The 57671-nt window shown below is 59.9% G+C and carries 47 protein-coding genes and 1 pseudogene (2 of these 48 only partly in view); 29 read left to right on the forward strand and 19 right to left on the reverse strand.

The window, feature by feature from the left end:
* Positions 1 to 1347: the 5' portion of a GspE/PulE family protein gene (locus K9B32_RS08445; protein ID WP_224561495.1), read on the reverse strand. 300 nt of this gene lie to the left of the window's left edge; the window shows 1347 of its 1647 coding nt (coding positions 1-1347); its start codon is at positions 1345 to 1347; the stop codon falls past the left edge of the window.
* 359 nt (positions 1348 to 1706) lie between these two features.
* Here K9B32_RS08445 and gspD point away from each other — a divergent pair, with 359 nt between their 5' ends.
* Both gspD and K9B32_RS08455 read left to right on the forward strand, forming a co-directional pair.
* Complete coding sequence (gspD, locus tag K9B32_RS08450; RefSeq protein ID WP_224561496.1) at positions 1707 to 3737, forward strand: type II secretion system secretin GspD; 2031 nt, start codon at positions 1707 to 1709, stop codon at positions 3735 to 3737.
* A gap of 20 nt (positions 3738 to 3757) precedes the next feature.
* Positions 3758 to 4321, forward strand: coding sequence for a prepilin peptidase (locus tag K9B32_RS08455; RefSeq protein ID WP_224561497.1), 564 nt, complete (start codon positions 3758 to 3760; stop codon positions 4319 to 4321).
* A 33-nt stretch (positions 4322 to 4354) separates the two neighbouring features.
* On the opposite strand, the gene K9B32_RS08460 is transcribed toward K9B32_RS08455, so the two are convergent.
* Both K9B32_RS08460 and K9B32_RS29030 read right to left on the reverse strand, forming a co-directional pair.
* Entirely contained in the window at positions 4355 to 5359 is a 1005-nt protein-coding gene (locus K9B32_RS08460) for a LacI family DNA-binding transcriptional regulator (protein ID WP_224561498.1), read from the reverse strand.
* Positions 5360 to 5896: 537 nt separating this feature from the next.
* Positions 5897 to 6277 carry a hypothetical protein gene (locus tag K9B32_RS29030; protein WP_224561499.1) on the reverse strand — a complete coding sequence of 127 codons (381 nt, stop codon included), beginning with the start codon at positions 6275 to 6277 and terminating at the stop codon, positions 5897 to 5899.
* A gap of 190 nt (positions 6278 to 6467) precedes the next feature.
* Between K9B32_RS29030 and K9B32_RS08470 the strand changes: the two genes are divergently transcribed.
* The 15 genes from K9B32_RS08470 (at position 6468) to K9B32_RS08540 (ending at position 26087) form a co-directional block, all read left to right on the forward strand.
* Complete coding sequence (locus K9B32_RS08470) at positions 6468 to 11180, forward strand: DUF4082 domain-containing protein (RefSeq protein WP_318013320.1); 4713 nt, start codon at positions 6468 to 6470, stop codon at positions 11178 to 11180.
* A gap of 20 nt (positions 11181 to 11200) precedes the next feature.
* The gene (locus K9B32_RS08475) at positions 11201 to 12424 is read left to right on the forward strand and encodes a GTP-binding protein (protein WP_224561500.1); all 1224 of its coding nucleotides are present in this window, start codon (positions 11201 to 11203) and stop codon (positions 12422 to 12424) included.
* 26 nt (positions 12425 to 12450) lie between these two features.
* Positions 12451 to 12759: a hypothetical protein gene (locus K9B32_RS08480; RefSeq protein WP_224561501.1), complete on the forward strand. Its 309-nt coding sequence runs from the start codon at positions 12451 to 12453 to the stop codon at positions 12757 to 12759.
* Between the two features lie 38 nt (positions 12760 to 12797).
* Complete coding sequence (locus K9B32_RS08485; protein ID WP_224561502.1) at positions 12798 to 14942, forward strand: peptidase domain-containing ABC transporter; 2145 nt, start codon at positions 12798 to 12800, stop codon at positions 14940 to 14942.
* Positions 14939 to 16345, forward strand: a complete 1407-nt coding sequence (locus tag K9B32_RS08490) for an HlyD family type I secretion periplasmic adaptor subunit (RefSeq protein ID WP_224561503.1) — start codon at positions 14939 to 14941, stop codon at positions 16343 to 16345. The genes K9B32_RS08485 and K9B32_RS08490 overlap by 4 nt, the downstream gene beginning before the upstream one ends.
* A gap of 136 nt (positions 16346 to 16481) precedes the next feature.
* Complete coding sequence (gene paaX, locus K9B32_RS08495) at positions 16482 to 17375, forward strand: phenylacetic acid degradation operon negative regulatory protein PaaX (protein WP_224561504.1); 894 nt, start codon at positions 16482 to 16484, stop codon at positions 17373 to 17375.
* A gap of 191 nt (positions 17376 to 17566) precedes the next feature.
* Complete coding sequence (pcaF, locus tag K9B32_RS08500) at positions 17567 to 18772, forward strand: 3-oxoadipyl-CoA thiolase (protein WP_224561505.1); 1206 nt, start codon at positions 17567 to 17569, stop codon at positions 18770 to 18772.
* A 25-nt stretch (positions 18773 to 18797) separates the two neighbouring features.
* On the forward strand, positions 18798 to 19802 hold the full coding sequence (paaA, locus tag K9B32_RS08505; RefSeq protein WP_224561506.1) for a 1,2-phenylacetyl-CoA epoxidase subunit PaaA: 1005 nt from the start codon (positions 18798 to 18800) through the stop codon (positions 19800 to 19802).
* Positions 19803 to 19903: 101 nt separating this feature from the next.
* Entirely contained in the window at positions 19904 to 20188 is a 285-nt protein-coding gene (gene paaB / locus K9B32_RS08510; protein ID WP_016557520.1) for a 1,2-phenylacetyl-CoA epoxidase subunit PaaB, read from the forward strand.
* Positions 20188 to 20967, forward strand: coding sequence for a 1,2-phenylacetyl-CoA epoxidase subunit PaaC (paaC, locus tag K9B32_RS08515; RefSeq protein WP_224561507.1), 780 nt, complete (start codon positions 20188 to 20190; stop codon positions 20965 to 20967). Before paaB ends, paaC begins: the two co-directional genes overlap by 1 nt.
* A gap of 16 nt (positions 20968 to 20983) precedes the next feature.
* Positions 20984 to 21508, forward strand: coding sequence for a 1,2-phenylacetyl-CoA epoxidase subunit PaaD (paaD, locus tag K9B32_RS08520; protein WP_224561508.1), 525 nt, complete (start codon positions 20984 to 20986; stop codon positions 21506 to 21508).
* Positions 21509 to 21534: 26 nt separating this feature from the next.
* Positions 21535 to 22611 carry a 1,2-phenylacetyl-CoA epoxidase subunit PaaE gene (gene paaE, locus K9B32_RS08525; RefSeq protein WP_224561509.1) on the forward strand — a complete coding sequence of 359 codons (1077 nt, stop codon included), beginning with the start codon at positions 21535 to 21537 and terminating at the stop codon, positions 22609 to 22611.
* A 26-nt stretch (positions 22612 to 22637) separates the two neighbouring features.
* Positions 22638 to 23393, forward strand: coding sequence for a Phenylacetic acid catabolic protein (locus K9B32_RS08530; RefSeq protein ID WP_224561510.1), 756 nt, complete (start codon positions 22638 to 22640; stop codon positions 23391 to 23393).
* Between the two features lie 16 nt (positions 23394 to 23409).
* On the forward strand, positions 23410 to 25467 hold the full coding sequence (gene paaZ, locus K9B32_RS08535) for a phenylacetic acid degradation bifunctional protein PaaZ (protein ID WP_224561511.1): 2058 nt from the start codon (positions 23410 to 23412) through the stop codon (positions 25465 to 25467).
* A gap of 5 nt (positions 25468 to 25472) precedes the next feature.
* Positions 25473 to 26087: a phenylacetic acid degradation protein PaaY gene (locus K9B32_RS08540; RefSeq protein WP_224561512.1), complete on the forward strand. Its 615-nt coding sequence runs from the start codon at positions 25473 to 25475 to the stop codon at positions 26085 to 26087.
* 15 nt (positions 26088 to 26102) lie between these two features.
* Here the strand turns inward: K9B32_RS08540 and K9B32_RS08545 are convergent, their stop codons facing one another.
* The 4 genes and pseudogenes from K9B32_RS08545 to K9B32_RS08560 form a co-directional block, all read right to left on the reverse strand.
* A complete protein-coding gene (locus tag K9B32_RS08545; protein WP_411969687.1) occupies positions 26103 to 27194 on the reverse strand; it encodes a lipocalin-like domain-containing protein in 1092 nt (363 codons plus the stop codon).
* Positions 27184 to 29592 carry an ABC transporter permease gene (locus tag K9B32_RS08550; RefSeq protein WP_411969693.1) on the reverse strand — a complete coding sequence of 803 codons (2409 nt, stop codon included), beginning with the start codon at positions 29590 to 29592 and terminating at the stop codon, positions 27184 to 27186. The genes K9B32_RS08545 and K9B32_RS08550 overlap by 11 nt, the downstream gene beginning before the upstream one ends.
* A complete protein-coding gene (locus tag K9B32_RS08555; RefSeq protein WP_224561514.1) occupies positions 29592 to 30248 on the reverse strand; it encodes an ABC transporter ATP-binding protein in 657 nt (218 codons plus the stop codon). Before K9B32_RS08555 ends, K9B32_RS08550 begins: the two co-directional genes overlap by 1 nt.
* 416 nt (positions 30249 to 30664) lie before the next feature.
* A pseudogene (locus K9B32_RS08560) lies at positions 30665 to 30949 on the reverse strand (IS30 family transposase); the annotation flags it as partial.
* 326 nt (positions 30950 to 31275) lie between these two features.
* On the opposite strand from K9B32_RS08560, the gene K9B32_RS08565 reads away from it, so the two are divergent.
* A complete protein-coding gene (locus K9B32_RS08565) occupies positions 31276 to 32478 on the forward strand; it encodes an NAD-dependent formate dehydrogenase (protein WP_224561515.1) in 1203 nt (400 codons plus the stop codon).
* Between the two features lie 629 nt (positions 32479 to 33107).
* Here K9B32_RS08565 and K9B32_RS08570 read toward each other — a convergent pair.
* The 6 genes from K9B32_RS08570 to K9B32_RS08595 form a co-directional block, all read right to left on the reverse strand.
* Positions 33108 to 34115 (reverse strand): ScyD/ScyE family protein, encoded by a 1008-nt coding sequence (locus K9B32_RS08570; RefSeq protein ID WP_224561516.1) that lies wholly within the window; start codon positions 34113 to 34115, stop codon positions 33108 to 33110.
* Positions 34094 to 34834, reverse strand: a complete 741-nt coding sequence (locus tag K9B32_RS08575; RefSeq protein WP_224561622.1) for a formylglycine-generating enzyme family protein — start codon at positions 34832 to 34834, stop codon at positions 34094 to 34096. The genes K9B32_RS08570 and K9B32_RS08575 overlap by 22 nt, the downstream gene beginning before the upstream one ends.
* A 16-nt stretch (positions 34835 to 34850) precedes the next feature.
* Complete coding sequence (locus K9B32_RS08580) at positions 34851 to 35912, reverse strand: ABC transporter ATP-binding protein (protein ID WP_224561517.1); 1062 nt, start codon at positions 35910 to 35912, stop codon at positions 34851 to 34853.
* A gap of 5 nt (positions 35913 to 35917) precedes the next feature.
* Positions 35918 to 36793 (reverse strand): carbohydrate ABC transporter permease, encoded by an 876-nt coding sequence (locus tag K9B32_RS08585; protein ID WP_318013321.1) that lies wholly within the window; start codon positions 36791 to 36793, stop codon positions 35918 to 35920.
* Positions 36790 to 37713 (reverse strand): carbohydrate ABC transporter permease, encoded by a 924-nt coding sequence (locus tag K9B32_RS08590; RefSeq protein ID WP_224561519.1) that lies wholly within the window; start codon positions 37711 to 37713, stop codon positions 36790 to 36792. The genes K9B32_RS08585 and K9B32_RS08590 overlap by 4 nt, the downstream gene beginning before the upstream one ends.
* Positions 37714 to 37835: 122 nt before the next feature.
* A complete protein-coding gene (locus K9B32_RS08595) occupies positions 37836 to 39095 on the reverse strand; it encodes an ABC transporter substrate-binding protein (protein WP_224561520.1) in 1260 nt (419 codons plus the stop codon).
* Positions 39096 to 39536: 441 nt separating this feature from the next.
* Between K9B32_RS08595 and K9B32_RS08600 the strand changes: the two genes are divergently transcribed.
* Both K9B32_RS08600 and K9B32_RS08605 read left to right on the forward strand, forming a co-directional pair.
* Positions 39537 to 40949, forward strand: a complete 1413-nt coding sequence (locus K9B32_RS08600; RefSeq protein WP_224561521.1) for an NfeD family protein — start codon at positions 39537 to 39539, stop codon at positions 40947 to 40949.
* Positions 40950 to 40977: 28 nt separating this feature from the next.
* On the forward strand, positions 40978 to 41739 hold the full coding sequence (locus K9B32_RS08605; RefSeq protein WP_224561522.1) for a slipin family protein: 762 nt from the start codon (positions 40978 to 40980) through the stop codon (positions 41737 to 41739).
* Positions 41740 to 41812: 73 nt separating this feature from the next.
* On the opposite strand, the gene K9B32_RS08610 is transcribed toward K9B32_RS08605, so the two are convergent.
* The 4 genes from K9B32_RS08610 to paaG all read right to left on the reverse strand — a co-directional run bounded on the left by K9B32_RS08610 (position 41813) and on the right by paaG (position 45102).
* Complete coding sequence (locus tag K9B32_RS08610; protein ID WP_224561523.1) at positions 41813 to 42409, reverse strand: TetR/AcrR family transcriptional regulator; 597 nt, start codon at positions 42407 to 42409, stop codon at positions 41813 to 41815.
* 108 nt (positions 42410 to 42517) lie between these two features.
* Entirely contained in the window at positions 42518 to 43828 is a 1311-nt protein-coding gene (gene paaK / locus K9B32_RS08615) for a phenylacetate--CoA ligase PaaK (RefSeq protein ID WP_224561524.1), read from the reverse strand.
* Between the two features lie 33 nt (positions 43829 to 43861).
* The gene (paaI, locus tag K9B32_RS08620; RefSeq protein WP_224561525.1) at positions 43862 to 44311 is read right to left on the reverse strand and encodes a hydroxyphenylacetyl-CoA thioesterase PaaI; all 450 of its coding nucleotides are present in this window, start codon (positions 44309 to 44311) and stop codon (positions 43862 to 43864) included.
* Positions 44308 to 45102 (reverse strand): 2-(1,2-epoxy-1,2-dihydrophenyl)acetyl-CoA isomerase PaaG, encoded by a 795-nt coding sequence (gene paaG / locus K9B32_RS08625; RefSeq protein WP_224561526.1) that lies wholly within the window; start codon positions 45100 to 45102, stop codon positions 44308 to 44310. The genes paaI and paaG overlap by 4 nt, the downstream gene beginning before the upstream one ends.
* A 101-nt stretch (positions 45103 to 45203) precedes the next feature.
* Between paaG and paaN the strand changes: the two genes are divergently transcribed.
* The 7 genes from paaN to K9B32_RS08660 all read left to right on the forward strand — a co-directional run bounded on the left by paaN (position 45204) and on the right by K9B32_RS08660 (position 53456).
* A complete protein-coding gene (paaN, locus tag K9B32_RS08630) occupies positions 45204 to 46862 on the forward strand; it encodes a phenylacetic acid degradation protein PaaN (RefSeq protein ID WP_224561527.1) in 1659 nt (552 codons plus the stop codon).
* Between the two features lie 42 nt (positions 46863 to 46904).
* The gene (locus K9B32_RS08635) at positions 46905 to 48053 is read left to right on the forward strand and encodes an ABC transporter substrate-binding protein (protein ID WP_224561528.1); all 1149 of its coding nucleotides are present in this window, start codon (positions 46905 to 46907) and stop codon (positions 48051 to 48053) included.
* Between the two features lie 69 nt (positions 48054 to 48122).
* Entirely contained in the window at positions 48123 to 48995 is an 873-nt protein-coding gene (locus tag K9B32_RS08640; protein WP_224561529.1) for a branched-chain amino acid ABC transporter permease, read from the forward strand.
* Between the two features lie 2 nt (positions 48996 to 48997).
* On the forward strand, positions 48998 to 49954 hold the full coding sequence (locus tag K9B32_RS08645) for a branched-chain amino acid ABC transporter permease (RefSeq protein ID WP_411969694.1): 957 nt from the start codon (positions 48998 to 49000) through the stop codon (positions 49952 to 49954).
* On the forward strand, positions 49951 to 50736 hold the full coding sequence (locus K9B32_RS08650; RefSeq protein ID WP_224561531.1) for an ABC transporter ATP-binding protein: 786 nt from the start codon (positions 49951 to 49953) through the stop codon (positions 50734 to 50736). The genes K9B32_RS08645 and K9B32_RS08650 overlap by 4 nt, the downstream gene beginning before the upstream one ends.
* Positions 50723 to 51424, forward strand: coding sequence for an ABC transporter ATP-binding protein (locus K9B32_RS08655; RefSeq protein ID WP_224561532.1), 702 nt, complete (start codon positions 50723 to 50725; stop codon positions 51422 to 51424). Before K9B32_RS08650 ends, K9B32_RS08655 begins: the two co-directional genes overlap by 14 nt.
* A gap of 4 nt (positions 51425 to 51428) precedes the next feature.
* Positions 51429 to 53456, forward strand: coding sequence for a 3-hydroxyacyl-CoA dehydrogenase NAD-binding domain-containing protein (locus tag K9B32_RS08660; RefSeq protein WP_224561533.1), 2028 nt, complete (start codon positions 51429 to 51431; stop codon positions 53454 to 53456).
* A 73-nt stretch (positions 53457 to 53529) separates the two neighbouring features.
* On the opposite strand, the gene K9B32_RS08665 is transcribed toward K9B32_RS08660, so the two are convergent.
* Both K9B32_RS08665 and K9B32_RS08670 read right to left on the reverse strand, forming a co-directional pair.
* The gene (locus tag K9B32_RS08665) at positions 53530 to 54276 is read right to left on the reverse strand and encodes a CpsD/CapB family tyrosine-protein kinase (protein WP_224561534.1); all 747 of its coding nucleotides are present in this window, start codon (positions 54274 to 54276) and stop codon (positions 53530 to 53532) included.
* 143 nt (positions 54277 to 54419) lie between these two features.
* Positions 54420 to 55874: a GumC family protein gene (locus K9B32_RS08670; protein WP_224561535.1), complete on the reverse strand. Its 1455-nt coding sequence runs from the start codon at positions 55872 to 55874 to the stop codon at positions 54420 to 54422.
* Between the two features lie 360 nt (positions 55875 to 56234).
* Between K9B32_RS08670 and K9B32_RS08675 the strand changes: the two genes are divergently transcribed.
* On the forward strand, positions 56235 to 57548 hold the full coding sequence (locus tag K9B32_RS08675) for a polysaccharide biosynthesis/export family protein (RefSeq protein ID WP_224561623.1): 1314 nt from the start codon (positions 56235 to 56237) through the stop codon (positions 57546 to 57548).
* Positions 57549 to 57604: 56 nt separating this feature from the next.
* A protein-coding gene (locus tag K9B32_RS08680; protein ID WP_224561624.1) for an O-antigen translocase crosses the window boundary here: on the forward strand, positions 57605 to 57671 show its 5' end (the start). The gene runs 1442 nt beyond the window's last position; only the first 67 of its 1509 coding nucleotides appear in the window; the start codon lies at positions 57605 to 57607; the stop codon falls past the right edge of the window.

Raw genomic sequence — 57671 nt, forward strand, 5'->3', positions numbered from 1 at the left:
GCCATCGGCCACGGGCGACCTGCAGCGTTCGCAGAGCCTCCGGACAAGCCGCTGGGCAATGACGCACCTCAGAGCCGACGCAAGGAGGAAGGTTTCGACGCCAAGATCCATCAGTCGTATGATGGCGTCTGCCGCACTGTTCGTGTGTAGGGTCGTCAGCACCAGGTGGCCCGTGAGGGCCGCCTGGATGCCGATCGACGCCGTCTCGCTGTCGCGCATCTCGCCGACCATCATGATATCGGGGTCCTGGCGCAGGAAAGAGCGCATCGCATTTGCAAACGTCAGGTTGATCGACGGCTTCACCTGAGTCTGGCTGACACCGGCGATCTGATACTCGATCGGGTCTTCGATCGTCATGATCTTGCGCTCGGGACTGTTGAGGCTCGACAGCGCCGCCGTCAGCGTCGTTGTCTTGCCGCAACCGGTCGGGCCGGCAACGACGATCAGGCCATGCGGTTCGGCAACCTGCGTGCTCAAAATCGAAAAATCGCGCGGCGCCATGCCGAGGCGCGAAAGATCGAGAGCCTCGGCACCCTTGACGAGAATTCTCGCCACAAGCGCCTCCCCATGCAGCGTCGGCATCGTCGCCACACGAAAATCGGCGCGCGTGGTGTTAATCGTGATCCGTGCACGCCCATCCTGCGGCAACCGGTGCTCGGCAATGTTAAGACCGGCAAGGATCTTGATGCGCGAGATGACACCTCGTGCAATGTCGTTCGAAAGCGGCTGCATCGTCCTTAGCATACCATCGACGCGCATTCGCAACCGCACGCCATCCGGTTGCGGCTCGATATGGATGTCCGTTGCAGACAGGTTGAGCGCGGTCTCCAGCAACTGGTCGACGGCCCGAACGATCGGCGCGCCGCTGGCGAGATCATGAAGGCGATCAAGATCCTCGTCCGTGCTCTCCGCACGCGCGGCCGTTCGTTCGGTTGCCGCTAAGGCAGGTGTCCGATCCCTGGAAAGCAAGCGTTCGAAGAGCATCGCCATTTCTTCGAATGTCGCGACCCTCATCTCCACGCGTTGCCCGAGGGCTGCCAACGCGGCGTCGATGGCCTCCTGGCGCGTCGGGTCGGCTATGACAAGGATCGGCTCGCCTCTTTCTAGCGCTGGAAGGGCCCAAGCTGCACGAAGAAATCGCGGCGACAGGTCCTCGGTAAATTCGGGACGGAACTCGATCTGGTCAACGGCAGCACGAGCGAGCCCGTGAAATTCAGCAATCGCCTTGGCGAGTTGATCCCCTGAAAGAATACCCGTCTCCCAAAGCCCGCTGTAGCTAGACGGCGGGTCCTTGAGCATTCGCTCAAGCGACAACCGCTCGGATGGCCCGATGAGGTCATCGTTCATTGTGAGGTATCGGATAAAGTCGATCGAAGTCATTGCGGCAGCCATTTTTAAGCTCTCGCCCTGTGTCTCCTGCCCACGTTCCCTGCTGCGAGCGATAAGGACAGATTCCGCGAAGTTCAACGGCAAGTCCATGCCAACCTTTGCGGTAACCAAGAAAGCCCTTGCACGCCGCCTACCGTAAGATGTGAATAGCCGTCATTAGACGATAGTGCCCCCCCTTAAAAGTGCTAGGCTCAACCTCTGAAAGCTGGAGAATCAGTCGAGGGGAGATGAGACCTAGCAATACAATTGGTCGGGCAGGATTGCTTATCGGATGGTGTCTGCTGGCCACTGGGTGCGTGCTACCCGATCACGGCTCGATGGATAGTTCCAAGTCCATCCTCGGATCTGTAACCAATGCTGACCTTTCGGCTCGCTCGCCGCGTCCCGACGGGATGGCAGCCGCGAGCAATGGAGGCAGGCCCAGCCTCGTTCAGGGTGTTACCTATGTAACCCCGGGTGATGGCGTCGTTGATCCCATGCACACGGGCCAGACGCCTGCCACCGGAAACGAAGTCAACCTGAACTTCCAGGGCGCCGACCTCAAGGACGTGGTGCAGGTGATCCTGGGAGACACCCTTGGCCAGACCTATACGATCGATCCGAAGGTGTCGGGCAGCGTGACGCTCTCGACTGCCCGCCCGGTGGAGAAGGGCGAGCTGCTGTCGATCCTGGAAACCCTTCTGAACATGAACGGCGCCGATCTCGTCCGGCGCAACAACACCTACCAGATCGTCGAGGCCGGTTCGGCGGTGGCAGGTCAGGCAAGCATGAAGGGAAGCGGGCCGGGCTTCGGGCTCACGATCATTCCCGTGCGGTATATTGGCGCACAAACCTTGGCGCGCCTGATCGACGGTTTCGGCGCAAGGCCGGGCGCAATTCGCGTGGAAGCAACGCGGAACCTCCTCGTTATCGCCGGAAGCGGCGCTGATCGTCAAGCAGCGCTGGAAACGGCAAGCGCGTTCGACGTTGACTGGATGAAGGACCAGGCCGTCGCCATTCTGCCCCTGCAGAATGCCCGCCCGGAGGCCGTCATTCCCGAGCTCGAACGCATTTTTGCAGCAAAGGGTACGGAAAACGGCGCAATTCAGTTCATGCCGATGCCTCGGCTTCGCGCGATCCTGGCCGTATCGCAAAGCCGCACGCTTGCTGAGCGTGCGCAGACGTGGGTTCGTCGGCTGGACCGGGAGAACCCTGACTTCGGCCAAAGCGTTCACGTCTACCGCGTGAAATACCGGGACGCGACGAAGATTGCCGAACTCCTGCAAAAGCTGTTCTCGAGTGGCGACGACACGGAAAACGGGGAAAAGCCGGCGGGGACAGAAGCTTCGGCTGAGACGGCCGATGCGGCGGCTGCCCCAACAGAGGCGAGCGCAACCACCGGCGCTGGAACTGAGACGGCCGAGATAGATCCTGCGCGCTTCGGTGCGCCGACATCAAATGAACTGGGTGCTGACGCCGTGCGCATTCGCGCCGACCCTTCGAACAATTCGATCGTGATCTACGGCGATCTCGAAATGCGCCAGCGGGTGCTCGGAGCGCTGACCAGGATAGATGTGCCGCAGCTGCAGGTCGCGATCAGCGTGACGATGGCCGAGGTGCGCTTGACCGACGATATGCGTTTCGGCGTCCAGTACTTCGTCAAGAGTCATCACCTCGGAGCCGGAAGCGACAACGGCTCGGTTGGGCTCTTCAACGTCCTGGCCGACAACATCGCGCGCGAAGTGCCCGGTTTCAACTTCGTTTTAGGCAGCGAAAGCAGCCCGGATATCATCATCAGCGCCTTGGATAAGGTCACCGACGTCCAGATTCTCTCGTCGCCATCCCTGGTCGTGCTGGAAAACGAGGTTGCGCGCTTTCAGGTCGGCGACCAGATCCCGATCATCACACGCACCGTCACACCGGTCGATTCGGCTGACGCGCCTGTCAGCAACGAGGTGCAATATCGCGATACCGGCATCATAATGAATGTGCGTCCACGAATTGCCGAGAACGGTGTCGTGGCGATGCGCATTGAACAGGAGATCTCCTCGTCTTCGTCGCCCGACAGCCTGACGCCGACAATTTCCAACCGCAGCATTTCCAGCTCTGTTTCCGTCGTCGACGGCCAGACCGTCCTACTCGGCGGCTTGATCAGCGAACAGGCACAGCGCGCAAAGGACGGTATCCCGGGCCTCAACCGGATGAAGGTCGTCGGCAACCTGTTCGGCAGCAAGAACCGCGCCAATACGCGGACCGAGCTCCTGATCTTGATCAGGCCCATGGTCATTCGCGACGGGCGAGACGCGCAGAGTGTCGCCCAGGAGCTGCAATCAAAGATGTGGGGCATGGGCGGGCGTAAGATCAAATAGTGCTGTGGCGAAGGACCATCATGACCGATCTGGCGGCAGTCGCTTTGGCAACACTGGCGGCACTTGCGATCGGATGGACGACACTGCCACTGCCCCGTGCGCTTCTCGCCGCAACGCTTGCCGCCATGATGGCATCAGTCACGATCGAGGACTGGCGGAATTTCAGGGTCCGTGACTCTATGAACATCGCGTTGGCGGCGGTGGGAATCGCTGTTTTCCTATTCGGTATCGATCCTTTGGGCTCGGATGCCGTACGATCCCTGCTCACCGTCATCATGGATGCGGCGCTGACCGGTGGCGCGCTGCTCTTCGTACGGGAGGCCTATTTCAGGCTTCGTGGCATGGAGGGGCTGGGGCTCGGCGATGTAAAATTGGCAGCCGCGGCGGGGATATGGGTAGGCTGGCAGCAATTTGCCTTGGTCGTCTTCTTCGCAACCCTGGCGGCGCTTCTCTTTGTCCTCGTCAGAACCAGCCGTCAGGGCCACTGGCCGGCAACGGCCCGTATTCCCTACGCGTCATTTCTGGCACCGGCAATCTGGCTTAGCTGGTACTTGGCGCAATGGGACAAGATCACCCTTCCTTGAAGTACACACCCGGCATTCCCTTGTTGGCCCGCTCTAGCCGCCTCTGATCGAGCCGCGCCAAACCAATTCGGCATGAAGCCGGATCGACTGCTCACCATTTTCCGGCTGGGGATGCGAAAGCCACTCGACCGCCCTGGCAGCAATCGCCGAAATCGGCTGGGCGAAGGTTGTCAGGTCATAAGAAGACCATGCAGCCTGTTCGATATCGTCGAAGCCGGCAATGCAAAGCTGGCCCGGCACCGAGATCGAGAATTGATGGCGGGCGGCATCCATGAAGCCACAAGCCAGGAGATCGGTGGCGCAGAAGACGGCATCCGGCCGCTCGGTGCGCGTCAGCATTCGCTGCGCCAGGACTTTTCCCGCCTCGTAGCCCGTCCAGCCGTGGCGTTCGACGGAAACCTCCATCCCGAGCGCGGCGGCCGCTGCAACAAATCCGCGCTCTCTCGCCATCAGACTAGGTGTTCCCACTTCCGAATTGGCAAAGGCCAGCGTCCGGCATCCGGCTCTGACAAAGGCCGTCGCCACGCGTCCGGCCGCCTCGTAATCGTCAAGGTTGATCCGCAAAGGACCGGGCTGCTCGTCGTCGCGATTGATGAGGACAAGCCGCTGTCCGTTGCGCAAGCACAGTTGCACGATGGACTTGTCAGGCATGCCCGAGAGGACGATCGAGGCATCAGCGCGATAGCGGATCGCCTGACGAAGAGCGTGGTCGACACTGCCGTCGGAGCGGTCCGTATTGATCAGCATCGCGACCTTGCCGCTATTTTGGAGCAGCAACGTCACTTCGCGCAGCAGCGCAGAACGGTACGGCGTCGCGAGATCGGAGACGATCAGGCAGACGATGCCGCTCTCATTGCGCATGAGACCGCGCGCAAGCTCATTGACATGGTAGCCAAGCGCTTCGGCAGCTTCGAGAACGCGCCGTCGCGTTTCTGCTGAAACGCTGGCACCCGGCGTGAACGTCCGCGATACGGCGGATCGTGAAACCCCTGCCCTGTCTGCGACTTCCTGCGCGCTTACAAACACCTTTTCAGACACGCGGTTCAATCTCCGTTCGCAACAACTCTGCACATTGCTGCAAAAGTGTGCAAGCGCCTGGCTCAGCAGCGACGTATGAAACTTTTATGAACAAGTGTATTGAGCCTATCTGCGGGGCCAAACCTGCGCCTGCACGCGATTGCAACGCGAGCCACGTGATACCGTCATGGCGGGACCGAAGGAAGCGCTCCGAAAAGCCGAAGGCCAATCGATGATCCGCGTAAAATCGTGAAGCTATTGGGCCAGTTCGCAGATAGTCAAAGGAACGATGAAAGATCGCAACCATAAGCGGTCTATTTCCGACAATTGGCTGCAGACAGTAACTGGTCGGTTTTCCTTACACACGCATGAATAAGCCTATCGGGGTATGTCCCGCCATGCAGCATACCGCAGATTACTGTCGTTCTCTCTCGCCATAAACATGACAGGATAGTGCCTCTGAACACATGTTGCATTGCGATTGGGGGCGTTTTCAATGCTGCGGATTAACATCAAGAACCGCGATTATTTGAGCGCGTACGGTGGCACCTCGAGTGTTTATAGCGCAGCCGCAACGGGCAGCGCTCTTCTCGTGAACGCAACAGTAGGTTCGTCAGTCGGCAGCGACCGGCCAAATGCCGACCTGGGCGCTGTTGGCTCGGTGAACGTCTCGCTCACGGGATCCCAGACGACGACATCTCCTTTGACGAATGATGCAACAGCGCCGCAAGTGTCGCCGGCAGCAGGTGCCGTCTCTCCTCTCGACTCGCCCAGCAGTGCCGAATTCGCTTTGGGCGACGCCGCAACGTCGACAACAAGTTCTTCGACGACGGATCCAGAACCGGCAGCAAAGCCACGCACCGTCCTGCCTCCCGGCCCCTCCACGCTCATTGCCACGACGTCTGTGGAGCCCGATTTGACGGATGCTCCCACTGCCACGCTCACTGTCTCAGACGTGAGTGACACATCGACTATTCCGGACTTGAGCTTTGCGATTACAAATATCGGAACGGCAGAGCAAGATAGTTCTTCCGCATCGGCACCGACGACCATGGCGACAACAGCCCCGGTGGACACCGTGGCTGCAGTTGTTGCTCCAGAGCAGGATAGTTCATCCGCGGGGGCCACAGTGACGGCAGTGGCTGCAGTTGCTGCTCCCGTCACGCTGAACAAGACCGCTCTCGAAAACATGAAGCAGGGCAATCCGATCAGCGAATGGGGGATTGACGGCGACGGTGGCGGCACCATCCAAGGCTTTGCAACCGAAATCAGCACCAATGTCGGCCAGACCGTCGATTTCAAGATTGCCACAGATTCGACTCACTACCGCATCGACATCTATCGCCTCGGCTATTATGGCGGCGACGGCGCGCGCAAGGTTGCCTCGATCGGCAAATCGCTGACGACAGCGCAAATCCAGCCTCACCCGATCGTAGATATGTCCCTCGGTTTGATCGACTGCGGCAACTGGTCGGTTTCGGCAAGCTGGCAGATCCCGGCAGACGCTGTATCAGGTGTCTATATCGCCAAGCTGGTGCGTGAGGACGGCACGGAAGACGCAAGCATCATTCCGTTCGTCGTGCGTGACGACGCCTCAACGAGCGACATCGTCTTCCAGACCTCAGACACCACCTGGCAAGCCTACAATGCCTGGGGTGGAGCAAGCCTCTACTACGGAGAAGTTCCGACTGATCCTGCAAATATGATCGGATACCTGCCTCCGAACTGCAGCTGCGGTTTGACGGCGATCGGGCGTGCATCTGCGATCAGCTACAATCGACCGATTATTACCAACACGAGCCCGACTGGCGGCACACACGACTTCATTTTCGGCGTCGAGCATTCCGCTATCCAGTGGTTGGAGCAGAATGGCTACGACGTATCCTATGTCACGGGCGTCGATGCCGCCCGAAATGGCAATCTGCTGCTCAACCACCAGGCCTATCTGTCGGTCGGGCACGACGAATACTGGTCAGCCGAGCAGCGCGCCAATGTCGAGGCCGCACGCGACAGCGGCGTTAACCTCGCATTCTGGAGCGGCAACGAGTGCTATTGGAAGGTCCGCTGGGAAAGCAGCATTGACGGCAACGGCCAAGCTTATCGCACGATGGTCTGTTACAAGGAAACCTGGGGAACCAGCACCGATCCGAGCAGCACTGGCACTGGCACCTGGCGCGATCCGCGTTACGCCGACCCAGGACAGGAGCCGGAAAACTCCCTCACCGGCACCATGTTTACCGTCGATGGCTACCGTTTGGATACAATCTCCATCCCTTATGACTACTCGAACCTGCGCTTCTGGCGAAACACCGATGTCGCCAACCTCCAGCCCGGAGAAACTTACAATCTCGTGCAGAATTTGCTGGGCTACGAGTGGGATTCCGACGTCCAAAACGGGTTCCGACCGGACGGCCTGATAAACCTTTCGCTCTCCAGCGTGTCGGTCAACAGCTATTTGCGTGACTACGGGACAACAGTTGGCAACGCCGTGGTTGAACACAGCCTGACGATGTACCGGGCCGAAAGCGGCGCATTGGTCTTTGGCGCAGGCACCGTTTTCTGGTCCTGGGGTCTGAACGACCAGCATGAAGGGGCATCAACGCCGACAGATCCGAACGTCCAGCAGGCCATGGTCAACATGTTCGCGGACATGGGTATCCAGCCGACCACCCTGGATGCCAGCCTGATTTTGGCAACGCAGTCGACAGATATTCTAAAGCCAACATCGACGATCACCTCGCCGGTCATTGGCGCAAGCTTTGTCGAAGGACAGCATGTTACGATCACCGGCACGGCCCTGGATTTCGGTGGCGGCATCATTGCCGGCATCGAAGTTTCCACGGACGGCGGGCAAAACTGGTTCAAGGCCACCGGCCGCGAGAACTGGAGCTACAGCTGGAATGTACAGGCAAGCGGCACGTATACCATCATGTCGCGCGCAGTCGATGACAGCGTCAACATGGAAACCCCTTCCGTCGGCAAGCAGGTCACCGTCGTCCTGCCGGCGACATCAAGTCTGTGGACGCTTGCATCAAAGCCGACCGTGGAAACCGCGATCGATCGCGATCCCGTGGAGCTTGGCGTGCGCTTCCAGGCTACAACGGGCGGCTTTGTACAGGGCGTCCGTTTCTACAAGGGCTTTTATAACACTGGCGAACATGTCGTCAGTCTCTGGACGAGCACCGGAACGCTGATTGCGACCGGCGTCTCCGTCAACGAGTCGCTGTCCGGTTGGCAGACCGTCATGTTCTCCAGCCCGATCGCTATTTCGGCGGGAACGACCTATGTCGCATCCTATCATAGCAACGGGTTCTTCTCCGTTACAGAGAATTACTTCGGCGCGACATACAGCAACGGAGCACTGAAGGCAGTCGATGGTGGTGGTGTCTATGCCTATAGCACCAGTACCGGCACGTTCCCGGGCAATAGCCCGGGAGGCTCCAACTATTGGGTTGACGTCATTTTCGACGCCGGTCCGAACAGCGTCCCGGTTGCCACCGATGACAGCGGCCTCTCGATTTCGCGCAACGGCACGCTGACGATTTCTATCGCTTCGCTTGTTGCCAACGACGTCGATCCAAACGGTGACACGCTCACCATCTCGGCGGTCGGGAATGCCACGAACGGCACGGTCTCGCTCGATACACAGACAGGCAATGTCATCTTCACACCGAATGCGAACTACACCGGTCCGGCAAGCTTCAGCTACACACTTTCTGATGGGCGCGGTGGCACCGACGAAGGCAACGTCAGTCTGACCGTCGAAGAAGGACCGGTCGGCCAGACATTGTTCCAGGCCGGCGACGGCCCGAGTGGCGCTGGTATCCATGAAAATGCTCCGCTGGAATTGGGCATGAAGTTTACCGCCTCGACAAGCGGGACCCTCACCGGCATTCGCTTCTACAAGGCTGCAGGCGACACAGGCGCCCACACCGGCTCGATATGGGCTGCGGACGGCACGCTGATCGGCACAGTCACATTCACAAGTGAGTCCCTGAGCGGTTGGCAGACGGCCAAGTTCTCCTCGCCGATCCAGATTACGGCCGGAACCACCTACATTGCTTCCTATCATACGACGGGCAGCTACGTCGCAACCGCCGATTACTTTTCGACTGCCCACACCAGCGGCGCGCTGACGGCCTTGTCAAGCTCTGCCAGTGGCGGCAACGGCGTTTTCTCCTATGGGACGAACACCACGTTCCCCACATCCAGCTACCAGGCAGCGAATTACTGGGTCGACGTCGTATTCAACCAATCAACGGTCAATAATGCGCCGGTTGCGGCCAACGACAATGGGTTTACCACCTATTCGAACACGGCCCTGTCAATCGCGGCGGCAAGTCTGCTTGCCAATGACACGGACCCTGACGGCGATGGGCTGACGATCACGGGGGCGAATGGCGCAACAAATGGCACTGTGGCATTTGATAGCCAAACCAACTCCGTCATCTTCACACCGACGACGAATTACGTCGGCGCTGCAAGCTTCAGCTACTCGATTTCCGACGGTCGCGGCGGAACATCGACAGCCACTGTCTCACTCAACGTCGGAGCCCAAGCCATCGGTGCGGGCCTATTTGCCACCACGGACACACCAAGTACTGCCGCCGGGAACGATTCGTCCTCTGTGGAATTGGGCGTCAAGTTCGTGGCATCTGCGCGCGGCGAAATCACCGGCTTGCGCTACTACAAGAGCGCTCAGGACGTCGGCACCCATATCGGCTCACTCTGGAGCAGCAGCGGCCAACTTCTCGCGACGGCAACCTTCACCAACGAAACGGCAAGCGGCTGGCAGACCGTCACCTTCTCGCAGCCAGTTAGCATTTCTTCTGGCGTGACCTATGTCGCAAGCTATCATTCGAATGGCTTTTATGCAGCGACGCCCAACTACTTCACGACGAGCCATAGCAACGGTGTGTTGACAGCGCCGTCCAGTTCGGAAAGCGGCGGAAATGGCGTTTACGCATATGGGAGCGGCAGCCTGTTTCCAACCGCGACCTACAATTCGGCCAACTACTGGGTCGACGTCCTCTATCAACAGTCGTCACAAAACACTGCGCCGGTTGCCGTCAATGACAATGGAATTTCCACGGGCATCGGAACGCCGGTCGTCATCCAGGCATCAAGCCTGCTTGCCAATGACAGCGATCCTGACGGGGATCAGATCTCGGTTGCCAGCGTTGCCAACGCGATCAATGGTACGGTGGCTTTCGACAGCCAATCCGGCGCCATCACCTTCACCCCCCTGGCCGGGTACTCCGGTGCAGCCAGCTTTGACTACACGATCAGGGATTCTCAAGGCCAGACCTCAACGGCCAATGTCGCGGTTAGCGTGACCAACCAGGGTCCCGAGCAGAATGTCTTTGCCGCCGGCACGACCCCCGCAATCAGCTCCGTCAGTGACAACAGCCCGGTCAATCTCGGCATGAAGTTCCAATCGGATGCGGCCGGCTGGATCACCGGTATTCGCTTTTACAAGAGCGAGGAAAATACCGGACCCCATACGGGCTATCTGTGGACGGCGAGCGGCACATTGCTTGCGAGCGCGACCTTCACCAACGAGAGCGCAAGCGGTTGGCAGTCCGTCAATCTCTCGCAGCAGGTCGCAATCGATGCCGGTACGACATACGTCGTCTCCTACAGCACCAACGGCAACTATTCGGCAACAGGCAACTACTTCGCTGACAGCACGACAAACGGCAACCTGCAGGCCATGTCGTCAGCCCTCAGTGGTGGCAACGGCGTCTATGGTTACGGCTCCAGCGGGCTGTTCCCGACAAGCACATACAACAGCACCAACTACTATGTGGACGTGGCATTCAGGCAGCAGCTCGCAGCGTAACAGCGGGTGGGGGAGTATCAATGACAGGTGGCGACAAGCGCCTCCCAGTAACGGTTTTGGCGGGTTTCCTCGGCGCGGGAAAAACAACCATCCTCAACCATGTATTGCGTAACCGGGAGGGACGCCGGGTCGCTCTCATCGTCAATGACATGAGCGAGATCAACATCGATGCCGAGCTCGTCCGTGATGGCGGCGCCAACCTCTCGCACACCAATGAAACGCTGGTTGAACTCACCAATGGGTGCATCTGTTGCACGCTTCGCGACGATCTCTTGAGCGAGGTGCGTCGGCTTGCTGCCGATGATCGCTTCGACTACCTGCTGATCGAGGGCACCGGGATCGCCGAACCTCTGCCGATCGCCGCCACATTTTCCTTCCGCGACGAAAATGGCAGTGCGCTCTGCGACGTTGCGCGGCTGGATACGATGGTTTCCGTCGTCGACGCGGCAAACCTCCTGGCGGATTACTCGAGCGCAGATTTCCTCAGTGATCGCGGTGAAACTCGTGACACCGATGACGAACGAACACTCGTCGATCTCCTCGTGGAACAGATCGAGTTTGCCGATGTCGTTGTGATCAACAAGGTCTCGCAGGTCAGTTTAGAAACACGCGCGATGGTGCGCCAGATCGTTGCCGCGCTCAATCCCGATGCCCGCGTCATCGAGACGGACTTCGGCGATCTGCCGCTTTCCACCATTCTGGATACCGGTCTTTTCAGCGAAGCGAAGTCTGCTCGTCACCCGTACTGGCACAAGGAGCTCTACGGTTGGGGCGACCATGTTCCAGAAACCGAAGAGTACGGTATTTCGAGCTTCGTCTATCGCGCACGCCGCCCCTTTGACCCGGCAGCGCTCGATCGCTTTCTCGCGCAGCAGTGGCCGGGCCTCATCCGCGCCAAGGGGCACTTCTGGCTGGCAACACGACCGAACGAAATCGGCCTGCTTTCCATCGCCGGCAAACAGCGGCGCACCGACACAAAGGGCTTCTGGTGGGCGAGCGTGTCCAAGGCACATTGGCCACGTTATCCGCAATTCCGCCAGCTGCTCGACCGCCATTGGGACGCGGTCTGGGGCGATCGCCGCCAGGAACTCGTGTTCATCGGCGCGGGCTTCGATCAGCAGGCAATCAGCGCCGCACTCGACGACTGCCTGATCGGAGAAGAGGCAAGCTTTGACCCAGATCTCGGCAGAGGTCTCGCGGATCCGTTCCCGGCCTGGCAACACACGCAGCATCACCATCCATGATCACTCATCAAAACGAGGAGACGACAATGAGCAATGAACTCTATGCAGACGGAATTGGCGAAATCACCGTCACCGGCACCATCGTGCGCATCGATCTGATGTCGCTGTCGGCCACCGAGCGCGATGCGAGCAACAATCCGAAGCCCGTCTTCCGCCAGCGCATCATCATGCCGGTCGACGCCTTTGCGAACGCTGTCGACCTGATGCAGAAGGCACTGGGCGGATTGGTCGAGGCCGGTGCCGTGCGCCGTATCAACGATCTGCCATCAAGCCCGAAGGCTGAAATCATCCAGCCGTCGGGTAGCGCGGCTAACGCCTCACCCAATTTCAACTGACCAGCAATTCCTCTTCAACGCAGACACTCGGGTGGGCCATGAGTACATTTTTGCACACCAATCTTCACTGCCTTGCACTTGTCGCGCGCCACCACGGCGTCGATCTGTCCCCCGAGCGCCTACAGCACGACTATGCTGTCGACGAGCGGCCGGTCGAAGTCCGGCAGTTACTGCGGATGGCCAAGGATGCCGGTCTTCGCGCCAGGCAGATCAGCCTCAACTGGTCGTCGTTGCTCCAGCTGGGCGAAGCCTTTCCGGTTCTGGCGGAACTCGAAAACGGCAACTGGGTGGTCATTGCCGGACCCGCCATGGGTGAGGAAGAGGCAAAGATCAGGGTTCTCGACCCCCTGGCCGAGCGCCCCGACTTCATTCTCCTGAACGAGGAGCAGTTCACCAGATCCTGGCGCGGATCCGTCGTGATGCTGAAGCGAAACTTCAGTCTCAATGATGCCGACCAGCCCTTCGGCTTCCGCTGGTTCATTCCCGAGATCATCAAGCAGCGCAGCTTCTTCCGCGATGTTGCCCTTGCAGCCATCGTCCTTTACGGCCTTGGCCTGATGACCCCGATCTTCTTCCAGCTCGTCATCGACAAGGTGCTGGTTCATCAAAGCTATGCAACGCTGACGGTCCTGACCATTGGCATCGCCATTGCCCTTGTCTTCGATGCTGCCTTCAGCTTCCTGCGGCGCTACCTGTTGCTCTATGCCACGAACAGGATCGATATCCGTATTGCAACTCGCACCTTCGGGCATCTGCTCAATCTTCCAATCGCTTTGTTCGAGCAGGCATCCGCAGGTGTTCTCGTCAAGCACATGCAGCAAACCGGCAGGATTCGCGAGTTTCTGACAGGCCGCCTCTTCCTGACGCTCCTCGACGGCGTTTCCTTGTTGGTCTTCATTCCGATCCTGCTTCTCTATAGCGTGAAGCTGACGCTCGTCGTCATCGGCTTTGCCGCGCTTGTCGGTCTCGTCGTCATGCTTCTTGTCGGCCCATTCCAGCGCCGTCTCCAGGCGCTCTACAAGGCCGAAGGCGACCGGCAGGCCCTGCTCGTTGAAACCGTTCACGGCATGCGGACCGTCAAGTCGCTGGCGCTTGAACCGCGCCAGCGTCGCGCCTGGGATGACTATTCGGCGCAATCGATATCCGTGCGTTTCCGTGTCGATAAGATCTCCACCGTCGCTCAGTCGATGACCGGGCTTCTCGAGAAACTGATGAGCGTCGCCATTATCGGGCTCGGTGCCCTTGACGTCTTCAGCGGCGCCATGACGATCGGCGCGCTGGTTGCATTCAACATGCTGGCTGGGCGGGTCTCTGGCCCGCTTGTCCAGATCGTTACCATGGTGCATGAGTACCAGGAGGTTGCGCTTTCGGTACGCATGCTGGGCGAGATCATGAACCAGCGTCCGGAACAAGCCGGTCGCGGTCGCGGCATCCGCCCGCATCTCAGAGGCAACATCGAATTCGACAAGGTAACGTTCCGCTATGGGCCGGATGGGCCCCCTGCGCTCGACGACGTCTCCTTCAGTATTCCCGCCGGCTCCGTCTTTGGCGTCGTTGGCAAGAGCGGTTCTGGCAAAACCACGATCACTCGCCTCATCCAGGGTCTTTATCAGAACCAGCAGGGCATCGTTCGAATGGATGGTTATGACAGTCGGGAGATCGACCTCGTGCATCTGAGAACGAGTACTGGCGTCGTGCTCCAGGACAACTTCCTGTTTCGTGGCACCGTTCGCGAGAACATCGCGGCAGCAAAGCCCGATGCAAGCATCGAGGAGATCATGGAGGTCGCGCGTATTGCCGGCGCCGAGGAGTTCATCGAACGGCTTCCGCGTGGTTTTGACACAATGCTGGAGGAAAACGCCTCGAACCTGTCCGGCGGGCAGAAGCAACGCCTGGCCATCGCCCGCGCACTCATCACCGATCCGAAACTCCTGATCCTGGATGAGGCCACCAGCGCGCTTGACCCCGACAGCGAGACGATCATCCGCCAGAACCTCAGCCAGATTGCGGCCGGGCGAACGGTGGTCATCGTTTCGCACCGCCTCTCCACGCTTGTCGATGCCGATGCCATCCTCGTCGTCGAACGGGGCAAGATCGCCGATATCGGCAGGCATGATCAACTCGTGACGCGCTGCATGACATACCGTCACCTGTGGTCTCAGCAGATGAGGCAGGTAGCATGAACGCGCGCGCTGAAAAACCAAAGGAGAACCTGCCTGTTTTGACGGCGGCCCAAGTCACGCAACCAGCCCTCAGGCGCTCGTTTCCAGCTGCAATCGCAGAGTTCCAGTCAGATGCTGTGGAACTTGAAGAGCGCGCGCCGCCGAGAGTCGCCCGCATGACGCTCTACGGCATTACTGCGCTGATTACCGCGGCAATCGTCTGGGCGTCGGTATCGTCGATCGATGAGGTCGTCGTCGCACCCGGCAAGCTGGTTACGACCCAGCCGACCATTGTGGTGCAGCCGCTGGAGACATCGATCATCCGGACAATCAATGTCACCGCCGGGGAGATCGTGGAAAAAGGTCAGGTGCTGGCTACGCTCGATGCGACGTTCAGCCAGTCTGACGTCGATCAGCAACGAGCCAAATTCGTAGCCCTCGACGCCCAGGTAAAACGCCTGGAAGCCGAGCTTGACGGCACGGACTACACCAAGACTGCCGGCTTATCGCGCGACGAACTGCTTCAGATGCAGTTGTTTGGGCAGCGCCGCGCCTATCATGCAGCGCAGTTGCAGAACTACGATCAGCAAATTGCGGCCCAGGCGGCGACGATTGCCTCAAGCCGGAACCAGGAGGCAGTCCTTGCCAATCGACGCGAAACGCTGTCGCAGATCGAAGGCGCTAGGGAACGGCTATATGATCGCGAGAGCGGGTCTTTGATAACACTCCTGGGATCGCGTGACGCCCGTCTTGACGTTGAGACCAGCCTTACGGCTGTCCGGGGCAAGGCCGATGAAGCCGAGCATACCTTCGCCAAGCTCAAGGCGGATCGACAGGCATTCATTGAAGACTTCCGACGCGCCGCCATGGAGCAGCTTGTAGACCTGCGTAGCCAGCGCGACACTGCCGCCGAGGAACTGAAGAAGATGGAACTCCGGCGCGACATGGTGGCACTGACGGCACCAGCCAATGCCGTCGTGCTCGACCTAGCGGCGCGCTCGGTCGGCTCGGTGGTTCGAGAGGCCGAGCCCATCGTGACGCTGGTTCCGCTCAATGTGCCGCTGGAGGCCGAGGTCTCGGTCAATACGCGCGACATTGGCCGCATCACCACGGGCAAGGAAGCGCGGATCAAGTTCGATGCCTATCCGTTCCAAAAATTCGGTACCGCGTCGGGAACGGTTCGAACGGTGAGCCGTGACGCGTTCACGCCATCTCAGCAAGAGGCAGCGACTCAAACGGCCGCTCCTTACTTCAAGGCACGTATCCCGTTGGCCGATCCAAGGCTGAAAGGCTCAGACGAGCCCGTGCGACTGCTGCCCGGTATGACCGTTTCAGCCGAGATCATGGTCGGTCATCGCACCGTCATCTCATACTTCCTCTATCCCATCCTGCGAGGACTGGATAGCGCAATTCGGGAGCCGTGATACGAAGGAGGCACCATCGGTGCCTCTTAAACAACGGCTGATCGCGATTTCGCCAAAAGCGCCCCCACGACGCGGTGGGGGTGCGGCGGCGTGCTGAATATGATAGATCGCACCGCCACCATCCAAGGAGGAGCCGGTGACGGCAGCGACCAACCAGGCAGATGTCCAGGCCAGCGAACTGATCCGACGGATTCTTGCCGAGAGCCCGCTTAAGGCAGCGGGCTTTATCGTGACAATCTACGGCGATGTCGTCGAGCCGCGTGGCGGCATCGCATGGATCGGCAACCTGATCGAGACCTGCGCAGAAGTCGGCATCAGCGAAACACTCGTACGCACTGCCGTCTCGCGGCTTGTCGCCGCCGGCCAGCTCTCCGGAGAAAGAGAGGGCCGACGCAGCTATTACCGGCTGTCGCGTTCGGCCGGCAGCGAGTTCGCGGCCGCCGCACGCGTGCTGTTCGCCGTTCCCGAAGAGAGCGGATGGCAGTTCGTTCAGGTGATGGGACCGGCCGTCGAAGAGGCCATGCAGTCGCTCAGGCGTGCCGGCCATGCGCGTCTCAACACCCGTCTTGCAGTTGGTCCTGCACGGCCGATCGCAGCCGCAATTCCTGCCTTGATTTTCCGCGCAGACGTCCCGCAGGACCACGATGCCTTGCAGGCGTTTGCCTCCGAATATTGGGATCTTGCAGGTCATGCGGAGGCATACGAAACATTCCTGACGCAGTTCCGCACCCTATCCGATTCGCCCAGCGCCCCCGGTTTTTCGCCCGCGATGGCACTGACGATCCGGCTCCTCCTCGTGCATCGCTTTCGCACAGTTCATCTGCACGATCCAAGGCTGCCAGCCGCTGCACTTCCCGACAACTGGCCAGGCAAAGCGGCGCGGCAGCTGTTTGCGCAGCTCTATCGACGGCTCTCACCCGCAGCTGATGCGTTCGTAGCCCGCACCTTTGTGACAGCCTCCGGCCCCCTTGCCGCTTCAACGCCCACAACAGATTTTCGCCTCGAGATGCTAGCCCACGAGGCCATTTAGCTTCCGTTCCTGAGGCTTTTCAGGTCGGTGCGCGTCTTTTGTGCTAGAATTTTCCTCGTTAACACTAAACATCACACATCTATGCAAAAAATCCATTGATCTGTGACATATCGCATGATAAATACATGACCGATCGGTCGGTTAATCAATACTAGATTGATCGGGATTGTGGGAGCAGGAGGAAATCGCGCATGTCGGAAGCGTTCATCTGTGATGCCGTTCGCACACCTATCGGCCGCTATGGCGGTGCGCTTGCTGCGGTTCGCGCAGACGATCTGGCAGCCCTCCCCCTCACTGCGCTGATGGAACGTAACCCTGAGGTCGACTGGAGCAAGGTCGACGATCTCATCTACGGCTGCGCAAACCAGGCTGGCGAAGACAATCGCAATGTAGCCCGCATGGCCGTACTGCTTTCGGGCATGCCGATCACCATTCCCGCGACCACCGTCAACCGCCTGTGCGGCTCCGGCATGGATGCCGTCGGCATGGCGGCAAGGGCGATCCGCGCCGGCGACTGTGACCTCGTGATCGCCGGTGGCGTCGAGAGCATGAGCCGGGCGCCTTTTGTCATGCCGAAGGCAGACAGCGCTTTTTCGCGCGCCAATGCCGTCTACGACACGACGATCGGCTGGCGCTTCGTCAATTCGAAGATGAAGGCTGAGTTCGGCGTCGACACGATGCCGCAGACCGCCGACAATGTGGCGGCCGATTTTGGCGTCACCCGCGCCGATCAGGACGCGTTTGCGGCCCGCAGTCAGGCCCGCTGGGCGGCGGCCCAGGAAGCCGGCCTGTTCGTTGACGAATTGGTCAGCGTCAAGGTTGCGCAGAGAAAAGGCGATCCTGTTGTCGTCGACCGCGACGAGCATCCGCGCCCCGGTACGACCGTCGATCAGCTTTCCAAGCTCAAGGGCGTCAATGGCCCGGACCTCAGCGTCACCGCCGGCAACGCCTCGGGCGTCAACGATGGTGCTGCGGCCCTTGTCGTCGCCAGCGAGGCGGCCGCGGAGGCGCAAGGTCTGACACCGAAGGCCCGCATCGTCGCAATGGCGGCAGCCGGCGTCGAGCCGCGGATCATGGGCGTTGGTCCAGCACCGGCCGCCCGGCGCGTGCTCGAGCGCGCAGGACTCACCATCGGTCAGATGGATGTCATCGAACTGAACGAGGCATTTGCCGCCCAGGCGCTCGCCGTGCTGCGCGATCTGGACCTTCGCGACGATGCACCCCATGTCAATCCGAATGGTGGCGCTATTGCGATGGGCCATCCCCTGGGCATGAGCGGCGCCCGATTGGTCACGACGGCAACCTACCAATTGCACCGTCAGGGCGGTCGCTATGCGCTTTGCACCATGTGCATCGGCGTCGGCCAGGGCATCGCAATCATTCTCGAGCGCGTCTGACGCGCGAAGGCAAAGGAGACGAACCATGTACGCACAGATGGTCAAAACCGACAGCGCCCGCGTCAAAACGCTTGATGAGATGGATCCGGTCGAACGTGCCTTTCAGGAGCGCATCGATGCTGGCCAGAAGATCGAACCGAAGGAATGGATGCCGGAAGGCTATCGCAAGACGCTGATGCGCCAGATCAGTCAGCATGCGCATTCCGAAATCGTCGGCCAGCTGCCGGAAGGCAACTGGATCACCCGTGCCCCGACGCTGGAGCGCAAGGCGATATTGCTCGCCAAGGTGCAGGACGAGGCCGGCCACGGTCTTTACCTCTACTGTGCCGCCGAAACGCTCGGCATCAGCCGGGACGAGATGTATGAGCAACTGCATAGCGGCAAGGCGAAGTACTCCTCGATCTTCAACTACCCGACGCTGAGCTGGGCCGACATCGGTGCGATCGGTTGGCTGGTTGATGGTGCGGCGATCATGAACCAGGTGCCGCTGCAGCGCTGTTCCTACGGGCCTTATGCCCGCGCCATGGTCCGCATCTGCAAGGAAGAAAGCTTCCATCAGCGGCAGGGCTTCGACATCCTGATGAAGATGGTGAAGGGCACGCCCGCCCAGAAGGAAATGGTCCAGGACGCGTTGAATCGCTGGTGGTGGCCGTCACTGATGATGTTCGGCCCCTCTGACGACGCATCGGTGCATTCGGCCCAATCGATGTCCTGGAAGATCAAGCAGAACTCCAATGACGAACTGCGCCAGAAGTTTGTCGACCAGACCGTGCCGCAAGCCGAATATCTCGGCCTGACGGTGCCGGATCCGGATCTGAAGTGGAACGAGGAAAAGGGCGGCTATGATTTCGGCGAGCCTGACTGGACCGAGTTCTTCGCCGTCATCGCCGGCAACGGCCCGTGCAATGTCGAGCGCCTCAGCGCCCGACAAAAGGCGTGGAACGACGGCGCGTGGTTCCGCGATGGTCTCGTTGCCCATGCCGAGAAGATGGCGTCGCGCCACGCCGCAGCGCGCACCGCCGCCGAGTAGTATCAAGGCTCCGGCAGCTGCCCGCTCTGAGCAGTTGCTATCGTAACAAATACGCGATTTGCGGGCCTTCGGCCGAGAAGTCGCAAGTAGGAGAAACACCGATGTCCAGCGAATGGCCCCTTTGGGAAGTCTTCATCCGCGGCCAGCACGGCCTCAATCACCGGCATGTTGGCAGCCTCCATGCACCCGATGCCGAGATGGCCGTCAACAACGCCCGCGACGTTTACACCCGTCGAAACGAGGGAGTAAGCATCTGGGTGGTTCGTTCCAGCGACATCACGGCAAGCGCGCCGTCGGACAAGGGCCCGCTGTTCGATCCGTCGAACTCCAAGGTCTATCGCCATCCGACATTCTTCGACATTCCCGATGAAGTGGGGCATATGTGATGAGCGCTATCTCCAATACGACCGTCAGCCCGACGGCACTCTTTGAGTTCCTGACGCGGATCGGCGACAATACCCTGATCCTCGGTCATCGCGTATCCGAGTGGTGCGGGCATTCCCCGGCACTGGAAGAGGACATTGCGCTTTCCAACACCGCACTTGACCTGATCGGCCAGACTCAGCTTTGGCTCGGTCTTGCCGGCGAGGTCGAAGGTCGGGGCCGCAGTGCCGACAATCTCGCCTATCTGCGCGATACCCGCGACTTCCGCAACGTCCTGCTCGTCGAACGACCGAACGGCGACTTCGGCAAGACGCTGATGCGTCAGTTTCTGTTCGATGCCTGGCATTTCCTGATGTTGAGAGCCCTGTGCGCCTCGACCGACAAGCGCATCGCTGACATCGCCGAAAAAGCCTCGAAGGAAGTTGCCTACCATCTCGATCGCAGCCGCGATCTGATCATCCGTCTTGGCGACGGCACCGCCGAAAGCCACCGGCGAATGCAGGAGGCGCTTGACGATCTGTGGGACTATACCGGCGAACTTTTCGTGGGTGATGCCTCAGATGCCGAGCTTGCTGCGGCCGGCATTGCACCGGAACCCGAAAGCCTGAAGGCCGCGTGGGACGAGCTGGTTGATGACGCGCTTTCAGAAGCGACGCTGAAGAAGCCGGCCGACGGCTTTATGCATAAGGGCGGCAAGCGCGGCGTTCATACAGAGCACATGGGCTTCATCCTGGCTGAACTGCAATTCCTGCAGCGCGCCTATCCGGGCGCGAACTGGTAAGCGGAAGGAGGCGGTGATGATAGCCGCGACTTTGCCTTCGATCGCCGATGTCTGGCAATGGCTTGGGGAAGTCCCGGATCCGGAAATCCCGGTGATCTCGCTTGTCGATCTCGGCATCATCCGCGGTGTCGCCTGGAAGGAGGACACACTGGTCGTGACAGTGACGCCGACCTATTCCGGCTGCCCGGCGACCGCGATCATCAACCTCGATATCGAGCGGGCGCTCAAGGAAAAGGGGATCGAAAACCTGCGGCTGGAGCGCCAGCTTTCGCCCGCCTGGACGACCGACTGGATCAGCACCGAGGGCCGCGAAAAACTGCGCGCCTACGGTATTGCCCCGCCGATGGACGGAACGGCGACAGACGGCATCCTGCGCCAGCGTATCGACCGGCTGTCCGGCCGCTCCAATCTGACAGTCGCCTGTCCGCGCTGCGGATCGACGAACACCGAAAAGATCAGCCAGTTCGGCTCAACGCCCTGCAAGGCGAGCTATCGCTGCACCGACTGTCTGGAACCCTTCGACTACTTCAAGTGCATCTGACCCTTTTGCCTAGTGAGGTCCGCAATATGGCGCGTTTCCATTCCCTTCAAGTCACCGACGTCAGGCGCGAGACGCGCGATGCCGTGGTCGTCACGCTGGCTCCGCAAGACGAGGACCGCGGTGCGTTCGATTTCACGCAGGGCCAGTACCTGACATTCCGCCGCAAGTTCGATGGCGAGGAGCTGCGCCGGTCCTATTCGATCTGTGCGGGGCGTGACGAAGGCGTTTTGAGGGTCGGCATCAAGCGGGTCGATGGGGGCTGCTTCTCGACCTGGGCGAACGAAGAATTGCAGATCGGTGATACGCTGGAAGCGATGCCGCCGATGGGTGCATTCTTCACGGCGATCGAACCTGAGGTTTCCAAGAGCTATCTTGGCTTTGCCGGCGGCAGCGGCATCACGCCCGTGCTCTCCATCATCAAGACGACGCTTGCACGCGAGCCCCATTCGCGCTTCACGCTCGTCTACGCAAACCGCCAGATCAGTTCGATCATGTTCCGTGAGGAGTTGGATGACCTGAAGAATACCTACCTTGGGCGGCTCTCCATTCTGCATGTGCTGGAAAGCGAAGCCCAGGATATCGACCTTTTCACGGGCCGGATCGACCCGGATAAGTGCGCAGCGCTCTTCAAGCACTGGATCGATCTGAAGTCGGTCGACACGGCCTTCATCTGCGGTCCTGAACCAATGATGTTGACGATCGCATCCGCCCTTCGCGATCACGGAATGGGCGACGAGCAGATCAAGTTCGAGCTCTTTGCGTCCTCGCAGCCCGGCCGCGCACGCCGCAAGACCGACAGCGCTTCCGCCGCCGACAGGGAGGCCGCATGCGAGGCGACCGTAACGCTCGACGGCGCCACCCGCGTCTTCAAGATGCCGAAGCAGGGACAGACGCTGCTGGAAGCGGCTCTCGAAAACAGCATGGACGCGCCTTACGCCTGCAAGGCAGGCGTCTGTTCCACGTGCCGTGCCAAGGTGATCGAGGGCGAGACCGAGATGGAGGTCAACCATGCACTCGAGGACTATGAGGTCCGCCAGGGCTACGTGTTGACCTGCCAGTGCTATCCGCTGAGCGACCGTGTCGTGGTCAGCTACGATCAATAGGTCCGCGAAAGCGAGGGAGGAATCCGATGTCCGATACCATGCCGATCGAGGAATATCTGCTCAAGGGTGGCGTGTTGACGTCGCCTGACAATGTGACCCCGCGCTATCGCGGCGAGCTTCTGCGCCTGATGGCGAGCTTCGTCGACAGTGAACTTGCGGGTGCGGCCGGCTTTGCAGACACGATCAACGATGCGCCGGGCATCAAGGAACGCATTGCGTCCGCCAAGATCGTGCTTGAAAAGACCGACCACGCCGGCCGCGTGCTGGAGATCATGGGCAGCTTCGGTGCCGACACCGACCGCTATGCCGTGCATCATCCGTGGGATGCCCGCCTGACGCGTGAGGCCGATATCGGGGCAGCACGCCAGGGCGGCGACATGCGCCTCTCGGTCTTCCACTATCCCTTGCAGGGATGGATCGACGCGGTCGTCATGAATATGCTGATGGGCACCGCAGGCACCATCCAGCTGCGGGAGCTGACCCACGTCTCCTACCAGCCGCTTGCCGAAGTGTTCCGGGCGATTCTGCCGCGAGAGGCGCATCACACCGAACTTGGTATCGAGGCGCTGAAGCGGATTGCTGAAAATGAAGACGGGGCGACGGCCGCGCGTGAAGCGATCGCCTACTGGCGCCCCCGCGTTGCGGCAAGCTTCGGACTTTCCGGCTCGGCCCGCTACGAAACGCTGGCGCGTTTCGGTCTCCGCCATACCCCCAACGAGGCGCTGCTATCTGAATGGCAGGCAGCCGTCGATGCGCAGCTTGCTGCGCTCAATCTGAACTGACCGGAAGGATAAGACAATGAACGTTCTGGCAAACCCGCCGCGCCGCCTCGAAAGCTATGTCTACGGCCGTTGGGTTCCCGGCACGAAGGATGGCGCCGAACTGCTTGATGCCTCGACAGGCGTGCCGGTGGCGTTGATCGATTCCACTGGCGTCGACTTTGTGGCGTCTTTGGCGTACGGCCGCGAAAAGGCAGGCCCGGCGCTGCGACGCATGTCGTTTCACGAGCGCGCCGCCATGCTGAAAGCGCTTGGCCAGGCGTTGATGGACCGAAAGGAAGAATTCTACGCCCTTTCGTCGGCAACCGGTGCAACGAGGGCAGATAGCTGGATCGATATCGACGGCGGTATCGGCACTTTATTGTCCTACGCCTCAAAAGGCCGACGCGAGTTGCCCAATACGCGCGTGCTCGTTGATGGTGACGTGGAAACCCTGTCGCGCGACGGTACTTTCTCGGCCCGGCACATACTGTCGCCGCTGCAGGGCGTCGCTATTCATATCAATGCCTTCAACTTCCCGGTCTGGGGCATGCTGGAGAAGCTGGCACCGACACTGCTTGCGGGGATGCCGGCGATCGTCAAGCCGGCGAGCCAGACGGCCTATCTCACCGAACTCGTCGTCCGTCGCATCGTCGAAACCGGCCTGTTGCCGGAAGGCGCCGTGCAATTGATCTGCGGCTCCGTCGGCGATCTGCTCGACCACGTCGACGGCCAGGATGCAGTAACCTTCACCGGTTCGGCCTGGACGGGCCGCAAGCTGAAGACGCATCCGGCGATCATTGAGAATTCGGTACGCTTTACCATGGAGGCCGACAGCCTCAATGCCTCGGTTCTCGGTCTCGACGCCGCCCCCGGGACGGAGGAGTTCGATCTTTTCGTCAAGGAGGTCTCCCGCGAAATGACGGCAAAGGCCGGGCAGAAGTGCACGGCCATCCGTCGTGTCATCGCGCCGCGCGCCTATTGCGAGGCACTGGTCTCCGTCCTTGGCGAGCGTCTTGGCAAGACCACGCTTGGCAATGCCACCGATGAAACCGTCCGCATGGGCCCGCTTTCAAGCCTTGCCCAGCGTGACGAGGTTCGCGCGCGCATCCGCGATCTCCTCGCCGATGCCGAGATCGTCGTCGGCGACCCTGACAATCCGCGTGTCGTGTCGGGTGACGCCGATGCCGGCGCCTTCCTCAATCCGGTCCTGCTTTATTGCGACAAGCCATGGGAAGCCAAGGCGGTGCACGATGTCGAAGCCTTCGGCCCGGTCAGCACGGTCATGCCTTATGACAGTGCCGATGAGGCGGTGGATCTTGCCCGCCGCGGCAAGGGAAGTCTCGTTTCTTCCGTCTTCACCAACGATCCCATCTTTGCCGAAGACGTGGTCCTCGGCATGGCGCCGTTCCACGGACGGGTGCTGATCGGCAACCGCACGAGCGCCAAGACATCGACCGGCCATGGCTCGCCGCTGCCCGGCCTGGTCCACGGTGGTCCAGGACGCGCCGGCGGTGGCGAGGAGCTGGGTGGGCTTCGTGGGGTCAAGCACTACATGCAGCGCACGGCGGTGCAAGGCTCCCCGACACTTCTGTCCGCCGTGACAGGCCGCTGGGTCCCTGATGCCGAGGTCCGCAAGGACGCAGAGCATCCATTTCGCAAGTCGCTGGTAGAATTACGGATCGGCGACCAGCTCGTAACCGGCACGCGCACAGTCACGCTTGAAGATATCGAGCATTTCGCCAACTTCACAGGCGATACCTTCTATGCTCACATGGACGAGGAAGCCGCCCGCGCCAATCCGTTCTTCGATGGGCGCGTTGCCCACGGCTATCTGATCGTCTCCTTCGCTGCGGGTCTCTTCGTCGACCCGGCCCCCGGCCCGGTTCTCGCCAATTATGGGGTCGACAACCTGCGCTTCCTCACGCCAGTCAATCCGGGCGATACGCTGCAGGTGCAATTGACCTGCAAGGAGATCAACCCGCGTATCGGCGCCGAGCATGGCGAAGTGCGCTGGGATTGCCGTGTTAGCAACCAGAATGGCGCGACGGTTGCTCAATACGACGTGCTGACGATGGTGGCCAAGACAAGGGATTGATTGAGATGGCGCAGGTCTACTCCTATGATGGCGTCGTGCCCGTAATCCACCCGACCGCCTTTGTCCATCCGGCCGCCGTGGTGATCGGCGACGTCATCCTCGGACCTGCCTGCTATGTCGGAGCGTGCGCTGTATTGCGCGGCGATTTCGGACGGATCGTGATGGAGCGTGGTTCGAATCTACAGGAGACCTGCGTCGTTCACGGCTTTCCGAACGTCGAGGTGGTAATCGGTGAAGACGGCCATATCGGCCACGGCGCGGTGCTGCACGGCTGCCGCATTGGTCGCAATGCCATGGTCGGCATGAATGCGGTTGTCATGGACGAAGCCGTGATCGGTGAAAACGCCATCATCGCCGCCATGGCCTTCGTCAAAGCCGGTGCTGACATCCCGGCAAACAGCCTAGCGGTCGGATCGCCGGCAAGGGTCATTCGCGAACTCAGCGAAAAAGAAATTGCCTGGAAGCGCCAGGGAACGGCCGTCTATCAGCGCCTCGCCTTGGAGGCCAAGGACAAGCTTCGGCCCGTCGAACCGCTTTGCGAACCGGAAGCCGACCGCCGGCGGATCCAAGCGCCCGACTATGATCCCTTGATCCTGGAGCGGCTCAAATTCGGTGATTGAGCTTAGAGCTGCCTCTCAATATCCCGTCATTTCAAGATAACCCCGGCCGCCATGCGTGCCTTCAAAGCGGATCGGTCCTTCCCAATAGGGCGTCCGCGTTGCCATCCAGGCCCGTGAATTCAGCGTGCTCGTCGTCACATCTAGCCCACGAGACGGCAGCTCGATCCGCCATGCGACAGGGATCTTGCGCCCGGCGACATCGGCCGTTTCTAGCGGCATTACCTTGAGTTCTCCCGGAGCCAGCGGCGCCGGCTTTCCATCCGCTGAAATCCACGTAGCGGACGTGTAGCCCTGGCCACTGTCGCGCAGTCGAAAACCCATCAGCTTTTCGCCGGAATCCAAATGCAGCGAGAACCAGTCCCAGCCTGTTTGATCCGCGGCAAGCGGCTGCGACGACCATTCCCGATCCAGCCACGCCTGACCGGTAACAGCGATTTCCCCTTCGGGAAGCGCGAGAATACCTTCGACGGTGTAGAATGGCTGCGAGTAATAATAACTTGCCTGCCCCGCGGCAGACTTCACCGAAAATCCTCCCTGTCCCTGGGCCACGATCGGACCTCTAGCCTGAAGCTGGAGGTCATAGCGGAAATCCTTGCCCGAGGCGTGAAGCACGGTTTCTGATAGCTCGTCGACGTTACCGGGGGAAGCCGATGAAGGGCGCTGCATCCGCCAGTCGTCGATCCATGCCTCGAAAGGCGCGGCAGTGACGCCAGCCTGTCCCGTTCCGCCGCGGGAAAGGCGCTCGGCAAAGTAATGCATTTCCGGCGTCGTCACCGCCGCGTGCCCCATCCAGACCTGCGGGCTCGACCAGCCGTTCTTTTCACCGGGCACAAGGCCAGAGCGGAAAAGCGTCCACTGTACGCCATAGTCGGTGCCGTCAGCCGCCTCGAGGTTGGCGGTCAGATACCACCATTCGATGCGGTAATCGGGATGCGGCCCATGATCAGCCGGGAAGCTGAACGAGGTACCAGGTTGGGGGATCGCGAAACCTTCCGCCGTCGTGCCAAGGCCGGCAAATCCTTGCGCCTCGACCGGGCTTCGCAAGGCGATACCGCTCTGCATGAGAACGATGGGGAAGAGGCATGAAAGCCAAGTCTTAGCGTTCATTGGCAAACACCTTAAGAAGATCGGCAGGCGCAATCGCAGCCAGCCGCCGCAACGGGATTAGCGCTGAAAGCAGGGCTGCAGCCAGCGCGAGCGCGCCGAGGCGCAGCCAGTCCGCGGGGAACAGATAAATCGGCAGCCGCCAGCCGAATGCCTCGACATTGACGATAGCCAGCAGAACCCAGGCGAGGCCAAGGCCGACTGGCAGTGCCGCGACCAGGGTGATGACGGCAAGAACCATGGTTCTCGCCAGTTCGAGGAGAACCAGATGTCGCCGTGTCAACCCCATCGCCCAGATCGGTGCAAGCTGTGGTAAGCGCATGCCCGAAAGTGTCGTCAGGCTCGCGAACATCGCCAGACCGGCAACGCCCAGCGTTAACACATTCAGCGTGGCAGTTACGGCAAAGGTTTGTTCGAAGATCTGCAGCGATCGCCGTTTGAGGCTCGCCTGATCGACAAGATTTTGGGGTGGAAGATCGAACGTGCTCCGAAGCTCAACGGCGAGACCCGCCACATCCGAGGGCGAAAGACGCAGACCATATCGAAGCCGCGACACATTCGGATAATGCGCTACCAGCGCATCGATACCGACGATCGCTTGTCCGGTCGGATTGCCGTAATCGGAATAGACGCCCGCCAACACAGTGTCCCAGCCGCCGGGCAGAAGGAGCCTGTCGCCGATACGGAGATTATCGCGGCGTGCTAGCTGTTCGTTGACCAGCGCGGCCTCGCCGCGCGCAATCCGATCCCAGACGTCGGGGGACGCCTCAAGCAGCGGCCAGTTGTCGCGATAAGTCGGATGATCCGCCACGCCGTAGATTTCCGCCGGTTGCCGGTTGACCGCGCCGTTAACGCTCCAGATCGGCAGCACCGCGTCCACTTTGGGGCGGAGCCACTGGCGCAGAGCCTTCGCCTCAGCGTCGCTACGCGCGGTCACATAAAGCTCGGCGGCCAGCCGCTGATCCAGCCAGCCGGTGAAGGTCAGGCGGAAGCTCGACACCATCGTGCCGACGCCGACATTGGCCGAGAGAGCCAGGAGCAGCGCCATCAGAGCCAGCGAAAGACCTGGAAGCTGCTGGCGTGTATCGGCCCAGAACCATTGCGCGACGGGCCGAGATGCCCACCGCTGCATCAGAGCCAGGAAGAGCGCGAGGACTACCGGCAAGAGCAGCGCAGAACCCAGCAGCAAACCGCCAAGAACGGAAAACCCCGCGGCCAGCCCTGATCCCGACAGGCCGAGCCCGATCGCCGTGGCAAACAGGCCAAGGGCGGCAAGGACCTGAAACCGCAGTGCGGTTTCCGACGCGCGGGCCCAGGCGCGCGGTTGCGCCGGCGCCAGCAACGGCATGCGCCACACCCGCCAAAGGCTTTGCGCGGCAGAAACGAGCGTGCCGATCACGGCGATCCCCAAACCTGTCGCCCACCATTGCGGACGCAACGTGAGCGCGCCGGGTACGCTTGCGCCGTAAAGTCCCTGCAGGGTGGCCGCGACGCCTGGAAGAAGGAACGAGGCCACGAGATAGCCGATGGCCACACCGACGATGCCGGCCACCAGAGCAAACATGATGAGTTCGGCCAGAAGAAGACCGGTCAGCGCGCGCGCCGACAATCCAAGTGAACGGAGTGTGCGAAAAGTCGGACGGCGCTGCTCGAAGGCAAGGCCGATTGCGGAATAGACGATGAAGAGGCCGACGGCGAAGGCAAGAAAGCCAAATGCGGTTAGATTTAGGTGGAAACTGTCCGTCAGCCTTGCCAGATCGCCTTGCGGGTCTGGTTTCTTCATCACCAGCTCAGGCGCGATTGCCGCAAGTGACGGGCGGCCTCCCGGCTGGTCCCGGGAGAGGATCAGCCGGCTGATCTGCCGGGGCTTTTCGAGAAGTCCCTGCGCAATCCCGATGTCTGTTATGGCGGTGCCAGGCAGTATATTGGCCGCAATGCGCATTGGCGGCAGTGGTTGACCCAATAGCTGCCCTGCGGTTTCGGGCGAAACGTAGATGAGCCCCGGCGGCATGATGAACTGAAGCAGACCGTCGCCGTTTCCGAGATCGACCTGCTGTGCTTCAACCGGCAGGCTCAGCGGCTCGACGCCGATCACGCGCAACCGGGTTGCGCCGAGACGTATCTGTCCCTCGATGATGGGTGACACTAGCCACCCTGCTCGACGGAGTTTGACAAAAACATGCTGCGGGATCAGTCCGCCGTCCACCCGCACCAGTTGCTCCAGCCGGTCCTGGCCGAGCATGGAAGCGGCGCGATCATAGCTGGCACCGGCTTCGGCATTGACCGCCTGAACCCCGGACCACAGCGCCGTCGCCAGCGATAGGCCGATCAACAGCATCAGCAGTTGCATCGGTTGGCGGCGCCAATGGGACAGCAAAGCAGACATGGCGGCTCGCCACATCACACGATCCGTCCGGAGCGGAGATGGACGCGGGCATCTAGCCGTTCGCCAAGCCGCATGGAATGGGTGACCATCAGCAGGGCCGCCCCGCTCTCAGCCACCAGCGACAGCATCAGCGCCAGAACCGCATCGCCGGTCGCCTCGTCCAGATTGCCGGTCGGCTCGTCGGCCAACACAAGCTTTGGCCGTGCAGCCAGCGTCCGCCCGATCGCTACGCGCTGCTGCTGCCCGCCGGATAGCTGTTCCGGATAGCGCATCAACAGGGCACCTAGCCCAAGCCGTTCCGTCAGTTCCGTTTGCCAGGCGGGATCGTAGCGACCGGCAAGGCGCGCGTGAAAGGCAAGGTTCGCGGCAACATCCAGCGACGGGATCAAATTGAACTGTTGAAACACCAGCCCGACCACGGAACGGCGGAGCGCTGTGCGTCCGACATCGCTGAGCCGCGATATCTCCTGCCCAGCGATCTCAATCCGGCCGGAATCGGGATGATCAAGACCCGCGGCAAGGTGCAGAAGCGTGCTCTTTCCGCTGCCGGACTCGCCTGTCAGGGCAAGGCTTCTCCCGGCCTCCAACGAAAGGTCGATGTCGTGCAGAACCTCAAGCCGACCTTCTGCAGTCTGGTAGGATTTTGAAACACTTTGCAGCACGACGATCATGGAGCTCCTATCGTTGCCCGATCACAAGCAACTACGTCATCGATATAGATCGAAATTATGAGAAGCCATGATTGTAAGGAAAACGCCGTGCCGATTGCTTCGACATAGAACGAGGACGTGGCCAAGGACGTCATCGAGCGAGAGACTAAATCTGATCAGCCGTGTGCTTGACAGTCCTCCCGGCAGCATCGGGCTATCCTCGATCGTCGTGCATGAACTCTTGCGGCCATCCGAGCGCCGCCAGGTCGCTGAAGACCACCATGCACGGTTCTCGCAGCGTAGACGAAAGATCAAACGCCGATCTACCTCTAAGGATGGTTCCGTCGCAACTTGTCAGTTGCCGTGTGTGAATTCATGGCGAAGAGCGACTTGCGTGACATGGCAAGGTAACCGGTGCGCCTGATCTGCGCGAGGCGTTTTCGGCGGAAGATTTCGGCGGGTGTTTTGTAGCCGAGGCATTTGCGCGGTGTTGCGTTCAGATGATTGCAGATATCGGCGAGATCGCGGTCGGTGATCGACAGCGGATCACCCTCCTTCGACAGCCATTTGCGAGCGCGGCCGTTGGTGTGCTCGACAGTGCCTTTCTGCCACGGCGACTGCGGATCGCAGACCCATGTCTGCATTCCGATGCCAGCCTGCTAATAGGGCCAGTCGGCGAACTTGGTGCCACGGTCGAAGGTGATCGCACGGCGGGCGTCAGACATGACATCGCCGTTTTGGGCGTTTTGTTAGGGGATCTCCACCTCGCGGGATCGGCGAAGGTGTCGTTGAAGCAAGCCAACGGGTATATCCATCACCCTTTCCAAATCTTTGATTTGTATGCACCCGCCTATCGTGAGAGAATTCCGATTTCTTGCAGGATCGCCCCCACAGAGCAGGTCGATCTTAGGACGGGGAAACACAAGGAGCCGGAGTCTCGCGGCGGCCTGAGAACGTCTCGCTCACCTCATGACGATCCATATCACTGACTTTGCGTCGGGCTTTGTCAGCAGCGTTTTCTGTTGTCAGCATCAGAAAGGAAACGACCATGGCCAAAATAGTTTGTGTTCTCTATGACGATCCGGTCGACGGATATCCGAAATCCTACGCGCGCGATGGTCTTCCAAAGATCGACCACTATCCCGGCGGCCAGACGCTCCCCTCACCCAAGGCGACCGACTTTCAACCTGGAATATTGCTTGGAAGCGTTTCGGGCGAATTGGGTCTGAGAAAATATCTTGAATCGCTTGGCCACACGCTGGTCGTCACGTCCGACAAGGATGGCGCGGACTGCGTCTTCGAAAGCGAACTGCATGACGCTGAAATCGTGATTTCGCAGCCATTCTGGCCCGCATATTTGACGGCCGAACGCATTGCCAAGGCATCGAAGCTAAAATTGGCGCTCACGGCGGGCATCGGATCGGACCACGTCGATCTTCAAGCTGCGATCGACCGCGGCATAACCGTTGCGGAAATCACCTATTGCAATTCCATCAGTGTCTCGGAACACGTTGTAATGATGATCCTCGCGTTGGCTAGAAACTACATTCCTTCCTATCAATGGGTGGTCAAGGGCGGCTGGAACATCGCCGATTGCGCCGCTCGCTCCTATGATGTCGAGGGAATGCATGTTGGAACAGTGGCCGCCGGGCGTATCGGTCTCGCCGTGCTGCGCCGCCTCAAGCCTTTCGACGTGCATCTTCATTATCATGATCGGCATCGGCTTCCGGAAGCCGTCGAAAAAGAGCTCAATGTCATGTGGCATGCCACTGTCGAGGATATGGTCAAGGTTTGCGATGTCGTGACCATCAACTGCCCGCTTCATCCGGAAACAGAAAACCTGTTCAACGAAAAAATGCTCTCGCAGATGAAACATGGCGCCTTTCTGGTGAACACCGCGCGCGGTAAAATTTGCGACCGCGACGCTGTCGCCAGGGCATTGGAAAGCGGCCAGTTGGCTGGATATGCGGGCGATGTCTGGTTTCCGCAACCAGCACCGAGAGAACATCCGTGGCGAACCATGCCCCATCACGGCATGACGCCGCACATTTCCGGAACATCCTTGTCCGCCCAAGCGCGTTACGCGGCCGGAACACGGGAAATTCTTGAATGCTGGTTCGAAGGGCGGCCCATTCGTGAGGAGTACCTGATCGTCGACCGGGGACGGCTCGCAGGCGCCGGCGCACATTCCTACAGTGCTGGCAACGCGACTGGAGGGTCCGAAGAAGCAGCGCGCTTTAAGAACACGTGATCTTCAGCTGGCTGGATTCTGTTTAACTGTACAGCATCCCGTGAACCCATGCAGGTCAGATCGACATCTCGCCTTATGAGTTGAGACGCCATCTGGCTCAAATAGTGAAATCGTCACCACGGCCTAGCACCGCAATGTGATTACGTGCCTTGTTTACGCCACGCTCGCGACATCTGACCGTTGCATCACCGTGCTACCTCGCACCCTGCGAAGGAGGACACCATGCAGGACTTGTCTATGTCAGAAGTTTTGAGAGATCCTTTGATCCGGCAATTGCTGCACGCCGACAAAGTGAGCCTCGGTGCATTCGCCGAGCTGCTTGAGAAGGCTGCTAAGGAGCGCGGACGCAGATTTGCGGCTGTCGGTTGGGAAGCGCGCAAGTGTGCGGCTGCTTCGACCGGGCAACAGTACCCGTCAGCCGCGTAAGTTCGAGCCTTTCCCGCATCCTCTGACTTCGATGAAGGCAAACTAGAGGCTCGCCGCAGTGGCCAGCCTTGTTTGTGAACCATGCTCGGTAGATCCGTCGGGCTCCTCGCACAGGCAACACAATTGCGCTCGGGGACTCCCTCTACAGGTGATCAACCGATCGGTGGTCACGACACCTAGGAGCAAAACCGGGATCGCCACGGTCAGCGAGCAGATTCGCGCGTCAGAACATACAGGTTGCCGCCCAGCTCGGAAACGACGATCCGCCGCTCGTCCCAGATAAGCACAGACACTGGGCGGGTCAGGCCCTCGAGAATAACCTTCCGTTCCCGTGCCATTCTATTGAACTTAAGCAATCTCCCACTCGCCTTGTGAAAACCTTCTTTCTGGTCGTAGGTGCCGTGCTCGAGGACAAGCATCTCTCCATCGTTGTCGAAAGCAATACTGACGGGCGCATTGAGCGCTTCGACGTCAATCTGCGGCATTGACTGATCGCCAGCCTCGGGAATCGAAACGATCTCTCCGGCACCGGTAAGGAAGGGAAAGCCGCCGAACAGCGCTATATAGAGGCGCCCGCCGTGAAGGGCGATACCGGCCGGCACCGCATCGGTTTCGTAGCTGTTGCCTTCGGTGAACTCCGTCGGCGAAAGGCCGCGGAGTGCCGTGGCCGCCTGCCTCATGCGGCGGAATGTCAGAATCGTGCTTTTGCTGCCGTCTGGCTGTAGACGTTCGACACTGTTTCGAGCGGAGTCTATCACGTAGTAGCTTCCGCTCGCCGCAACGAAGTCGAACGGATTCCAGAAATCGCTGCTGATGACACGGACCTGACCGGTCGCGTCGAGCGCAACGAGCGCGTGGTCAAACGGCCCTTCTTTGGAGCCGACTGGCGTCCATCCCTGAGCGACGACAAGGCCATCGTCGGCGCGCACGACACGATATGGACCGGTCGGGTCGCCGATCACGTCGAGGCCATGGGGAAATACCGGACCGAATGCGACAAGCTTGCCGTCCGCGCCGCGCCGGTAGAGCCGGCCGCTGGCGAGATCGCTGACGAGCAGGCCTTCGGCGTCGCGAGATAGGCCGGCGAAGGCGGCACCAGGCGTGTTGAAGGTCTTAAGCGTGTAGCCGGGCGGCGCCGTCGGTTCAGCACCGGCGCCGGCGGCTAGGAGCAGAAAACCGGTGACGACAATCAAGGTGTAGAACGGACGCATCTGAAGCCACCGTTGGCTGAGAACCGGAATTCCGGATCATAGGCGAGCCGATAGGTCGTTGTCAGGTGGTTTGGATCGCTGTTCCAAGAGCCACCGCGAAGCACGCGGTAAAGCCCGGCACTTCTCACCGCGCTCCCGCCTTCATACGGCGCGTAGACGTCACGGGTCCACTCCCAGACATTGCCGACAAGATTGAGGATGCCCTCTTTGCTTGCGCCATCAGCGAAGGACACCGCTGGTGCGGTCATCGGATACCCATCGCGCACGTCGCCGGAACAACAGACATCCGCGCCCGAATTTACCCGCGCATTGCCCGGTGGCACCTCGCCCCATGGAAACGCGCTGCCCTGAGTTCCTCGAGCCGCCCGCTCGTATTGTTGTTCCGATGGAAGAACCAACCCATAGTGACGGCAAAATGCATCGGCGTCTCCCCAACTCACCCCGACGACCGGCCGGTCGTCCAATCCCAGGATTGGATGATTGGCGTAAAAGGCTGCACGATGGGCGGTCTCCTTGACGAAGAGCCCATATTGCTGGTTTGTAATCTCGGTGCGATTGATTGCAAACGCCTGCCCCTCCAGTTCGCGCCGCGGGCGTTCGTTTTCAGGGCCGTCGTCGCGGCCGAAGACGAACGTCCCGGCAGGAATCTCAATCAGCGGATTTCCAGCGATGAGGCCGCCATCACCAGCGGTCGCAGCAAATGCAAGGATAATCACCAGCACTGCCGCCCAAAGGCTAGAAGTCAACACGATCTTTGGTCTCGCCATTGAACAGAAATACGCGATCCGCCGCGACCTTGACGCCGATCTGCTGGTCGATCTGACCCGTGAAATTCTTGTCGGCACGCAATGTCATGAGTTGACCTCCCAACCGTAGGCTCACAAGCGTGTTCTCGCCGGTGAGTTCCGCCGAATAGATCGGCGCGACCAGATTGACGTCTGCGTCACCGGCGTCAGTCGGATGGACGTCCTCCGGCCGGACGCCGAGGACAGCGCCAGAGAGGGTCGCCCGGCCGATACCGCCGACCCTGAGGCCGCCGCTTGCGAACACACCGTCTCTCACTTCTCCTGGAATTAGGTTCATCGGCGGCGAGCCAATAAAGCCGGCAACGAAGAGCGTGCGCGGATCGTTATAGATCTCCCGCGGCGTCCCAAGCTGCTCGATAACGCCCTTGTTCATCACGGCCACGCGATGGGCAAGCGTCATCGCTTCTATCTGGTCATGGGTGACGTAGATCGTCGTGACCTGCAGCTCATGTTGCAGATGCTTCAGCTCGGCGCGCATCTGTGTGCGCAGCTTGGCATCGAGATTGGACAGCGGCTCGTCCATCAGAAAGACGCGTGGCGTGCGCACGATGGCGCGGGCAAGTGCCACGCGCTGGCGCTGACCGCCGGAAAGTTCCTTCGGCAGCCGCGACAACATCGAGTCGAGTTCCACACGCCGTGCGACTTCGGCTATTCGTCGCTTGCATTCAGCGGGCGGCACTTTGCGGATCTTCAGCGGGTAGCCGATGTTGTCTTCGACGGTAAGGTGCGGATACAAAGCATATGACTGGAATACCATTGCAACGTCGCGATACTTGGGAAGGACACCGTTGACGCGGTCCTCGTTGATGTAGATGTCGCCGAACGTCGCTTCCTCGAGACCCGCGACCATCCGCATGGTCGTTGTCTTGCCGCAACCGGAAGGCCCGAGCAAAACGAGAAACTCCTTGTCCCTGATGTCGAGGTTGAAATCATTTACGGCAACGAATTCGCCGAATTTCTTGCAGACGTTTTTGAATGTGACGGACGCCATAGGTCTCAACCTTTGATGGCACCCAGGGATAATCCCCGGACGAGATGCTTCTGGACGATGAAGGCGAAGATGACGATTGGCACGCAGGCCATGAAGCCCGCCGCACTGATTTCACCCCAATAGGTGTTGTACTGCGTTACGCGCCCGGCAATGCCGATCGGCAGCGTCTGCGACTGCTCGGTGAGCGTGATGATGAGGGAAAGTAGAAACTCGTTCCACGAGATGATCAGACAGAAGATGGCGGTGGCTGCAAGCCCAGGCCGCGCAAGAGGTAACGCCACATGCAGGAATGCGCCCCACCGTGTGTCGCCGTCGACGATCGCCGCCTCCTCCAGCTCGACCGGAAGATCCTGGAAATAACTCTTCATCATCCAGGTTGCGAACGGCAGATTGAAGGCAGTGTAGGCGACGATGAGAGCCGACTTCGTGTTGAGCATGTCGAAATAGTTGAAGAATAGGTAGAGCGGAATGATGCTGACGATAGGCGGCATCATGCGCGTCGACAGGATCCAGAACGAAATCTGCTTCCGCCACTGCCAGGGATAGCTGAACCGTGCCAAGGCATAGCCGGCCATTGTGCCGAAGGTCACGGAAACGATCGTCGTTCCTACAGCGACGAGAAAGCTATTCAACGCGTAGCGTAGGAACGGACGCTGAATAAACGCTTCGCTATAGTGTTTTAGGGTGGGGTTGCGCGGTAACCACTCCGGCGGCACCGCGAAAATGTCGATATCATATTTAAACGAGTTGGCCGCGATCCAATAGATCGGAAAAAGTGTGACGACCAGCGCGACAACGATCGTCAGATAGGCCAGCAGGCGGATGAGCACCTCTGTGGTCCGGCTGCGCGCGTGTATGGTTTTGGGCAGTGTCATGGTCATTCCGCCAACCGCATGCGTTTCATGAACCAGGTGCTTAAAACGATCGTTACAAACAGCACGAAAAGCGACATCGCCGCCGCGTAGCCTGGATCAGCGAAGCGGTAGGCGACCTGATAGATGTAAAGGCTCAAGACCTTGGTCCGGTCAGCCGGCCCTCCTCCCGTCAGTATGAAGACCAGATCGAAGAGACGCAGTGCATCCATGACACGCAGAAGGAGCGCAATGGCGATAACCGGCTTGAGGAACGGCAGCGTCAGGTCCCGGAACTGCTGCCAGGACGAGGCTCCGTCGAGCGCGGCGGCCTCGTAGGGCTCGACCGGCAAGCTGGCCAACCCCGCCAACATTAGAAGGAATATGAAGGGTGTCCATTGCCAGACATCAGCGACGATGATCGAGAACATCGCTAGATTCACGTCGCCCGCCCATGCCTGCAACGGCAGACCGAGGCGGAACATGATTTCGTTCAGGACGCCGAACTGAGGCTCATAGATGAGCTTCCATGTGATCGCGACCGCGATTGGCGGCAGCATCATGGGGATCATCAGGACTGTCTTCAGAAAGGTCAACTTGCGAATGAACTTGTCGAGGAGCAGCGCCAGGCCGAGACCGAGGATGAATTCTGCCGTCACCGCCGCGACCGTAAATACGGTGGTGTTCCAGAGCGCGACGTGAAATTGCGTGTCGGAAAAAAGCCGCGCGAAATTACCGGCACCGACGAACGTCCAGGGCAGATCGGGATTCGGGCTGATTTTGTGAACGGCCGCATAGAACATGTAGACGCTGGGAAAGATCGTCAGGCCCAGGAGTATGAGTACTGTCGGCGCAGGCATGAGGAAGCGCAAATGCCGCTCTACCCATCGCTCCAAACCGCCACCCGGCCGAAGCGGCGTGGCCACAGTTCCGCTTTCCGACGTCAACATTGACCTCTCCCGTAAAGCCGTACCCCGACGCGCCTGAACTCTCGGGTTTCAAGCTCATCGGACGCGATTGCCGGCGCAGCAGGGGAGCGGCGTCCGAAAACCCCGCTCCGAACAGCTGTTGCCTAGTAAAGGTTCGTGATCCGTGAGACCGCCTCCTGCGAGTTCTTCAGAGCCTCTTGCGGCGTAATCGTGCCTGCGACCGCCTTGGAAAGCTCGATGCCGAAGGCGTTCTCGATCTCTGGCCACTTCGGGTGACGCGGACGGGGAGTCGAGGCCTGGATCGCCTCCATCAACACCGGATAGTGCCGGAACTTCTCTTGCGAGGTCAGTTCCGGGTCGGTGAAGACCGAGGTCCGGACAGGTGGATTGCCCCGTAGGGCCGAAATCTTGATCTGTTCAGGCGAGGTCGCCCACATCATGAAGTCGAAAGCTTCCTGCTTGTTCTTGGAGGCCGACATGATGCCCATGGTCCAGTGGCCGATTTCCGAGCTGCCCGGTTTCGTTCCAGCAGGAATGGGACTGTAGGAGATCTTGCCGACCATCTTCGATTGGGTCGGATCTTCAAAGGTCGCAACCCAGTTCGGCCAGTTGATCGATGAAGCAGCGCTACCGGCGGCCAGCGCCGTGCCAACCTCGTTGGCGTTGTAGCTCTCCACTCCCTTCGGCGAGACATCGCGTAGTGCCATGAATGTCTTCATGGCAGCGGCCCCTTCAGACGTGTCGATCGTTACCTTGGTTCGGTCGGCGTTGAACATATCAGCGCCATAGGACCAGAAGATCGGCATGAAATCGGCAACCACCGGATTTCCCTGGCCGCCTCGGAAGACGTAACCGAAATAACGGCCACCTCCGCTTTCTGTCAGCTTGGTGCTCGCCTTCAATACGTCATCCCAAGTCTTTGGAGCATCTACGCCAGCTTCCTTGTACTTGGCAGCGTCATAGAAAAACATCTGCGCATTTCCCACATAGGGCAGACATACATAGGGGCCCGTATTGTAGGGATTGCGGCAGACCGCCAGCGACTTCGAAAGGAAATCACTGTCAGGCCCCTCCATTCCGGCCTTCTTGAAGTAGGCGGTCAGATCTTCCAGGTGTCCATTCTCGGCGAAAAACGGAATCCACGGATCGTCCATCAGGATAATGTCGAAGACACCGGACTTGGTCGCGCCGGCATTGGCGCCCTGCTCGAACACGTTGGCATAGGGCGCCTGGACGGCCTCCACCTTCGTGCCCTTCAACTTTGCATAGTCTTCGGCAGCGGCCCTGAGACCGTCGCCCTCGCTGCCCGATGGCACGAGGATTGTGATGTCAGCCCATGCGGCTCCGTTGATCGTCAGCGCGGACGTCGCAATAGCCAAGGTGAGAAACAATTTGCGAAGCATTGCACACCTCCCATTCCGAGATGTTATCCCGAGGCCTCTTTATCGGGGGATTCAGTCTTTCCAGCATAGCGAAAACGCTACCTCGACACACAGGCGAACCACTCTGCGAAAAGTCGAAACGTCGCCCGGCATCTCATCCTCGAGCGAGTTGCAAATATTATCACATCGGCAGCTATATTTAGAGTGTCTGTATTAGCATTTTCTGCATTTTTGCCCTGGTGGTCATCGCAGTTCTGGGGTCAGTTTTCCGACTTCCGAAGCTTTCTGATGAAGGGGTTGCGGCAACAATCGCCATTGCGCTTTGCAGCCCATCCGAGGATCGAGACGTCGCATCCTCGCAAGCTAAGCGTTCGAGCGAAAGGTTGAGCTTTGCGTTCGTCTTTGGACGTACCCTGCGATGCTTTCCTTTCTCTTTGTGATTTCTGACATATATTAGAGATCATGCGCGTTCCGCAGGTCGTAGCGCTGAACTTAAAGCGTTGGCGGTGGCTACCGCCAATCCTGATCTTGTTGTTCTCGCTGCTATCAACTCTGGGCATCTTCACGCTATCGGCGTCGTCGCAATCCAACCGCGCTGCGGTCGTCCTGAAGGTGAACGGCGCCATCGGGCCCGCAACAGCAGATTATGTGATACGGGGCATTCAGCGTGCTGGCGAACATGGAGCGGGCTTGATCATCCTGCAGATGGACACACCCGGCGGCCTTGACACCTCCATGCGGGAAATCATTCGCGCGATCCTTGCCTCGCCCGTGCCTGTCGCGGGCTTCGTCGCACCGAGCGGGGCACGGGCTGCCAGCGCCGGCACCTATATTCTCTACGCAAGCCACATTGCAGCGATGGCACCGGGCACCAACTTGGGAGCAGCGACACCGATCGCGCTCGGCGTAAACCCTTTTGGCGGCGATACGAAACCCGAAAAAGAACCGGGCAAGCAAAATGACAAGCAAGCCGAGGCTCCAGGCAGTGCCAGCGACAAAAAAATCGTTAACGACGCGGTGGCGTACATTCGCGGGCTTGCGGAATTGCGCAATCGCAATGCCGAATGGGCAGAGCGGGCTGTGCGGGAAGCCGCAAGCCTTTCATCGACTGCTGCCGCGCGCGAACATGTCATTGATTTCACGGCAGTTGATGTCAACGATCTCCTTGCGCAGACACAGGCGCGCATGGTGCGGGTCGGTCAAACAGATGTCCGCCTCGATACCGCCGGTTTCGCCGTGCAGGAATTCGAGCCGGACTGGCGCACACGCCTGCTTTCCGTGATTACCGATCCAAACATCGCGATCATCCTGATGATGGTCGGTATCTATGGCCTGATCTTCGAATTTCTTGCCCCTGGGACAATGCTTCCCGGCACGATCGGCGGCATCTGCCTCCTTCTTGGTCTCTATGCCTTGGCATTACTCCCGGTGAGTTTTGCCGGCATTGGGCTTATTTTTCTCGGCGTCGGATTGACAGTGGCTGAGATACATTCGCCAAGCTTCGGCGCCTTTGGCATCGGTGGCGGGGTAGCCGTGATCCTGGGCGCAACCATTCTGTTTGATACGGATATGCCAGGCTTGGAGGTCTCGCGCCCGGTACTGGGCGCAATCGCTCTTGCATGCCTCGCTTTCAGCCTTCTCGTTGCTCGCCTCGCATTTACCTCGCGGTTGCGCGAAGTCGCTACTGGTGCGGAGCAGATGATCGGGATTTCGGGCCAGGTTGAGAGCTGGGCTGGGGCCACGGGTTACGTCATCGCGCATGGCGAGCGCTGGAAAGCGATTTCCACCGAGACGCTTACCGCTGGTGACGCCGTCAGCGTGATCGCCCGCAACGGGCTGACGCTCGAGGTCGAGAGGCGCCCCAACGAGACTTAGCGGCCTTCGGAAAGCAGGAGAAGACGTCATGGGTATGTTTGTTAATCTCGCCTTTTATCTCGTAGCGATCCTTATCTTGCTCATCATCGTCGCATCCGCGGTCAAGATCCTGCGGGAATACGAACGCGGCGTCATTTTCACGCTTGGCCGCTTTACCGGCGTTAAAGGACCCGGCTTGATATTCCTCATCCCCTACGTCCAGCAGATGATACGGGTCGACTTGCGCACGCGCGTACTCGATGTCCCCAGTCAGGACGTTATTTCTCATGACAATGTCTCGGTTCGCGTCAGCGCAGTGATCTACTTCAGGGTCATCGATCCCGAGAAGTCGACGATACAGGTCGAGGACTTCATGATGGCGACAAGCCAGCTTGCCCAGACGACATTGCGCTCGGTACTCGGCAAGCACGACCTCGATGAAATGCTGGCGGAACGTGACAGGCTCAACTCAGACATTCAGGAAATCCTTGACGCTCAGACGGATGCTTGGGGCATCAAAGTCGCCACTGTCGAGATCAAACATGTCGACATCAACGAATCGATGATCCGCGCGATTGCCCGCCAAGCGGAAGCCGAGCGCGAGCGCCGCGCAAAGGTCATCAATGCCGAGGGTGAACAGCAGGCAGCCGCAAAGCTCCTCGAAGCGGCCGAAATACTCGCCCGGCAGCCGGAGGCCATGCAACTACGCTATCTAAGCACTTTGAACGTCATCGCCAGCGAAAAGAGCTCAACGATCTTGTTTCCCTTTCCGATGGAGCTCGGTAATCTAATGCCCGCCAAACCGAAATAATCAACCGTCTAGGTTCAGCCCCGTTTGCAAAGCGCAACAAGTGAATCTGAAAGATCGCCATGCGCTTCAGCGCTCAGCGCACCGCCTTGACACCCTCCAGGATCAGGGTGGTGGCGATGTCGGCATATTCGTCGCGACTGACCGGACCGCCCGGGCGGAACCACATATAGACCCAGTTCATCATTCCGAAGAGCGACATTGTCACGGGCATCAGCAGCGGCTTGTTCGCATTGAGATCCGGATTGATCTCGATGATGGTATTGGAAAAACGCTTGACGATCCGGCGCTCGATTGCCCGCAGTTCGTCAAGCTGCTCAGTTGAGAGCGCACTCGTGCCGTTCAGCTGCACTTTATGCTCGTTGTCCGCGTCGCGATAATTTTCCAGCACCTGCCGCACCAGCAGCCGAAGTCTTTCCTGAGGCGTCGCGTCAGGTTCGTCTGCGGCGGCGACGGCGGCTTCCAGTTCCTCGAGATGGTTGCGAATGATGTCGAAAATCAGCGCGTCCTTGCTCGGGTAGTAATGGTAGAGAAGGGCTTTGGAAACGTTGCTGCGCGAGGCAATGTGAGCCATGGAGGCTTTCTCCATCCCCATCTCGGCAAAGACGGCGGCGGCGCTGCTCAAGAGGCTGCGTTGTTTCTCTTCAAAGTCGATCGCGCGCGTTCGTGCCATGTTGTCCTTGCGTTCCTGTTCTTCCTCCGCGCCCTCCACGCGACGAGCTCGTGACAGCTCTTGTTGGGTGCTTACCGGAGTGGTCATCACGCCGGGAAGCAGTCATCCTTATTCCTTCGGTCTGTTGTCGACGACCCGTTTCGCCTTGCCCTCGGACCGTGCGACTCCACCCGGGTCGCGAATCTCGATCTTTGTGGTAACACCAACGACGCTCTTGATGTAGTGGGCAAGGGATTTTGCCGAGGAAGCACGTGCAATTTCGTCGGCGGCCTCGGGCGTACACTCGACATGAACCGTCATCGCGTCCATGCGGCCGGTACGGCTGAGCTCGATCTGGAAATGCGGGGCAAGCCCCTGACACTTCAGGATCTGCTCTTCGATCTGCGTCGGGAAAACGTTGACGCCGCGAAGGATCATCATGTCGTCGCAGCGACCGGTGATCTTTTCGATGCGCCGCATGGAGCGTGCCGTGCCAGGCAGGAGCCGCGTCAGGTCGCGGGTGCGATAACGAATGATCGGCAAGCCTTCCTTGGTCAGCGTCGTGAAGACGAGTTCGCCCATTTCGCCATCGGGCAGAACGTCGCCCGTCGCCGGGTCAACGATCTCCGGATAGAAGTGATCTTCCCAGATGTGCAGACCATCCTTGGTCTCGACGCACTCACTGGCAACGCCGGGGCCCATGACTTCCGAAAGACCGTAAATATCGACCGCATGCATGTCGAACGACTGCTCGATCTCCTGGCGCATGGCGTTTGTCCAAGGCTCGGCGCCAAAGATGCCAACGGCCAGCGAGCTTTCGCGCGGATCGATCCCTTGGCGGCGGAATTCGTCGAGGATGGAAAGCATATAGGAGGGCGTCACCATGATGATGCGTGGCTTGAAGTCCTGCATCAGCGTGACCTGCCGCTCGGTCATGCCACCGGAAATCGGCACGACAGTACAGCCAAGCCGCTCGGCGCCGTAGTGGGCACCCAGGCCGCCGGTGAAGAGCCCATAGCCGTAAGCGACATGAACCATGTCGCCGCGGCGGCCGCCGGCGGCGCGAATGGAGCGTGCCACCACATCCGCCCAGATATCGATATCCTTCTGCGTATAGCCGACGACGGTCGGCTTGCCGGTGGTGCCTGATGAACCATGAATGCGGGTCAGCTTTTCGCGTGGGACGGCAAACATTCCGAACGGATAGGTATCGCGGAGATCCTTCTTGGTCGTGAAGGGGAACTTTGCCAGATCGGCCAGCGATTTTAGATCCGACGGATGGACGCCTGCCTCGTCAAATCGCGCACGGTAGAAGGGTGAGTTCTCGTAGGCGTGGCTCAGCGACCATTTCATCCGGTCAAGCTGAAGTGCTGCAATCTCGTCACGCGATGCTGTTTCTATCGCGTCGAGATCCCCAGAGCGGGGTGATAGGTCTTCCATGTCTGTCTCCTCCGAGATGAATGACCGGCGGCTTTACGCCTCTTGCGGCAAAAGCGTGCCCTTGACGGTGCGCGAGTGGCCGCGGAACTCGGCAATGTGCTCGCCGTTCTGGTTGGTCACGTTGATATCGTAGATGCCGCCACGACCGCGCCGCGAGACCTCCCGCGCGATTGCCGTCAGGCAGTCGCCGGCGAAGGCCGGTGCGATATAGGTGACCGAACAGTGCTGTGCGACGGCCCGGTGATTGTAGGTGTTGCAAGCAAAGGCGAATGCGGAATCGGCCAGCGTGAAGACGTATCCGCCGTGGCAGGTCCCGTGGCCGTTGGTCATCTCAGGCTTGATGACCATCGATATCACCGCCATCCCGGGCGCCACGCGTTCCATCGCCATGCCGAGGTGACGCGTCGCATTATCCTCGCGCCACATTGCGTCGGCGCAGGCATCGGCAAGCCCCTGCGCTGTCAGAACGAGCCTATCCGTCATTGTCCCTTGAACTCCGGCTTGCGCTTTTCCAGGAAGGCTAAGACGCCTTCGGCGTAGTCCGCGCTACGTCCAGCCTGGCGCTGCAGATCGCGTTCAAGCTCCAGTTGCTCATCCAGCGAATTGGTCGCCGCAGCCTGGATGGCGCGCTTGGTCATGCCAAGGCCCTTTGTTGGTCCGGTTGCGAGTTTGGTGGCAAGAGCATTGGCTTCATCAAGAAGCTCAGTATCGTCGACCGCCTTCCAGATCAGGCCCCAGCTTGCCGCCGTTTCGGCGTCGAGCGGTTCGGCGGTCAATGCCAGCGCCTTGGCGCGCGCCTCACCAAGCAGGCGTGGCAGGTTCCAGGTGCCGCCGGAATCGGGTACCAGACCGATCTTGGCGAAGGCCTGAATGAAACGCGCCGAGCGCGCAGCCAATGTGATGTCGCAAGCAAGCGCGATATTGGCGCCGGCACCTGCGGCAACGCCGTTCACAGCGCAGATGACCGGCTTTTCGAGTGTCCTGATCAGACGGATCAGGGGGTTGTAGAAAAGCTCGATCGTGCGTCCAAGGTCGGGGGCCGCCCCACCATTGCGAGGATCGCGATCGCCGAGATCTTGCCCGGCACAAAAAGCCCGACCGACGCCAGTCAGAAGCACAGCCCGCACGGATGCATCCTGATGCGCGCGTTCGAAGCCGGCGCGCAGCGCCAGATGCATCTCTTCGTTGAAGGCATTGAGCTTGTCGGGACGATTGAGGGCCAAAGTAAGGACGCCATCTGCAAACGCCGATAGGACGGTGTCGGATTCGGACATGTTTCCTCCAGTTCCGCCAGGATCGGGCGGCGCATGAAAAAACTCTTGCATAAACCGACCGGCCGGTCAATTATAAATCCACAGCATGAAAGGAACATGTGATGGATGCCCTTTTTGACCGCCACCAGCCGACACTTGCCGCAGCCCTAAAGGCTGCGCAGGAACGCGGCTATTGGTCGGCCTACCCGGAAATCCCGAGTGGCAAGATCTATGGCGAAACCGCCAAGGACGATGGTCTGGCATCCTACAACGTCCGGCTTGGCAAGCCCTTCGACATGTCCGGTCATCCCGCGACGGCACAGGTCGGTGCGGAAGTCTCGCCGTTCGGCCCGACGCTCGATATCACCTATCCGGCTGCCGATGCCGGCACCCTAATTGCCGCCTCGCAGTCTGCAGCACCGGGATGGGCCACCGCCTCTGTAAAGACACGTGTCGGCATCTGCCTTGAAATTCTCGCCCGCCTCAATCGGCGCAGCTTCGAAATGGCCAACGCCGTCATGCATACGACGGGACAGGCCTTTGCCATGGCGTTTCAGGCTGGTGGACCGCATGCTCAGGATCGCGGCCTTGAGGCTGTTGCCTATGCCTACGCAGAGATGACCCGCACACCGACACAGGCCCTGTGGACCAAGCCGCAAGGCAAAGGCGAGCCGATTGTACTGGAAAAGCATTGGCGGATCGCACCGCGCGGCGTCTCACTGGTGATCGGCTGCCAGACCTTTCCGACCTGGAATAGCTATCCGGGCCTGTTTGCCAGCCTTGCGACCGGCAACACAGTCATCGTCAAACCGCATCCGGGCGCAATCCTGCCCTTGGCGATCACGGTTGGCGTCATTCGCGAGGTGCTTGTTGAGGAGGGATTTGACGCCAATATCGCGCTCCTTGCGGCCGATGCGCCAGGAGCCGAAATCACCGGCGATCTCGTAAAGAGCGATGCGGTGTCGATCATCGACTACACTGGCTCGAACAGCTTTGGCGAATGGGTGCGCAAGCATGCTGGCGAGGCGCAGGTCTATACCGAAGAGGCCGGCGTCAATTCGATCGTCATCGCCGCCACCGGCGACTTTGTCGGCATGTGCGCCAACATCGCCTTTTCCCTGTCCCTTTACAGCGGCCAGATGTGTACCGCGCCACAGAACATCTACGTCGCCAAGACCGGCATCCAGACGAATGAGGGTCACAAGAGTTTTGACGAGGTGGCAGCGGGCATTGCCGCGGCGATCGACGATCTGCTTGCCGATCCGACGCGTGCCGCCAGCGTCTGTGGAGCGATCGCCAACCCCGCGACCGTTAAGCGTGTCGAAGCCGCACGCAGCCTTGGAAAAATCATTCGCGACTCTGCCCGGATCGGGTCAGGTGATGCGCGCACCGCGACCCCCCTCATCCTTGCCGTCGATGGCAACGAAACGAATGCGCATACGCAAGAGCTCTTCGGTCCGATCGTCTTCATCGTCGCCGTAGCCGATGCGACCGATGGTATTGCGCAGGCGACCTCGCTTGCCCGTCGCAAGGGTGCAATTACCGCAGGGCTTTACGACACCGACGACAGCCGTATCCACGTGGCTGTCGATGCCTTTGCCGCCGCTGGCGTCAACCTCTCGGTCAACCTCACCGGCAGCATCTACGTGAACCAGAGCGCCGCCTTCAGCGATTTCCACGTTACCGGCGCCAACCCGGCCGGCAATGCCAGCCTGACCGATGCGGCCTTCGTGGCCAACCGATTCCGCATCGTCATGTGGCGCCGCCCGAAGGCGGCGTGACCAGCTTTCACTTAACTTTTGTTCTCTTGGGAGGAGACTGACATGAAATTTGCGATAACGACCGCGCTGGCGGGCACGCTGGCGTTTGCCCTCGGTCTGGCCGGCCCCGCCCTTGCCGATATCCGTATCGGCGCAACCGTCTCGGAAACCGGTCCCGCCTCGTTCCTCGGCGATCCGGAAGCAAAGACGCTGAAGCTTCTGGTCGACGAGATCAATGCCGCCGGCGGCGTTCTTGGCGAGAAGCTCGAACTGGTCATCTACGACGATGGTGGCGACCCGAACAAGGCACGCACCTTCGCAACGCGACTGGTCGAGGACGATGAAGTAACGGCCGTGATCGGCGGTACCACCACCGGCACCTCGATGGCGATCATTCCGGTCGTCGAAGATGCCGAGATCCCCTTCATCTCGCTTGCCGGCGCAATCGAAATTGTCGACCCGGTGAAGCCCTATACCTTCAAGACACCGCACACCGATCGCATGGCATGCGCAAAGATCTTCGAGGACATGAAAAAGAAGGGCTTCACGAAGATTGGCATGATTTCCGGTTCCGACGGCTTTGGCGCCTCGATGCACAAGCAGTGCATGGCAATCATCGGCGAGTACGGGATTGAGGTGGTGGCTGATGAAACCTATGGACCGAGCGATGCGGACATGACCCCGCAGCTTACCAACATCAAGAACACGGCCGGCGTCCAGGCGATCCTCAACCCGGGCTTTGGCCAGGGGCCGGCGATCGTCACGCGAAACTACGCACAGCTCGCCGTCGGGCTGCCGCTCTATCAGTCGCACGGCGTTGCCTCGAACGGCTTCATCGATCTTGCCGGTGCAAGTGCTGCCGAAGGTATTCGGCTGCCGGGCACGGCTCTTTTGGTGGCCGACCTCTTGCCCGAAAATGATCCGCAGCGCGCCGTCGTTGCTGCCTACAAGAAGAGCTACGAAGCAGCGACCGGCAAGCCGGTATCGACCTTCGGAGGCTATGCCCATGATGCACTGCGGATTCTGGTCGACGCGATCAACCGCGCCGGCAAGGCCGATCCGGCCGCTATCCGCGAAGCCATCGAAGGGACGAAGGGCGTCGTCGGAACGACCGGCACCGTCACCATGGCAGAAGACGACCACCTCGGCCTCGATCTCACCGCCTTCCGTATGCTCGAGATCCGAGACGGCGGTTGGAAGATCGTCGACTGACGCGCAAAGCCGCTTCCGTCGGGAGGGACCAGCTCTCCCGACCTCGTGCAGCGAAAAACGGAGGGACCCATGGCCGAGTTCATGCAATTTTTGCTATCCGGGGTAACGGTCGGCGCGGTCTACGCGCTGGTCGCGCTCGGCTTCACCATCATCTACAACGCATCCGATGTCGTGAATTTCGCTCAGGGCGAGTTCGTCATGCTTGGCGGCATGATCACCGTCTTTTCCTATCAGTCAGGCATTCCTCTGCCCCTGGCGGCGATCCTCGCAATCCTCGTCACAGCAGCAATCGGAGTCGCGCTCAACAAGCTCGCCATCGAACCTGCGCGAGGGGCTCCCGTCGTGTCCCTGATCATCATCACGATCGGCGCCTCGATCTTCATCCGCGGACTGGCGCAGATCGCCTTCGACAAGCAACTGCATCGCTTTCCCGCCTTTTCAGGTGATACGCCGATCGCGATCGCCGGAGCGACCATTTTGCCGCAAAGCCTGTGGGTCGTTGCTGGCGCGTTGGCAGTCTTCATTGGCCTCTGGCTGTTTTTTACCAAGACGCTGACCGGGCGTGCGGTGCTGGCGACTGCCAACAATCGCATCGCCGCGCAGCTGGTCGGCATCAACACTCGCTACATTATGACGCTGAGCTTCGCGCTTTCGGCGGCGATCGGCGCGCTGGCAGGCGTTCTCGTGACGCCGATCACTCTGACCAGCTATGACGTCGGCATTTCGCTCGCGTTGAAGGGATTTGCCGCCGCCATGCTGGGCGGCATGGGCAATCCCAAGGGAGCGCTGGTGGGCGGTCTTCTGCTCGGCATGCTCGAAGCAATGACGGCCGGCTACATCAGCTCACTGTATAAGGACGCTGCCGCCTTCATTGTCATCCTCGCCGTCCTCTTCGCCATGCCGCAGGGCATTTTTGGCCGCAAAGTCACGGATCGGGTATGACGATGAAACTCTCCTCGAAAGCCACCACCTTACTGGTGCTTGCGCTCCTCGTCATTGCGCTGCCCTTCCTGTTTCCCTCGTCCTACTATTTCCGCGTCGGCTCGCTGATCTTTGTCAACGGACTTGCGGTAACGGGCCTCGTCATCCTCACCGGATATGCCGGCCAGATCAGCCTCGGCCATGCCGGCTTCGTCGGCATCGGCGGCTATAGCTGCGCGCTTGCGCCGGTCCATCTCGGCCTGCATCCCGCTCTGGCCGCTATCCTTGGCGCCGCGCTCTGCGCCCTCATTGCCTGGCTGGTCGGCCGACCGATCCTAAGGCTCAAGGGATATTATCTCGCTGTCGCAAGCCTCGGGCTTGGAGCGCTGGTCGCCATGGTGCTTGCCAACGAGGCCGCCTGGACCGGCGGGCCCGACGGCATCGCTGTCGCAGATCTCGGACTTCGGGCGTTGCTGAAATCGCTCGGCCTCGACATGTCGAACCCCGTGTTCTGGTACGCATTTACCGGGCTCATCATGCTGATCGGCGCCTGGCTTGCACTCAACCTCTTTCACAGCCCCACCGGGCGGGCGCTGCGCGCGCTGCACGGCTCGGAGATCGCGGCTCGGACCGTGGGCGTCGATGTCGCCAACTACAAGCTGCGGGCATTCGTGATCTCCGCCGTCTACGCGTCGGTCGCAGGATCGCTACTGGCTCTGCAGAACAAGTTCATCACGCCCGACGTGGCCGGCTACATGCACTCGATCGAACTGGTGACCATGGCGGTTCTCGGCGGTGCGGGTTCGGTCGCCGGCGCGATCCTCGGCGCCGCGATCTTGACGACGTTGCCGCAGGTTCTGACCGTGTTCCAGGAATACGAACAGCTGGTGCTCGGCCTCATCATGATGCTTGTCATGATCTTCATGCGCGACGGCTTGCTGCCGAGCCTTGCGCGCCTGATCAGAGGGAGAGGAGAATGAGCCTGCTTCAAGTCGAGAGCCTGGGGATCGACTTTGGCGGTCTGCGCGCTGTCAACGATGTAAGCTTTTCCCTGAAGGCGGGCGAAATCGTTTCGGTGATCGGGCCGAATGGCGCCGGTAAGACGACGCTCTTCAACATGATCTCAGGCGTGTACCTGCCCGGGCGCGGGCGAATATTGCTCGCCGGGGAAGAGGTCACCGGCCTCGGCCCGCATCTTTTGGCCGAGCGCGGTCTGTCGCGCACCTTTCAGAACCTGCAGATATTCCAGACGATGACCGTCCTCGAAAATGTCACCGTGGGCCATCACCTGCATGAGCGGGGATCCGTCCTGGCCGATCTTTTGGCTCTACCGGCGTCGCGCCGCCGAAGCCGTACTTCGGAGGCTGGCGCCTACACACTACTGGAACGGGTGGGCCTTGCCCAGGCGGCGGAAAGAACTGCCGGATCGCTGTCCTATGGAGCGCTGAAACGGCTGGAGATTGCCCGCGCGCTCGCCTTGCAGCCGCGTGTCCTGCTTCTCGATGAACCTGCCGCAGGCTGCAACGCCGTTGAGACAGAGGAGATCGATCACCTGATCGCCGAGATCGCCGCTTCGGGCGTTTCCATTCTGCTGGTGGAGCACGACATGAAGATGGTCATGCGAATATCGAACCATATCGTGGTCCTCGATCACGGCGAAAAGATCGCCGAGGGAGAACCGTCTACCGTGGCGCGCAATCCGCGGGTCGTCGAAGCCTATCTCGGTGCACAGGGTGTGGAGGCCGCCAATGTTGACAGTTGAGGGACTACGCTCTCGTTACGGTCGCATCGAGGTGCTGCACGGCATCGACCTTGAGGTGGGCTCCGGTGAGATCGTCACGGTCGTGGGCGCGAACGGGGCTGGCAAGACGACGCTCCTGCGATGCCTATCCGGCATACAACCGGTTTCAGCCGGCACCATGGTGTTTCGTGGCGAGGCCCTGAACGCCGTTCCGGCTTACCGCCGTGCAGCACGCGGTCTCTCGCAATCACCGGAGGGCAGGCAGATCTTCACCAATCTTTCTGTCGAGGAAAACCTGCGTCTGGGCGCTTTCCTCTTTTCCGATGACAAGGTCGAACGGGACATGGAGGACGCATTCGCCATGTTCCCAGTCCTGCGCGAGAAGCGCAATCTGGCGGCCGGCGGCCTCTCTGGCGGTCAGCAGCAGATGCTTGCCATCACCCGCGCCCTTATGGCCCGTCCCTCCTGCCTGCTGCTTGACGAGCCGAGCATGGGGCTGGCTCCGATCCTCGTCGCGCAGATCTTCGAGGTGGTGAAGGGCTTACGCGCGCTCAATGTCACCGTGCTGCTGGTCGAACAGAATGCCTTCGGCGCACTCTCCATCGCCGACCGCGCCTATGTGATGGAGACCGGCCGTATTACAATGTCGGGTCCAGCGCAGGAACTGATTGCCGACGAACGCATCCGCGAAGCCTACCTGGGACTATGACATCATGACCGTGACCATCGAACGCATCGGCGACGTCGCCGTCGTCACCATTGACAACCCGCCCGTCAACGCGCTCTCGCAGGGCCTGCGCCAGGATCTGTGGAATGCGGCGGAAACGCTGGACGCCGACCCCTCGGTGCGCGCCGTGGTACTGATCTGCGAGGGGCGGACATTCATCGCGGGTGCCGATGTCAACGAATTCGGCAAGCCGCCGATGCCCCCTCACCTTCCGGATCTCGTCGCTCGTATCGAGACGGCGACCAAACCATGGGTAGCGGCAATTCATGGCAGTGCGCTCGGAGGCGGTTGCGAAGTGGCGCTCGGCTGCCGTTTCCGCATTGCCGTGCCGTCGGCGAGCGTCGGCTTGCCCGAGGTCCGGCTAGGCATCGTTCCGGGGGCCGGAGGGACCGTGCGCCTGCCACGACTGATCGGACCGGCGCTGGCTGCGGACATGGTTACATCCGGTACCCCGCTGGCGGCGCCGAAGGCTCGATCGCAAGGGCTGATCGACGCTATCGTCGAGGGTGATCTGGAACGGGGAGCGATCGACTTTGCACGAGCAGCCGTAGATCAATCTCTTCCGCTTCCACTTCGCGAGCGAAGCGTGCCCGCAGTGGACGCGACCTTCTGGGAAACAACCTCGAGGGCCATTGCCAATCGCGCCAAGCGCGAGGACGCGCCGCTCCGTGCGCTTGCCTGCGTGCGCAAGGCGGTCGAAGCGGATTTCGACACTGCAATGGCCTTCGAGCGCCAGACGTTTCTCGAATTGCGCGGCTCGTCCCAGGCTGCCGCCTTGCGCCACGTTTTCTTCGCCGAGCGTAGCGCACCACGTCCCCCGGAGCTTGCCGGCGTCGAGCCGCGCGCGATCCGTTCTGTTGCCGTCATCGGCGGCGGCACGATGGGAGCAGGGATTGTGGCAGCCCTTCGCGATGCGGGCCTTCCGGTCACTCTCGTGGAACGCGACGAGGCGGCGGTCGAGCGGGGACTATCGAACCTGCGCTCGATTTTTGAAAGCTCGGTCAAGCGCGGCAGGATCACGTCGGAAACGGCGGCCGAGCGACTGTCCGGTGTAATCGGCACGACCAACTACGAGCTTCTTGCTCGGGTCGACGTCGTCATTGAAGCGGTGTTTGAAGATCTCGACGTGAAGCGCGAGGTCTTCGGCAAGCTTTCCACCGTCTGCCGTCCCGATGCCGTGCTCGCCACGAACACCTCCTACCTTGACCCCGAGCAGATAGCGGCCGGCATCAAACACCCGGAGCGCTTTCTCGGGTTGCACTTCTTCAGCCCGGCGCATGTCATGAAACTGCTGGAGATCGTGCCGACGGCTCATACGACGCCAGCGACACTCGCGACGGGTTTCGCGCTCGCCCGCATGCTGAAGAAGATTCCCGTGCGCGCCGGCATCTGCGATGGTTTTATCGGCAACCGGATCTTGAAAGTCACACGCGCCCAAGCCGAACGCCTGCTGCTATCAGGCGCGACACCAAAGGCGGTCGATGCGGCGATGCGCAGCTTCGGCCTTCCGATGGGCCCCTTCGAGGCTCAGGACCTGGGCGGTCTCGACATCGCCGCTTTCCAGCGCCGGGCGGCGAGCGCCCGTGGCGAAACGCCCTTTGCACCGATCGCGGAACGGCTTTGCGCGCTGGAGCGCTTTGGGCAGAAAAGTGGTGGTGGATGGTACGACTACGCGAAGGGCGACCGTACTCCGCAACCCTCTGATATCGTCGCTGATATCATTGCGGGGGAAGCCAAAGGAATGCCCCAACGGCAGTGGGATGAAGCCGACATCATTGATTGCATTGTCCTCCCAATGGTCAACGAGGCCGCGAAGATCCTGCATGAGAAGGTCGCGTTCAGGGCCTCCGACATCGACCTCGTGGAAATCCATGGATATGGATTCCCGCGCTGGCGCGGTGGTCTGATGCACTATGCTAAAGAGCGTGGACTTACTGAAATTGCGGCAAAGCTCGAAGAACTCGCAGCAAATGATCTAACCGAGCCGCCTTGCAATCAGTTCGAGAGTGTCTGAGGCAAGCGGGGCCTCGAGTGAGGAGGTGTCGGGTTGAACACCGGGAAGGACTATCCGGGGCCCGCCTCTTTTCCTAATAGCCATATTGTTCCTGACTGTACTGGCTCTTGTTGAGGACAACACCTAGCACGTTCGTTTTCTCGCGCAGGCTCTGCTCGCAAATATCCACCTCGCTGACAGTGCTCTGATCGGAAGCGGCAACGAGGACGACACCGTCTACATTCGGCAGGAAGGCGAGCACATCGTCGGTCGACAGCATTGGTGGCAAGTCATAGAGGATGACGTCCGGCTTTATCTCCTGACGCATCTCTCGTAGCGATTGCGCTGCCGCGGCACTTTGAAGGAGTTCCGCCGAAAAATGTACTGCCTGCCGGTTTGGCCCAATCGCGAGGTTGTCGCCGTATCGGAAAAAGGTTTCGCGCAAGCCAGCGTCGCCCTTCAGGAAACTCTCGATAGAGCCTGGATTCTTAATGGCAAGGGTCTTGCCGATCTGCGGACGCCGCAGATCGAGATCGACAAGGACAGTTCGACAATCCCTCTGATTGGCCAGACTGAATGCGAGATTGAGCGCAATGCACGTCTTCCCGCATGCCGGGGAAGGCGACGTGATGGCGACCGAGGTCCAGTTATTCTCCTTGAGGAGACGGAGCAGTTTCGTCCGCATCATGTCAAAGGCGCCATGGGCCGGGGACAACCGGTCCAACGTGATAACGCGATTGTTGGCGGCTGCATCGTGGTCGATGACAAGTGGGGGCAGTCCCTCCCACGCCCCTCTCACAATTTCCAGCGGTTCCGGCAACGCCGGACTCCGATCGTCCATCTCAGGAACCCCTCTACTACGCGACGATCTGCCAACAGATTCCATTACATGTCCTCAATCACTGCGTCGAAGCCTGACGCTGTTTAGGTTCACCACTCTGGCCAGCAGTCTGGGAATGCGCAAACCTCTTCCCAAATTCAACGTCAACGGTAGCTGAACATCCGCGTGACGCTGTTGAGCTTCCTCTTCAATGGCGGCGTTCGCGTTTCGTAGGGGGTGTTGATGAACGGGATCACCGCCAGTGGTTGTGCCTGGAGCATCTGGACCAATTCGACCGGCCGGCGGATCGTCTTGTTCAGCATTTCAAGCAATGCGATGATCGCAAAACTGAGCGCAACGCCGGCCAACAAGCCAGCAAGGACGATAAGACGACGGCGCGATCGCAACGGCGATTGCGGCTCAGTGGCAGCTTCCAGTAGGGAGAACCGGCCACCATCCGAGCGCGCCTCTATCTGCTGGCCTAATGAAGCCTCCGCGCGTTTGGCAATCGCCGTATTGTATTGCGTTTGCGTGTTAGAGAGCGTGCGTTCAAGCGCGTTCAGGCGGATATCGGTGGCTGGCGTGGCGCTTATGGATTGTGTGAGAGAAGCGATCTTCTCGGTTATCTGCACCCGCTCCTTCTCGATTGCATCTATCCGCCTGTCCACGTCGGAGAGCTGAAGGTCAAGACCGGACTGCGCTCTGGTATCGGCGCCCTCTTGCTTTTTGGGAACGACCTTTGCGCGTAGGGCGGCAATGCGTGCTCTCAGCGCGATAATGTTGGGGCTCGTTTCGGAAAAGACCGAGAGCTGATCGGCAAGCGCTTTGTTGAGATCCAAAAGCATCTGCTGCTCAGCAGTCAGCGGCTCGCCTGTCGGATATTTGCCGGTCACCATATAGGTCTCGACCAAAAGACTGCGTCTCGTGCGAAGATCCGATTCCTCACGCTCAAGCGATATCAGGCGCTCTTGCAAGGTGCTCTGCTGGGTGCGGCGAAACTCCAGGCTCTCAGGCAGCGTATCCCTGTTTTCGTTCTTGAATTTCAATAGGTCAGCTTCAATGCGACTGAGGTCGTCGTCAAGCCTCTTCACCTCGTCGTTGAAGAACTCCAGCGTGTCCCCCGCTCTATCGGTTCTTTGCTTCTGATTGCTGTGCAGGATCGATGTCGCAAGTTCGTTAGCGACACGTGCCGCCAAGGCTGGCGTGCCAGCCTCGAATCCAATTGTGAATACCGATGCGCCATCGCCGCTGCTAAGTTCGGTTTCCTCAAAGATAAGCCGGGACCGCAAATCCTTCACCAAATACTCGACAGGAGGTTTCTCCTTCTCGCCCGCATAGATGTCGAGTTTGGCCGCGAGTCTAACCAGATTGTCCCGTGTCGTTAGATGCTGCTGGATTATTTGCAGCTGGCCAAGCGAACTTGTCGGCACTGTCGAGCGCACCAGATTAACGGGAATCTGTGGCGCCTCGACCAGGATCTTGGCTGTAGACTGATAGCTACGCGGCAGAAGGAGGGCAGCAGTGAGAGCGAGAGCTGTCGTCACAGTCACGCACAGCAGGATTAACGGCAATCTCCGTAGCAGAATAGAAAGATAGAAACGAACATCGATGTCACCCATTACGAATTCATCCGAACTAAAGAAACGAGAGCGGCGTACTGTAAGGGTGACATCTTCGATCAGTTTTGGGATCCACGATAGTTGATCGATAGTGGGTGTGGCGCCAACGGTTTGTTAGTCCATTTGGCTAGTTTTTGTTGTTGGCGAGCCGCGTTTCAAAGCTAACCCCAATGCCCTGAGAGATTTCCTTTCCGTCATCATTGTCAGACACTAATCATTTTTGGTTATTTGGCGGCCCTTGTCGGATGGTCGCATATGAATGTATTCTTCAAGCAACGGCGAATAGATGTAAAATAAAATTCTCGCCACATCTCTAAATAAGACTTGCAATAACGCAGAACCAACTCTGGAAGCTTGCTGATGCACTATTTGATATTGAGTATGGGCTTCAGCAACCTTTTACGGCTGCTAGCGCGGCTTCCCGCCGCAGCGATTGCTGCACTCGTTATCCTGAATGTCGGCGCGGCTTTTGGCAGCCCACTTCTTCCGAACACGAAGATCCGGTTGACACTCGTCCAGTGGATGCCAACGAAGGGGAGCTATGAGCAATGGTCCACGGTCGGAGGCGAATATACCATCTCGGACGCAGGAACGATATCGATTCCCCTGCTTGGACCTGTTTCAGTTGGAAACATGGATGAGGCAACGCTGGCATCGACCATTGCAAAGCAGTTGAGGGAAAAGATCGGGCTGGTCGACGAGCCAGCCGCCACTATCGAGATCCTCAAATATCCACCAATCTATGTCGTTGGCGATGTCACAAATCCCGGCGAGTATGAGTTTCACACCGACATCACTGTCCTGCAGGCTTTGGCAATGGGAGGAGGCCAAATGCGCGCCTCAAGTGGGCTGCAAAGCTCGCTGGACATTACCAAACTGGTGGGCGACCTGAAGGAAATCGACGACTCGATCATCCGCAGCACGGCCAGAATCGAGCGTCTGGAAGCGGAAATGGCCGGGGAAAAGAGTTTGCAACCCCGACAAGAGAGCGCGGATGCGAACCCGTTGACTGCTGCCATTTATAAGCAGGAAGAGGCAATATTCTCCGCCAGGGCAAATGAACTGACCAGACAGTCGAAATCACTGTCGGGACTACGTGACCTCCTTTCAGAGGAGATCAACGTACTGCAGGAGAAGGTAAAGAGCACGGACGCGAACATAGGCTCGGTGCAACAGCAGCTCGACAGCACGATTGCCCTCATTGAGAAGGGCGCTATCGTTGCAACGCGACAGGCCGAAGTCGAGCGTGTCATGAGAGGCTATCAAAACGACCGCCTTGATCTCACGGTTGCAATAATGCGGGCCCGCCAAAGCATAAGTCAGGCAACGCGAGATCTCGAGGGTCTGTACGATAGAAGACAGACAGAAGTTGCTTCGGAATTGCAGGCCGAGCGGGCGACCATAGCACAGTTGCGACTGAAGAGAGATACCAGTCAGAAGCTGCTGATGGACAGCCTGTCATCCAGCAGCGCCGCGCGGCCCAATGAGGATCCGAAGCTCGCATTCAGCATCGTTCGCAATCTTGCTGGAAAAAGCAACGAAATCGACGCCTCCGAAACAACCACGATGATGCCTGGAGATGTCCTGAAAGTTACCCTGCGGCCAGGCTCCCAAACCTCCGCGTCAATCTCCCTGAAGGCGGCCGAAACGACTGCGCGCAACATCAGCCAATGATCAGCGACAACGACAACGACGATCGTATTGAAAAGCCGACGCCAGGCCCGTCAAAGATGACCCCTCCCATCGGCACCGGGAGCAAGAGTTACTTACAGATAGTCAAGTCGACGATGCTTATCG

It is taken from the genome of Rhizobium sp. 3T7 (assembly GCF_020166565.1).
Taxonomy (GTDB): domain Bacteria; phylum Pseudomonadota; class Alphaproteobacteria; order Rhizobiales; family Rhizobiaceae; genus Rhizobium.

What these genes read in the sequence shown, in the direction of transcription:
- gspD (WP_224561496.1), top strand. Translation starts at nt 1,707, where the DNA reads ATGGATAGTTCCAAGTCCATCCTCGGATCTGTAACCAATGCTGACCTT.
- K9B32_RS08455 (WP_224561497.1), top strand. Translation starts at nt 3,758, where the DNA reads ATGACCGATCTGGCGGCAGTCGCTTTGGCAACACTGGCGGCACTTGCG.
- K9B32_RS08475 (WP_224561500.1), top strand. Translation starts at nt 11,201, where the DNA reads ATGACAGGTGGCGACAAGCGCCTCCCAGTAACGGTTTTGGCGGGTTTC.
- K9B32_RS08480 (WP_224561501.1), top strand. Translation starts at nt 12,451, where the DNA reads ATGAGCAATGAACTCTATGCAGACGGAATTGGCGAAATCACCGTCACC.
- K9B32_RS08485 (WP_224561502.1), top strand. Translation starts at nt 12,798, where the DNA reads ATGAGTACATTTTTGCACACCAATCTTCACTGCCTTGCACTTGTCGCG.
- K9B32_RS08490 (WP_224561503.1), top strand. Translation starts at nt 14,939, where the DNA reads ATGAACGCGCGCGCTGAAAAACCAAAGGAGAACCTGCCTGTTTTGACG.
- pcaF (WP_224561505.1), top strand. Translation starts at nt 17,567, where the DNA reads ATGTCGGAAGCGTTCATCTGTGATGCCGTTCGCACACCTATCGGCCGC.
- paaA (WP_224561506.1), top strand. Translation starts at nt 18,798, where the DNA reads ATGTACGCACAGATGGTCAAAACCGACAGCGCCCGCGTCAAAACGCTT.
- paaB (WP_016557520.1), top strand. Translation starts at nt 19,904, where the DNA reads ATGTCCAGCGAATGGCCCCTTTGGGAAGTCTTCATCCGCGGCCAGCAC.
- paaC (WP_224561507.1), top strand. Translation starts at nt 20,188, where the DNA reads ATGAGCGCTATCTCCAATACGACCGTCAGCCCGACGGCACTCTTTGAG.
- paaD (WP_224561508.1), top strand. Translation starts at nt 20,984, where the DNA reads ATGATAGCCGCGACTTTGCCTTCGATCGCCGATGTCTGGCAATGGCTT.
- paaE (WP_224561509.1), top strand. Translation starts at nt 21,535, where the DNA reads ATGGCGCGTTTCCATTCCCTTCAAGTCACCGACGTCAGGCGCGAGACG.
- K9B32_RS08530 (WP_224561510.1), top strand. Translation starts at nt 22,638, where the DNA reads ATGTCCGATACCATGCCGATCGAGGAATATCTGCTCAAGGGTGGCGTG.
- paaZ (WP_224561511.1), top strand. Translation starts at nt 23,410, where the DNA reads ATGAACGTTCTGGCAAACCCGCCGCGCCGCCTCGAAAGCTATGTCTAC.
- K9B32_RS08540 (WP_224561512.1), top strand. Translation starts at nt 25,473, where the DNA reads ATGGCGCAGGTCTACTCCTATGATGGCGTCGTGCCCGTAATCCACCCG.
- K9B32_RS08545 (WP_411969687.1), bottom strand. Translation starts at nt 27,194, where the DNA reads ATGAACGCTAAGACTTGGCTTTCATGCCTCTTCCCCATCGTTCTCATG.
- K9B32_RS08550 (WP_411969693.1), bottom strand. Translation starts at nt 29,592, where the DNA reads ATGTGGCGAGCCGCCATGTCTGCTTTGCTGTCCCATTGGCGCCGCCAA.
- K9B32_RS08555 (WP_224561514.1), bottom strand. Translation starts at nt 30,248, where the DNA reads ATGATCGTCGTGCTGCAAAGTGTTTCAAAATCCTACCAGACTGCAGAA.
- K9B32_RS08565 (WP_224561515.1), top strand. Translation starts at nt 31,276, where the DNA reads ATGGCCAAAATAGTTTGTGTTCTCTATGACGATCCGGTCGACGGATAT.
- K9B32_RS08570 (WP_224561516.1), bottom strand. Translation starts at nt 34,115, where the DNA reads ATGCGTCCGTTCTACACCTTGATTGTCGTCACCGGTTTTCTGCTCCTA.
- K9B32_RS08580 (WP_224561517.1), bottom strand. Translation starts at nt 35,912, where the DNA reads ATGGCGTCCGTCACATTCAAAAACGTCTGCAAGAAATTCGGCGAATTC.
- K9B32_RS08585 (WP_318013321.1), bottom strand. Translation starts at nt 36,793, where the DNA reads ATGACCATGACACTGCCCAAAACCATACACGCGCGCAGCCGGACCACA.
- K9B32_RS08590 (WP_224561519.1), bottom strand. Translation starts at nt 37,713, where the DNA reads ATGTTGACGTCGGAAAGCGGAACTGTGGCCACGCCGCTTCGGCCGGGT.
- K9B32_RS08595 (WP_224561520.1), bottom strand. Translation starts at nt 39,095, where the DNA reads ATGCTTCGCAAATTGTTTCTCACCTTGGCTATTGCGACGTCCGCGCTG.
- K9B32_RS08600 (WP_224561521.1), top strand. Translation starts at nt 39,537, where the DNA reads ATGCGCGTTCCGCAGGTCGTAGCGCTGAACTTAAAGCGTTGGCGGTGG.
- K9B32_RS08605 (WP_224561522.1), top strand. Translation starts at nt 40,978, where the DNA reads ATGGGTATGTTTGTTAATCTCGCCTTTTATCTCGTAGCGATCCTTATC.
- K9B32_RS08610 (WP_224561523.1), bottom strand. Translation starts at nt 42,409, where the DNA reads ATGGCACGAACGCGCGCGATCGACTTTGAAGAGAAACAACGCAGCCTC.
- paaK (WP_224561524.1), bottom strand. Translation starts at nt 43,828, where the DNA reads ATGGAAGACCTATCACCCCGCTCTGGGGATCTCGACGCGATAGAAACA.
- paaI (WP_224561525.1), bottom strand. Translation starts at nt 44,311, where the DNA reads ATGACGGATAGGCTCGTTCTGACAGCGCAGGGGCTTGCCGATGCCTGC.
- paaG (WP_224561526.1), bottom strand. Translation starts at nt 45,102, where the DNA reads ATGTCCGAATCCGACACCGTCCTATCGGCGTTTGCAGATGGCGTCCTT.
- paaN (WP_224561527.1), top strand. Translation starts at nt 45,204, where the DNA reads ATGGATGCCCTTTTTGACCGCCACCAGCCGACACTTGCCGCAGCCCTA.
- K9B32_RS08635 (WP_224561528.1), top strand. Translation starts at nt 46,905, where the DNA reads ATGAAATTTGCGATAACGACCGCGCTGGCGGGCACGCTGGCGTTTGCC.
- K9B32_RS08640 (WP_224561529.1), top strand. Translation starts at nt 48,123, where the DNA reads ATGGCCGAGTTCATGCAATTTTTGCTATCCGGGGTAACGGTCGGCGCG.
- K9B32_RS08645 (WP_411969694.1), top strand. Translation starts at nt 48,998, where the DNA reads ATGAAACTCTCCTCGAAAGCCACCACCTTACTGGTGCTTGCGCTCCTC.
- K9B32_RS08650 (WP_224561531.1), top strand. Translation starts at nt 49,951, where the DNA reads ATGAGCCTGCTTCAAGTCGAGAGCCTGGGGATCGACTTTGGCGGTCTG.
- K9B32_RS08655 (WP_224561532.1), top strand. Translation starts at nt 50,723, where the DNA reads ATGTTGACAGTTGAGGGACTACGCTCTCGTTACGGTCGCATCGAGGTG.
- K9B32_RS08660 (WP_224561533.1), top strand. Translation starts at nt 51,429, where the DNA reads ATGACCGTGACCATCGAACGCATCGGCGACGTCGCCGTCGTCACCATT.
- K9B32_RS08665 (WP_224561534.1), bottom strand. Translation starts at nt 54,276, where the DNA reads ATGGACGATCGGAGTCCGGCGTTGCCGGAACCGCTGGAAATTGTGAGA.
- K9B32_RS08670 (WP_224561535.1), bottom strand. Translation starts at nt 55,874, where the DNA reads ATGGGTGACATCGATGTTCGTTTCTATCTTTCTATTCTGCTACGGAGA.
- K9B32_RS08675 (WP_224561623.1), top strand. Translation starts at nt 56,235, where the DNA reads ATGCACTATTTGATATTGAGTATGGGCTTCAGCAACCTTTTACGGCTG.